This is a genomic window from Streptomyces sp. NPDC001492, from assembly GCF_053597275.1.
In genome coordinates this window covers 1-57,671 of the sequence record NZ_JBSFHW010000035.1, presented here as the reverse complement: position 1 = coordinate 57,671, position 57,671 = coordinate 1, and the positions used below count along the sequence as shown (strand labels likewise).

Here is a 57,671-nt window from a genome sequence, read left to right as displayed (position 1 = left end):
GGCGGCCAGGTTCGACCTGGACACCGGGCTCGTTTCCCTCCTGCCGTGAACCACTTCCCCCACTTCAAGCACTTTTTGCCCCCCATCAAGCACTCCTTGAAACCCCCCACTCGAAGAGACCCATGAACCCCCCTCGCCCGTCCCTCTCCGTCCTGCCCTCCCTCGCCGACCTCCGCTCCATGACCCGCGCCCCGCGGCGCGACCTGCTGTGCGGCCTCACGGTGGCCGTGGTCGCCCTCCCCCTGGCCCTCGGCTTCGGGGTCACCTCCGGGCTCGGTGCCGCCTCCGGGCTCATCACCGCGATCGTCGCCGGGTCGCTCGCCGCGCTCTTCGGCGGCAGCGCACGCCAGGTCAGCGGCCCCACCGGCGCGATGACCGTCGTCCTGGTGCCGATCGTGCACCACTACGGCGCCGACGGCGTCCTGACCGTCGGCCTGCTCGCCGGGCTCATGCTGCTGGGGCTGGCCTTCGCCCGGGCCGGATCCGCCATGGCGTACGTGCCCGCTCCCGTGATCGCCGGGTTCACCATCGGCATCGCGGCGGTGATCGCCCTGCAACAGGTGCCGAACGCGCTCGGCGTGCCGCTTCCGCACGGCGAGCAGGTCGCGGTCGTCGCGGCGCGGGCGGCCGAGGAGTTCGGGGCCGCCCCGCACTGGCCGGCCCTGCTGCTCGCCCTCGGCTCGGCGGCGCTGATGCTGGCGGGCGCCCGCTGGAGGCCCACCGTGCCCTTCTCCCTCGCCGCCGTCGCCGCGGCGACGGTCGTGGCCGAGGCCCTGCACCTCCCCGTCACCCGCATCGGCTCCCTCCCGCCCTCGCTGCCCGCGCCCTCCCTCGCCTTCCTCGACGTCACCCGGATCCCCACCCTCCTCGCGCCCGCAGCCGCGGTCGCCGCGCTCGCGGCCCTGGAGTCCCTCCTGTCCGCGTCCGTGGCCGACGGGATGCGCCCGGGTGAGCGCCACGACCCCGGCAAGGAGCTCTTCGGGCAGGGCATCGCCAACCTCGCGGCCCCGCTCTTCGGCGGTGTCCCGGCGACGGGCGCGATCGCCCGCACCGCGGTCAACGTCCGCACCGGCGCCACCTCCCGTCTCGCCGCTCTCGCGCACGCCGTGATCCTCGCCGGGATCGTCGCGGTCGCCGCCCCGCTGGTGGGCCGTATCCCGCTGGCCGCACTGGCGGGCGTCCTGCTCGCGACCGCCGTACGGATGGTGGAGACGGACGCGGTACGGGCCATGGCCCGCGCGACCCACGGCGACGCCCTGGTCCTGGTCCTCACCGCGGCCTCCACGCTCGCCCTGGACCTGGTGCGGGCCGTACTGGTCGGTCTCGCCGTCTCCGTGCTGCTGGCCCTGCGCGCGGCCGTCCGCGGCATCCGCCTCACCCCCGCCGCGGCCGACGAGGTGCCCGGCGGGGCGGGCCGGGTGACGTACCGCTTCGACGGCCCGCTTCTGTTCGCCGCCGCGCACCGCTTCCGCCGCAGCCTCGCCGGCGTGGAGGGCGTCGCGGCCGTCGATCTGCGCCTGTCGGGTCTGACGGCGGTGGACGCGACCGGCGCGATGGCGCTGAAGGACGTGGTCGGCGAGCTGCGCGGCCGCGGCATCGAGGTGAGCATCAGCGGGGTCGGCCAGAGCCACCGCAGGGTCCTGGAGACGTTCGGTGTCCTCCCGGTCAGCCCCAGCCCCGACAGGGGGGCTATCCCCAGTGCGGTGAGCGCCCCCGCTCCCTAACGTGGGTTCCCATGACGGGAATGGAGACGGGGATGGACGCGCCGGACGCCGAGCTCAAGAAGGAACTCAACGCCACCCTCCAGGCGCGCAGGGAACTGGGCGAGGAGTACGAGTCGGCGCTGGTCGACTCGTTCCTGGAGAAGGTCGACCAGCGCATCGACGGCGCGGTGGAGCGCCGGGTGCGCCGGCAGCTCGCCGAGCAGCAGATGGTGGTGGCCCGGGGCGCCCGGGCGCCGAAGCCGCCGACGGACTCCTGGGGGGAGCGCTTCGGCTTCGGCATCGTCTCGCTGGTCCTGGCGATCCCGCTGTCCGCGATCGGCGCCGGCACCGCCCATCTGCCCGGCCTGTTCATCACCTGGGCCGGCATCGTCGGCGTGAACGCCTTCCAGGCCGCCCGCGTCAACCCGGCCCTCTTCGGCCGCCGTCGCCGTTCCGCCAAGGACGAGGACCGCTGGGAGGACTGACCTCACACCTGCCGGGTCGGCAGCACCATGATCTGCCGCAGATTGACGTGCCGGGGACGGCTGCTCACATACGCCACCACGTCGGCGACCTCCTCGGCGGACAGCGAGCCCAGCGCCTCGACCATTCCCAGCACCTGCTCCTGCAGCGAGTCGCTGTCGATGTGCTGCGCCAGCTCGGTCTCGGTCAGCCCGGGCTCGATGTTGGTGACGCGCACGTCACGCGGCCCGAACTCACCGCGCAGGGACTGCGAGAGATAGGTGACGGCGGCCTTGGTCGCCCCGTACACCGCGTAGTTGGGGAACGTGATGTGCGCGCCGACGGACGAGATGTTCACGAGGTCGGCGCTGCGGCCGTCGGCGGCCGCGCCCACCAGGTCACCGGTGAAGGCGCGGATCACCCGCAGCACACCGCTGACATTGGTGTCGAGCATCCGCTGCCACTCGTCGACCCGCCCGTCGTCGACGGGGTTCGGCAGCATGACACCGGCCGAGTTCACCACCAGGTCCACGGTCCCGTAGGCGGCATGGATCCGCTCGACGGCCGCGTCCACCGACCCGCCGTCGGTCACGTCGGCGGCCACGGCGAGCGCCTGCCCGCCGTTCGCCCGGATCTTCGCCACGATCCCGTCCAGCCGTTCCCGGCGCCGCGCCAGCAGCGCGACCCTGGCGCCCTGCGCCGCCAGCAGCACGGCAACGGCCTCACCGATCCCGCTCGCGGCCCCGGTGACGACAGCGGTACGGCCGGCCAGGTTCTCGTACGACATGAGTGCTCCTCCACAAGGAAGCCGCCCGGGCGTTTCCCGGCGACGTCCACCACCCTGCGCCGCCCGGCGGGCCCTACCCAGGGATGAGCTTTTCCTGGGTCTGCCAGTACCAGGTTCGAATCCCGCCCCTCCCCTACGATCGAACCCATGGACGGGGACCTCGGAGATTTCCTGCGCTCGCGCCGCGCCCGCATCCGGCCCGAGGAGCTGGGGCTGGCCTCACACGGCCGGCGCCGCGTGCCCGGTCTGCGCCGGGAGGAGGTGGCGCAGCTGGCCGGAGTGAGCGTGGACTACTACATCCGCCTCGAACAGGGGCGCGGCCCGAGCGTTTCGGACGCGGTGCTGGACGCCATCGCGCGCGTACTGCGGCTGGACGAGGAAGAACACGCGTATCTGTACGCGGTGGCCCGGCCGCAGAAGAAGCGCGAGCGGCGCCGGGCCGCGCCCCGGGTCCGCCCCGGCATCCAGGTGCTGCTCGACGGCATGGCGCACAGCCCGGCGTTCGTCCTCGGGCCCGCGATGGACGTCCTGGCCTGGAACGCGCTCGCCGACGCCCTGAGCGGCTTCAGCCGGATGCCGGCCGCCCGGCGCAACATCGTGCGCCACCTGTTCCTGGACCCCGACGGCCGTAGCGTCTACCCCGACTGGGCCGCCGTCGCCGCCCAGACCGTGGCCCATCTGCGGCTGAACGCGGGCGCCCGCCCCGACGACCCCGGCCTGCGGGAACTCGTCGGCGAGCTCTCCCTCAAGAGCGAGGACTTCCGCCGTCTGTGGGCCGACCACCAGGTCAAGGCCTGCATGTACGGGGTCAAGCGCGTCCGCCACCCGGTCGCGGGCCTGCTGACGCTGCCGTACGAGTCGCTGACGCTCCCGTCGGAACCGGACCAGACCATCGTGGCGTACACCCCGGAGGCGGGCTCGGAGACGGCGGAGAGGCTTGCCCTGCTGGGCAGTTGGGCCACCACGGGCGCATAGCCCGGCAGAAAGAGGTTTGCGCGGGGACCGCCGCACCCCCGTTGCCGGGGGGCGGGACGACGGCGGTCCCCGCGAGGGACGTGGACCGGGTCAGGGCCGGGTCTCACGTCCGGGCGTCCATGGAGGTCCGGGAGCCGCTCCGGAGGTCCTTGGACGTTTCGGTGCCGGCTGGGGCGGGGAGCCGCTCCCGCCCTGCCGACACCCACTAATGTGCCGGACCCGTGTTAAGCGTGTGCTGCGTGGACGTGACACGCTCGTACCACTTCGCCGAAGTCCACCAGTTCGGTAGGCAAACGGAAGTTCGCCTCCGGCACCCGCCGTTCACCGGACGTTTGCCGCTACTTCCCGCCCTTGGCGAGGAAGGCCAGCAGGTCCTGTCGGCTGACCACGCCGGTCGGCTTGCCCTCGACGAGGACGATCGCCGCGTCCGCGGCGCCGAGCACGGACATCAGGTCGGCGACCGGCTCGCCGGAGCCCACCTGGGGCAGCGGGGCGGACATGTGCTTCTCCAGCGGGTCCTCCAGGGAGGCCCGCTTGGTGAACAGGGCGTCGAGCAGCTCGCGCTCCACGACCGAGCCCACGACCTCGGCGGCCATGACGTCCGGGTGGCCGGCGCCGGGCTTCACGATCGGCATCTGCGAGACGCCGTACTCGCGCAGCACCTCGATGGCCTCGCCGACGGTCTCGTCCGGGTGCATGTGGACGAGGGACGGGATCGCGCCGTGCTCCTTGTCGCTCAGAACGTCCCCGACGCGCGCGCTCGGGCCCTCGTCCTCCAGGAAGCCGTAGTCGGCCATCCACTCGTCGTTGAAGATCTTGCTGAGGTACCCGCGGCCGCTGTCCGGCAGGAGCACCACCACGACGCCGTTCTCGTCCAGCCGCTCGGCGACCCGCAGGGCCGCCACGACCGCCATGCCGCAGGAGCCGCCGACGAGCAGGCCCTCCTCCTTGGCGAGCCGCCGGGTCATCTGGAACGAGTCCTTGTCGGAGACCGCGACGATCTCGTCGGCGACGGTCCGGTCGTAGGCGGTGGGCCAGAAGTCCTCGCCCACCCCCTCGACGAGGTACGGCCGCCCGGAGCCGCCCGAGTAGACGGACCCCTCGGGGTCGGCGCCCACGACCTGGACGGAGCCGTCGCTCACGTCCTTGAGGTACCGCCCGGTGCCGGAGATGGTGCCGCCGGTGCCCACACCCGCCACGAAGTGGGTGATCTTCCCCTCGGTCTGCTCCCACAGCTCGGGGCCGGTGGAGTGGTAGTGGGAGAGGGGGTTGTTGGGGTTGGAGTACTGGTCGGGCTTCCACGCTCCGGGCGTCTCACGCACCAGCCGATCGGAGACGTTGTAGTACGAGTCCGGGTGCTCGGGGTCGACGGCCGTCGGGCAGACCACGACCTCCGCCCCGTACGCCCGCAGCACATTGATCTTGTCCGTGCTCACCTTGTCGGGGCACACGAAGATGCACTTGTACCCCTTCTGCTGGGCCACGATGGCCAGGCCGACACCGGTGTTCCCGCTGGTCGGCTCCACGATCGTCCCGCCGGGCTTGAGCGCGCCGCTCTCCTCCGCCGCCTCGATCATGCGCAGGGCGATGCGGTCCTTCACGGAGCCGCCGGGGTTGAAGTACTCGACCTTGGCCAGGACGGTCGCCCGGATGCCCTTGGTCACGCTGTTGAGCCTCACCAGCGGGGTGTTGCCGACGAGACTGATCATCGAGTCGTGGAAATGCACCGTTGTCTCCGGATGCTTGCAAAAGAAGTGGTCGTGATTGTCCAGCCAGCCTAAGGCTCACGAGAGCCGTTCACTCCTCGTTGAGATTGGTGAACGGCCTGTACGGGGCAAGGAGTGGATGTACGGCTTCGAGGAGGTGGCGGCGACGTATGACGAGCATGTCGAGGGCGAGGGTGGCCCGGCGGATCGCGGCCGGCGCGGCATACGGCGGTGGCGGGATCGGGCTGGCCGGCGCGGCCGCCGTCGGCCTGCTGCTGGCGGAGGTCCGGATGGCCAGGCGCCATGTGGGCAACGGCTCCGGCGGCCGGGTCCCCGTGGCGGACGGCCTCTACGGCACCGCGTACGCCACCCCCGACGAACCACCCCTGCGCCTGACGATGCTCGGTGACTCCACGGCGGCCGGGCAGGGCGTGCACCGGGCGAGCCAGACACCGGGCGCCCTCCTGGCCTCCGGGCTGTCCGCGGTGGCGGAACGCCCGGTGGAACTCCACAACGTGGCCCTCCCGGGGGCCACGTCCGACGACCTGGACCGCCAGGTGGCGCTGGTCCTGGCGAATCCCGCGCTGGTGCCGGACATCTGCGTGATCATGATCGGCGCGAACGACGTCACCCACCGGATGCCGCCGACCCGCTCGGTCCGCCACCTCTCGTCGACGGTACGGCGGCTGCGCACGGCCGGTGCGGAGGTGGTGGTCGGCACCTGCCCCGACCTGGGCACGGTGGAACGGGTCCAGCAGCCCTTGCGCTGGCTGGCCCGCCGGGCCTCCCGCCAGCTGGCGGCGGCCCAGACGATCGGCACGGTGGAACAGGGCGGCCGGACGGTGTCGCTGGGCGACCTGCTCGGCCCGGAGTTCGAGGCGAACCCCCGCGAGCTCTTCGGCCCCGACAACTACCATCCCTCGGCCGAGGGCTACGCCACGGCGGCGATGGCGGTCCTGCCGACGGTCTGCGCGGCCCTGGAGCTGTGGCCGGCCGAGGAGGAGCGTCCCGACGTCACCCGCCGCGAAGGGTTCCTGCCGGTGGCCAAGGCGGCCGCGGAGGCCGCCTCGGAGGCGGGCACAGAGGTCACGGCAGCCATGCCGACGGGCCCCCGCGGCCCCTGGGCCCTCCTCAAACGCCGGCGCAGGCGCCGGGTCCCGGAGCCCGAACGGGCCCCCGTGCAGCAGCCGTCCCAGTGATTCTCGCCCCCGCCGCCCCTTCCCGTCCCGTCCCTGGGGGCTGCCGCCCCCAGACCCCCGCTTTCGGCCTGAACGGCCTCGTCCTCAAACGCCGGACGGGCTGAAAAGATCAAACCCCGCCCGGCGAAAATCCAGCCCCTCCGGCGTTTGAGGAGCGGGGGTCCGGGGGCCGGCCCCCGGGTCGGGACGGGAAGGGTCGGCGGGGGCGAAAAAAGCAAGCGCTTAGAAAATTGCGGTCAGGGTCACACGGCGACACCCGTGACCCAAGCCATACGTACGGGTAACTTCCCAACCAGCCCGCCCAACCCCGTAACGCCAATGGAGCCGTGATGCCCGAAGCCGTGATCGTCTCGACCGCCCGCTCCCCCATCGGCCGCGCCTTCAAGGGCTCCCTCAAGGATCTGCGCCCCGACGACCTCACCGCCACCATCATCCAGGCGGCCCTCGCCAAGATCCCCGAGCTGGACCCGCGCGACATCGACGACCTCCACCTCGGCTGCGGCCTCCCCGGCGGCGAGCAGGGCAACAACCTCGGCCGCATCGTCGCCGTACAGATGGGCATGGACCACCTCCCGGGCTGCACCATCACCCGCTACTGCTCCTCCTCCCTCCAGACGAGCCGCATGGCCCTGCACGCCATCAAGGCCGGCGAGGGCGACGTCTTCATCTCGGCCGGCGTGGAGATGGTCTCCCGGTACGTGAAGGGGAACTCCGACAGCCTCCCCGACACGCACAACCCCCTCTTCGCCGAGGCCGAGGCCCGCACCGAGGCCGTCGCCCAGCAGGAGGGCACCACCTGGCACGACCCGCGCGAGGACGGCCTGGTCCCCGACCCCTACATCGCGATGGGCCAGACCGCCGAGAACCTGGCCCGCCTCAAGGGCATCACCCGCCAGGACATGGACGAGTTCGGCGTCCGCTCCCAGAACCTCGCCGAGGAAGCCATCAAGAACGGCTTCTGGGAGCGCGAGATCACCCCGGTGACCCTCCCCGACGGCACGGTCGTCTCCAAGGACGACGGCCCGCGCCCCGGCGTGACCCTGGAGGGCGTGGCGGGCCTCAAGCCGGTCTTCCGCCCGGACGGCCTGGTCACCGCCGCCAACTGCTGTCCCCTCAACGACGGCGCCGCAGCGGTCGTCATCATGTCCGACACCAAGGCCCGCGAGCTCGGCCTCACCCCGCTCGCCCGCATCGTGTCGACCGGCGTCTCCGGCCTGTCCCCCGAGATCATGGGCCTCGGCCCGGTGGAGGCCTCGCAGCGGGCGCTGCGCCTGGCCGGCCTCACCATCGACGACATCGACCTGGTCGAGATCAACGAGGCGTTCGCCGCCCAGGTGATCCCCTCCTACCGGGACCTGAACATCCCGCTGGAGAAGCTGAACGTCAACGGCGGCGCCATCGCCGTCGGCCACCCCTTCGGCATGACCGGCGCCCGCATCACCGGCACGCTCATCAACTCCCTCCAGTTCCACGACAAGCAGTTCGGTCTGGAGACGATGTGCGTCGGCGGCGGCCAGGGCATGGCGATGGTCATCGAGCGCCTCAGCTGAGGCCCTGACCGAACCTCTCGGTAGTCAACACGGCACCCAACGTGAGCAGATGGCCCGGAGTCCGGGAAACCCCGGCCCTCCGGGCCATTTTGTGATCCAATCTCCCCCAGGATGTGACCTATCTCCCTTAGAAGGGGGATTTACGCAGGTCAAGGCGGGCGCGCCACCAAACACCGGACCCAAAGTCCTGCCCGTTTCGTGACGTTACGCACTGACAGCTGGTTAGTCCGCCCTTCAAGCTGATGTAGGAAGTCGGGGGTCGACTTTGAACCGGGAGTACGTCAGTGAGCGCCATGCCGATCACCTTGCTGGTCATCACGGCCGCCACGGGCGCCGTGGGCGTCGCCGTCCTGCGGACGCTCATGGTGTTGCGCCGTGAGGTCGCGGCACTGCACACCCAGCTCGCCGAGCACCGCACCGCCCGCGGTCTGGTGCCCGCCGCCCGCCTCTCCTCGGAGGCCGACGACATACGCGCCGCGGTGGCCGAGGCACTCGCCGAGGAGCGCGAGCGCGAGCTGGCCGAGGCGCGCGCCTTCTGGGCCGCCCAGGAGGCCCGTGACGCCTCCGACGCGCCCTCACTGCTGGGCCTGGCGGACAGCGAGCTGTTCCTGCCCCGGCAGGCCGATTTCATGGGCCTGGAGCCGGTGAGCGAGCCGACCGCGGACGCCGACGAGTTCGCCGGGGACTCCCCCGAACTGGCCGCCGCCCGCCGCCGCCACCCCTCCCACCCGGACTTCGTCCCGGTCCAGTCACCGGTCGTGAACGATCACGAGCGCACGGTGGCCACCCTTGAGGAGCTCGCCGCCTCCCGCGTGGAACTGACCGACGTCCGCCCGGGTCCCCTGGGCACCCTCGACGTCTATGTCTTCGCCGACGGCACCACCCTGTGCATGACCCCGGGCCACCGCGAAACGGCGGAACGCCTCGCCGCGGCCCTGCGGACGGGCGAAACCCCGGTCCTCCTTGGCGGTTCGGGCATCTCGGGCGCGTACACGCTGACGTTCGAGTGCGGCGAGGAGAACGTCTACATCCTGGCGGACAGGGTCATAGCGTCCCTCTAGGGTTCACACCCCGGCGCGTTTCTGCGCCTCCTCCACCCACCGCAGAGCTTCCGCCACCTGGCCCTCGTCACTCAGTACGAGGGCCAAGTCATGCACCGCGACGGTGATTTGGTCGGCGGCGGCGAACATCCCGGCATCGGGCATCTCCCTGGGTTCCGTGCCGGGTTCCTCCACGGCCTGGGCCCACCGGGCCATCTCCCTCGCCAACTGCAGGGCCTCGGCGGCAGCGCCCCGCTGCAGCCGACTCTGAGGTGCGGCCCTCAAACGGTCGGCGAAGTGATCAACGGCACGAGTCAAGGGCGTCGTATCAACCACGGAGTGGAGCGTACGCGTCGCATCCGGACTGTTGCCAACGGGCGAACGCTCAGGCACGGTGACCTGAAGGACCGGCTTACATCCCCTTTGCGTCCGGAGGCGCCGATGTCCCAAGTCTTCTCCGAGGAGACCCATCGCAACCTGCTAGCCCGCATCCCCCACTGCACCGGCCGTGAAGTCTCCGACTGGCTGCGCGCCGTCGAGGAAGGCCCGGCTCTCTTCAACTTCGAGGAGAAGGTCAGCTGGCTGCGCCACGAGCACAATCTGGCGTACGGCCACGCCAAGGCGATTGTTCATGAGTACGACCTGAGGAGGGCCGCGCGCAAATTCCTCTAGGCGCGCACTGCACGACGGCAAAGGGCCCCGGGCGGGAAGCCCGAGGCCCTTTTGCTGCTCACGGCCCGCTCACGGCCGTCGGCGGCTAGTCGTTGCTGTTGAGGATCGCGAGGATCCGCAGGAACTCCATGTAGATCCACACCAGCGTCAGCGTCAGACCGAAGGCCGCCAGCCACGCCTCGCCCTTCGGCGCGCCGTAGGCGATGCCGTCCTCGACCTGCTTGAAGTCCAGGGCGAGGAAGCAGGCGCCGAGGATGACGCCGACGACGCCGAAGAAGATGCCGAGACCGCCGCTGCGGAAGCCGAGGCCGTCACCGCCGCCGAAGACGGCGAACAGCAGGTTCACCACCATCAGCAGCACGAAGCCGAGCGCGGCCGCCATCACGAAGCCGTAGAAGCGGCGGTTGACGCGGATCCAGCCGGCCTTGTAGGCGATCAGCACCGCGGCGAAGACCGCCATCGTGCCGATCACGGCCTGCATGGCCGCGCCGCTCGCGATGCGGTTGTCGACGATGCTGGAGACGACTCCGAGGAAGACACCCTCGAACGCCGCGTACGACAGGATCAGCGCCGGCGAGGCCGTGCGCTTGAAGGACTGGACGAACGCCAGGACCATGCCGATCAGCGCGGCGCCGATGCCGATGCCGTAGGACCGGCTGATGTGGGCGTCGTCGACCGGCAGCAGCGCCCAGGCGAGCGCGGCCGTCACGATCAGCGTGCCGAGCGTGGACGCCGTGCGCAGCACGACGTCGTCCATCGTCATCCGGCCGGTGGTGGCCGGCGCCTGCGGCGGGGCGCCCTGCAGGCCCTGCTGGGCGTAGGGGTTCTGCGCGTACGGGTTGCCGGTCGGCTGGGCGTACGGGTTGCCCTGCGTACCGACGGCGGGTCCCCCGGCCTGCGGCGCGGCGTTGAAGCCCGCGTAGCCGTTGTCGCGGCTGAACCCCCGTCGCGAGAAGACCGGGTTTCTGCTCCTCATTGCACTCCTCCATGGCCGCCGTGCGCGGCCTTGAGCATCAAGGGTAATGGGTAGGCAAAGGATTGACCCTAGTGCTTGGGGAGGATCTTTCCCTCGTCGTGCTGCGCAACACGCTACGCGGATCCGTGATTCCCCTCACCGTGGGGCCCCATTCATGACCAAGCTGCGACATGGCCGGAACCCGCCGGAGATCAGCTCCTTACGCCGTCCGTACGCCCGCCGCCCCTGTGTCAGTGGAGCGGGAAGCCCGTGTACCCCTCGGCGAGGTCGGTCTCGGCCGCCCGCGAGGAGGCGATGCGTTCCAGCCGGGCGAGCTGGAGCCGGTCCTCGAAGGGCGTGGCGTCGGGGGCGCGGTGCAGCAGGGTCGTCATGTCGTACGAGAACCGCTCGGCCTGCCAGACGCGGCGCAGACAGGTCTCGGAGTAGGCGTCGAGCAGCTTCGCCGAACCGGTCTCCTTCTGGTGGGTCAGCGCCCGCGCGAACGTCACGACGTCCCCCACGGCCAGGTTCAGCCCCTTCGCTCCGGTCGGCGGCACGATGTGCGCCGCGTCCCCGGCGAGGAAGAGCCGGCCGTACCGCATGGGCTCATGGACGTACGACCGCATGGGGGTCACCGACTTCTGGGTGATCGGCCCGCGCTCCAGCCGCCAGCCGTCCTCGGTCTCGAAGCGGCGCTCCAGCTCGGCCCAGATCTCCTCGTCGCCCCATTCCTCGGCGTCCGTGCCCTCGGGCACCTGGAGGTAGAGGCGGGAGACGGACGGGGAACGCATGGACAGCAGGGCGAAGCCGCGGTCGTGGCGGGCGTAGACGAGCTCCTCGTGCGAGGGCGGGACGTCGGCGAGGATGCCGAGCCAGCCGAAGGGGTACGTCCGCTCGAAGACGCGGGAGAGCTCCGCCGGGACCGCCTGCCGGGCCACGCCCCAGAAGCCGTCGCAGCCGACGACGTAGTCACACTCCAGGACGTCCTCGCGGCCCTCGTGCCGGAACCGGACGGACGGGCTGTCGGTGTCCGCGCCCTCGACGGCCAGCGCCTCCGCCTCGAACAGCAGCGGGCCGCCCTCCTTCAGCTGGAGGGCGATGAGGTCCTTGCACACCTCGGTCTGCGCGTAGACCATCACGGACCGGCCCCCGGTGAGGGCCGGGAAGTCGACCCGGTGTCGCTTCTTCGCGTACCGCAGTTCTATGCCGTCGTGGCGCAGCCCCTCGCGGTCCATGCGCTCGGCGGCACCGGCCGCGCGCAGGACGTCCACCGTGCCCTGCTCCAGGATCCCGGCGCGCTGGCGCTGCTCGACGTAGGCGCGGTCGCGGCTCTCCAGCACGACCGAGTCGATGCCCGCGTTGTGGAGCAGCCGGGCGAGGAGGAGGCCGGCGGGGCCGGCTCCGATGATGCCGACGGTGGTACGCATCCCTGCATCCTTTGGTCGTCGCGTCGGGGGCGTTCGCTCACGATCGCTCATGTTCGCCCAGTGAAATTTAGTTCACTGACTCTCTGACGTGAGTTTCCGTCCGCTCACGCCCGATGTCAACGGGTCGCGCGGTGAAGTCTTCAATGCAGGATGCAGGGATCGTCGGGCGTCGACGAACATGGTGGTGCCCGGAGCCGGACTTGAACCGGCACGCCCGCGTAGGGGCAGCGAGGTTTAAGCTCGCCGTGTCTGCATTCCACCATCCGGGCAGGCCATGGGCTCCGCGTCGAGGTTCCGAGCCTATCGGGATACATCCCCCGAACAGCGGAACGGCGGACCGATGTTGTCTTATTTTATTGACGTCTGAGGGTGCATCAGCCCATGGAACGGGCCATCCGCACTTGCCAATAGCCTTGCGTGCGGCGGTCGGCGGTGCATGCGGAATGACGGAATTTCACCGCCCGAACGAGGGTGCTCCACCCGTTCTCGACGAGGCGTCCGCCGGGGCCGTGGGGAGGCGGGCAGTCAGGGATCCCCGTCATCCCCAGGTATGACACGGCGGATCCGGGTCCCTCCGAAGTCGCCCCCGGGAACCGGAACAGCGGCTGACTACACGGCGGTCTCCGGCCACCACGATGGAACACGTCCCTTCAAGACGTCGTCCCACGAGGAGTTCCTGCCCGTGACCACCACACCCGTCGCCGACCGGTCCACCAGCACCGTGGCCGCACGAGCCACGGATCTCTCGAAGATCTACGGACAGGGCGAGACCCAGGTGGTCGCCCTCGACCGGGTCTCCGTCGACTTCCGGCAGGCCGAGTTCACCGCGATCATGGGCCCCTCCGGGTCGGGCAAGTCCACGCTGATGCACTGTGTGGCCGGTCTCGACACCTTCTCCTCCGGCTCGGTACGCATCGGCGAGACCGAGCTGGGCTCGCTCAAGGACAAGCAGCTCACCAAGTTGCGCCGGGACAAGATCGGCTTCATCTTCCAGGCGTTCAACCTGCTGCCGACGCTGACGGCCCTGGAGAACATCACCCTCCCGATGGACATCGCGGGCCGCAAGCCCGACCGGCAGTGGCTGGAGAGGGTCATCGAGATGGTGGGGCTGCGGGACCGCCTCGGTCACCGTCCGGCCCAGCTCTCCGGCGGCCAGCAGCAGCGCGTCGCCGTGGCCCGGGCGCTCGCCTCCCGGCCGGACATCATCTTCGGCGACGAGCCGACCGGAAACCTCGACTCCCGTTCCGGCGCCGAGGTACTGGGCTTCCTGCGCAACTCCGTACGGGAGTTGGGGCAGACGGTGGTCATGGTGACCCACGACCCGGTGGCGGCGGCGTACGCGGACCGGGTGGTGTTCCTGGCGGACGGCCGGATCGTCGACCACATGCTCCAGCCGACGGCGGAGAACGTGCTCGACTTCATGAAGCAGTTCGACGCGAAGGGCCGCACCAGCTGATGTTCCGCACAGCACTGCGCAACGTCTTCGCGCACAAGGCCAGGCTGCTGATGACCGTGCTCGCCGTGATGCTCGGCGTCGCGTTCGTGTCGGGAACCCTGGTCTTCACCAACACCATCTCGGATGCCTACCAGAACAGTTCGGCCAAGGGCTTCGACCAGGTCGACGTGGCCGTGCGGGCCAAGTCCCAGGAGGACACGGGCAATACGATCAGCAGGACGCCCGAGCTGACCCAGGCCATGCTCGACAGGAGCACGAAGGTGCCGGGGGCCGCGTCCGCGGTCGGCGTCGTGAGCGGCTTCACCGCCATCGCCGACAAGGACGGCAAGCTCATCGGCGGCGGTTTCCAGTCGCAGGGCGGCAACTACTGGGGCGACAAGGACGCCCGGTACCCGCTGAAGTCCGGCAGCGCACCGCACGGCAGGGACCAGGTCGCCATCGACTCGGAGACCGCGAAGCGCGCCGGGTACAAGGTCGGTGACAAGGTGCGGCTCTCGGTCGACGGGCCGGTGCTCACCCCCACCGTCACGGGCATCTTCACCACCGACGACGGCAATGTCGCCGCCGGCGGCAGCCTCGCCCTCTTCGACACCGCCTCCGCGCAGCAGCTGTTCGGCAAGCCGGGCACGTACGACGAGATCGATGTGAAGGCCGCCTCCGGCACCTCCCAGACCGCGCTGAAGGCGGGGCTGGACGAGGCGCTCGGGACGAAGCTCGTCGAGACCACCACCGGCAAGAAGCTCGCCGCCGACCAGGCCGAGCAGATCTCCGCGTCGATGAGCGGGCTGAAGCAGGGCCTGCTGGTGTTCGCCGGTATCGCGCTGTTCGTCGGCACGTTCATCATCGCCAACACCTTCACCATGCTGGTGGCCCAGCGCACCAAGGAACTGGCGCTGCTGCGTGCCGTCGGCGCCTCGCGTCGCCAGGTCACCCGGTCCGTGCTGATCGAGGCCCTCGTGGTCGGTGTGGTGGCGGGCGTCACCGGACTGGTCGCGGGCATCGGCATCGGCGCCGGACTGCGCTCCCTGATGAGCACGCTGGGCGCCACCGTCCCGGACGGTCCGCTGATCGTCTCGCCCGGCACGGTCGCGAGCGCCCTCGCGGTGGGGGTCGTCATCACCATGCTGGCCGCCTGGCTGCCCGGCCGCCGGGCCGCGAAGATCCCGCCGGTCGCCGCGATGAGCAGCGTGCACGCCAAGGCGACCACCAAGTCGCTGGTGCTGCGCAACACCCTGGGCGCGCTGTTCAGCGCCGCGGGCGTCGCGACCGTCCTGGCGGCCACGACGATGGACGGCTCGGACGGCCAGGCCCCGATGGGCCTCGGCGCGGTCCTGCTCATCATCGGCGTCTTCATCCTCACGCCGTTGCTGTCCCGCCCGCTGATCGCGGCCGCGGCACCGGTCCTTCGCGTCTTCGGCGTCTCGGGCAAGCTGGCCCGCCAGAACTCGGTGCGCAACCCGCGCCGTACGGCCGCCACCGCCTCCGCGCTGATGATCGGGCTCACCCTCATCACCGGTATGACGGTGATGGCGGGCAGCCTGCAGAAGTCGATCGACAAGATGGCCTCGTCCGCCATCAAGGCCGACTACGTCGTCTCCATGGCGAACGGCAACGAGCTCTCCCCGGACGTCGACAAGAAGCTGGACACCACCGACGGGGTGACCGCCACCAGCCCCCTGCGCAACGTCTATTCGCGCGTCGACGGCACGGGCGAGTCCCTCACCGGCGTGAACGGCCCGGCGATCGCCCGGCTGACGGACCTCAAGGTCACGGGCGGCACCTTCAAGGTGGGCGGCACGCAGACCGTCGTGGACGAGGACACCGCCAAGTCCCACGGCTGGAAGGCGGGTTCGTCCTTCACCGCGCACTACGAGGACGGCAGGTCCTCCCGCCTGACGGTCTCCGGCGTCTACGAGGGCAACGACCTGATCCGGGGCATCCTGCTCGACAAGAACGTCGTCACCCCGCACATGACCGACCCCGGCGACATGCGGGTCCTGGTCAAGACGGCGGGCGGCGCCTCGGACGCGACCAAGGACAAGCTGGAGAAGGCCCTCGGCACCAACCCGGCCATCAAGGTCCAGAGCAAACAGGACCTGTCGAACGACATCGCGCAGACGTTCACCCTCGTGCTGAACATGCTCTACGGCCTGCTCGCCATGGCGGTGATCGTCGCGGTCCTCGGGGTCATCAACACCCTGGCCATGTCGGTCTTCGAGCGCTCGCAGGAGATCGGCATGCTCCGCGCGATCGGCCTGGACCGCAAGGGCATCAAGCGGATGGTCCGTCTGGAGTCCCTCGTCATCTCGCTCTTCGGCGGGGTGCTGGGCATCGGCCTGGGCGTGTTCTTCGGCTGGGCGGCCGGCGAACTCCTCGGCACGAAGATGGCGACGTACGAACTGGTCCTGCCCTGGGCGCGGATGGCCGTCTTCCTGCTGCTGGCGGCGACGGTCGGTGTCCTGGCGGCCCTGTGGCCGGCCCGCCGGGCGGCACGCCTGAACATGCTGACGGCGATCAAGTCGGAGTAGCGGTACGACACTCGGGGCCCCGTTCGCTCGCCGAACGGGGCCCCTTCGTCCGTACGGGACTCACGCCCCCCAGGTGCGGGCGCGCAACGGCATCCCGGACTCCCCGCCCTCAGGTGCCCGCACGGCCAGCACCTGGTTGACACCGATGCGGTTGCGCTCGAAGGCAAGGGCGCAAGCGGCCATGTACAGCCGCCAGACACGGGCGCGGCCGGGCCCGGCCAGCCGCATCGCCCGGGCCCAGTCGGCCTCCAGGTTGGCCACCCAGCGGCGCAGGGTGAGCCCGTAGTGCTCGCGGATCGCCTCCACGTCACGCACCTCGAACCCGGCGCGCTCCAGCTGCCCGACGGTGCTGCCGAGGGGGGCGAGTTCACCGTCCGGGAAGACATAGGCGTCGATGAACTCGTCGAGCCTGTACGACGATTCGTCGCGCTGGGGCCGTCGCGCGATCTGGTGGTTGAGCAGCCGTCCGCCGGGCTTCAGGAGGCGGTACAGGTCCTCGGCGTACTCCAAGTACCGTTCCTTGCCGACGTGTTCGGCCATGCCGACGGAGGCGATGGCGTCGTAGGGCCCGTCGGGGACGTCCCGGTAGTCCTGCACCCGGATCTCCACCCGGTCGGTCAGCCCCTGGTCCGCGACGCGCTTGCGGGCGTACGCGGCCTGCTCCTGCGACAGCGTGATGCCGACGACGTTCACGCCGTGCTCGCGGGCGGCGTGGATGGCCAGGGAGCCCCAGCCGCAGCCGACGTCGAGCAGCCGCTGACCGGCGGTCAGATCCAGCTTGCGGCAGATGAGTTCGAGCTTGTCGCGCTGGGCCTCTTCGAGGGTGGCGTCGGGGGCGGGCCAGTAGGCGCACGAGTAGACCATCGACGGGCCGAGGACGATTTCGTAGAAGTCGTTGCCGACGTCGTAGTGGTGGCTGATGGCGCGCCGGTCGCTGCGTTTGGTGTGCAGATGGGTGCGGGCTCTGCGGACCTCCTCGCGGGGTGGGGCGGGCGGCAGCGGAAGCCCGGCGACCTTCACCAGGCCGCGGGCGGCGGCGCGCACCTCGGGGTCGCGGACCATCTGCAGCAGGCTTCTGGCGTCCTCCCCGCGCTCCCACACGAGCTCCGACATCCGATCGAGGGCGGCGTAGAGATCCCCCTCGATGTCCAGGTCCCCGGCGACCCAGGCGCGGGCGAGCCCGAGTTCCCCCGGCTTGAACAGCAGCCGTCGTACCGCCCGCCGGTTCCGCACGACCAGCGCCGGTGCGCCCGGCGGCCCTGCCTGCGAACCGTCCCAGGCGCGGATGCGCACCGGAAGCGGGACCCCCAGCAACTGCTCGACGAGGCTCTTCAGCCGCTGCGCGGCGTCAGCCATGGCGCACACCTCCGTGACAGCACTCCCGGAACGTCCAACACCACGTATAAACAAAACGGGGTGGCTGCGCAGTCCCCCGTGCGCGTTACAGCTGCGCATTTTCAGCCCGTCGGGCGTGTGTCTTCCAGCCCGTCCGGCGATTGAGGACGAGGCCGTTCAGGCCGAAGGGGGGTCTGGGGGCGCCGCCCCCAGGAACGCCGAAGGGCCCCCTGCACCACGGATGGCAGGGGGCCCTTCGAATCGTTCAGCGACCGGAACCGGTCAGGAGGCCTTGGCCTCGGTCTTCTCCTTGGGCGCGGCAGCGACCGGAGCCGGCTTCGCGGCCTCGTAGAACTCCTCCCGAGGATGCTCCATCGCACCGAGGGAGACGACCTCGCGCTTGAGGAACATGCCGAGGGTCCAGTCGGCGAAGACCCGCACCTTGCGGTTCCAGGTCGGCATGGCCAGACCGTGGTAGCCGCGGTGCATGTACCAGGCGAGACGGCCCTTGAGCTTGATCTTCATCTTGCCCATGACGATCATCGCGACGCCCTTGTGCAGGCCGAGACCCGCGACGGCGCCCTTGTTGCCGTGGCTGTAGTCCTTCTGCGGGAAGCCCCGCATACCGGAGATCACGTTGTCGCCGAGGACCTTGGCCTGACGCAGCGCGTGCTGGGCGTTCGGCGGGCACCAGGCGTTCTCGTTGCCCGCCTTGCGGCCGACGAGGTCCGGGACCTGGGCGTTGTCGCCGGCGGCCCAGATGTAGTCGGTGCCCTGGACCTGGAGGGTCGGGGCGCAGTCGACGTGACCGCGGGGGCCGAGCGGCAGGCCGTAGCGGGACAGGACCGGGTTCGGCTTGACGCCGGCGGTCCAGACGATGGTGTTGGAGTCGACCTCGAGGCCGTTCTTCAGCACGACGTGGCCGTCGACGCAGGAGTCCATCGAGGTGGAGAGGTAGATCTCCACGCCGCGGCTCTCCAGGTGCTCCTTGCCGTAGGCGCCCAGCTTGGGGCCGACCTCGGGAAGGATCTTGTCGGCGGCGTCGACGAGGATGAAGCGCATGTCCTCGCGGGACACGTTCTTGTAGTACTTGGCCGCGTCGCGGGCCAGGTCCTCGACCTCACCGATGGTCTCGGCGCCGGCGAAGCCACCGCCGACGAAGACGAAGGTGAGCGCCTTGCGGCGGATCTCCTCGTCGGTCGTGGAGTCGGCCTTGTCGAGCTGCTCGAGGACGTGGTTGCGCAGGCCGATGGCCTCCTCGATGCCCTTCATGCCGATGCCCTGCTCGGCGAGGCCGGGGATCGGGAAGGTGCGGGAGACCGCGCCGAGCGCGATCACCAGGTAGTCGAAGGGCAGCTCGTACGCCTCGCCGACCAGCGGCGCGACGGTGGCGACCTTGCGGTCCTGGTCGATGCTGGTGACCCGGCCGGTGAGAACCTCCGCCTTCGGCAGCACGCGTCGCAGCGGGACGACGACGTGGCGCGGGGAGATGTTGCCGGCGGCGGCTTCGGGGAGGAAGGGCTGGTAGGTCATGTACGACCGGGGGTCGACGACCGTGACGGTCGCCTCTCCGTAGCGCATCTTCTTGAGGATGCGCCGAGCTGCGTACAGGCCTACGTACCCACCGCCTACTACGAGGATCCTGGGACGCTCCGTGGTGCTCATGCCATCGAGTATCCACCTGCCCCAGGGGGGTCGCTCGTGCGCCCCTTCACAAGCTCTTGCAGGGGGTGTGTTATCCTCCGCGACTTGCTCGCGCGGGGCAGGTCACGGCGAGGACCGCGCGGGGCGGTACGTCCCGTTGTCAATGCCGCGTGAGCTGCCTCTCTGCGTCATCCGAGGTGCCGTGAGCCCTCCGTAACGCCCCTTCGTGAGCGCCCTCCTGGACGGCCTCCCCTACCCCTTCTGAACACGTTCAAGGGCCTGTCGGACCCCCGGAAGGCCCAACTGGGCCCTTTTCGTGCTTCCACAGGGCGGAATTCCTTGTGAAGAACTTCACGAACTTTCTCGGCGAGGCCCCTCCGGCCACTCCCTGAGGGGTCCCAGGAAGCCCTTCCACGCCCCTACCGCACCCCCTCGGGGGCGCTCATACGTTATCGGACCTGCTCACCAGAGGGCTACTGGTCGGTAGTAAACGAGACCTACGCCACCGACCGCTCGACACCCAGGGAGCTTCCCGGAGGCGCGCTCAGGCCTCAGGAGAACCACCCTCCTGAGGCACCTCCCTCTCCGGCGCAGCCTGAAGCGCCGATTGGACCGTCTCCTCGCCGACCCCGAGTGAAGGAGCCGAAGGCAGGTTGAAGGCACGCCGAATCAGCTGGCCGATGCCCTCGGCCGTAGCCTTGCCCGCCTCAACCGCAATAGGATCCAGAAAGCGCACGACAACAGTGCCGCCCGCCCACACGAGCAACATCGTCGGGATTCCTCCACCATTACCGAATGCGGCAATGGTTGCAATGCCGGACGTCGCAATATTACGCAGATCCGCCCATGAATGCGGAGGAGACCCAAATTCGGGCACCACGAGCTGACGCTCGCGAATGAGGAAGTCCCTCAGGAAATCCCAGTGCGCAAGGGACTGCCGGTCGGCTCCTGACCATGACTCCTCGCAGAGCGCGGCGTACTCCCCCAGCAGGTCGTACCTGGCGGGGGTGGTACGCAGGTCCACTCCCCCGCCGGACTCGCTCCAGGTGAGCCCCCGAGGGACATTCAGTGCAGCGGATGCGCGGATTTGATCCATATCGCGGCGATGCGGAAACAAATCTGTGGCACTCACGATGAAACGCGCACCCGAAACACCCTCTCCTCCGGCCACCTCAACGCTGTAGTCCACGCTCCGCAGGAATCGCGGTTCTCCATATCGCCTCAACTCGGCGACACCCCCTTGGATCGGCGGTCTCGAACATAACCCACCGAATGAGAGGACCGGGGACGGTTCGCCGACAAGCCCCCGACCCCGGCGCTGTCAGTGCAGCCCCAGCCCTCATAGAGTCAGGTCAATTGCTCTTCTCGCCTGCATGGATGTCTTCCGCCACCTTGAAGGCGATCCCGTCGAGGATGTCGTGCTCGCTGACCACGACCTCCTCGGCGCCGATCCGCTCCATGATCGAGAGCAGTACGAGGGCCCCGGCGCCGATCACGTCGACACGCCCCGGATGCATGGAGGGGACGGCCGCGCGCTCGGCGTGGGTGGAGTGCAGCAGCCAGTCGGTGATCTCGCGGACCTTGTCGCGGGAGATACGGGAGTGGTGGATGCGCTCCGAGTCGTACTCGGGCAGTTCCTGAGCGATCGCCGACACGGTCGTGACCGACCCCGCGAGCCCGACCAGCGTGCGCGCCTCGCGCAGCGGGACCGTCTCCTCGGCGAGGTCCAGGGCCCGCTCGATGTCGGCCCGCATGGCGGCGATCTGCTCCCCGGCGGGCGGGTCGGTGACCGCGCCGTCCCGGACGAGGTGCCGCTCGGTCATCCGCACGCACCCGACGTCGACGGAGCGCGCCGCGCGCACATGGTCGTCGCCCACGACGAACTCGGTCGAGCCGCCGCCGATGTCGACCACCAGGTAGGGACGGTCGAGGTCGTCACGCCCCTTCAGTTCCTTGGTCGCCCCGGTGAAGGAGAACTCGGCCTCCTGCTCGCCGGAGATGACCTCGGGCTCGACGCCCAGGATGTCCACGACGCCCCGTACGAACTCGTCGCGGTTCGAGGCGTCCCGGGAGGCCGACGTGGCCACGAACCGCACCTTGTCGGCGCCCAGTTCACGGATCACCTCCGCGTAGTCGCGGCACGCCGCGAACGTCCGCTCCAGCGCCTCGGGGGCCAGCCGCCCGGTCCGGTCCACGTCCTGTCCGAGCCGCACGATCGTCATGCGCCGGTCGAGTTCCAGCAGCTCACCGGTGACAGGGTTCACGTCGGCGACGAGCAGGCGGATGGAGTTCGTACCGCAGTCGACGGCGGCGACCCGCCTGAATCCCTCGGGAACCATCGGCTTGGACGCGAAGAAGCCGCTGCGGATCGCGGTGGGGTCAGTGACCTCGCCCTGCGCCTCGCCGGGGAGTTCGTCCGCCGGGTCCGGGGCTTCGAGCGGCTGCACGCACGGGCCCTTCAGCCACCACTCCGGCAGCATCGCGATCGCCTCGTCGCCCAGCGGGTTGACGCCGGGGCCCGCGGCCAGCGAGTGGCCCACCAGCACGTGCAGGCACTTCACCCGGTCGGGCATGCCGCCCGCGCTGGGGAAGCCCTCCAGGACCTCGATGGCGTCACGGCGCGCGAGGTAGTCCTCGTGCGCGGCGCGGTAGGCGGCGGCCAGCTCCGGGTCGGTCGCCAGCCGCTCGGTCATCTCCTTCATGACGCCGTTCGCCTCCAGCGTGCCGATCGCCGAGGCGGCACGGGGGCACGTCAGGTAGTACGTCGTCGGGAAGGGCGTGCCGTCCGGCAGGCGGGGGGCCGTCTCCACGACGTCCGGCTGGCCGCAGGGGCAGCGGTGCGCGATGGCCCGCAGCCCGCGCGGCGGCCGCCCGAGCTGCTGCTTGAAGGCCTCGACATCGGCGTCGGTGGGCTCGGTGCGCGGGGTGGGCGGCGGGGGCGTATCCATGCCTGTACTGAATTCCTCTGTCGGTTCACTGGGCGGAGGCGTCGGACTTGTCGACCCCGTCCCAGACGTTCGTGTACCAGGGGCGGTTGCCCGCGCCCTGCTCGAAGCGCGACTGCTTGGCCACGCTGGGGTCGATCACGACGTAACTCGTCTCCCCGGGCAGCACATAGTGCAGCCGCAGCCGGATCTGCTGCTCGGCGTACTCGTCGTCCTGCCAGCGGGCCTTCAGGTCGCGCAGCTGCTCGACCCGCGCCCTGGCCTGCTCCCTCTGCCGCTGGAGATCGGCGATCTGGGAGCGCTGGGAGACGTACTGCCTTATGGGGTACGCCAGGGCCACCACCATCGAGCACAGCACCAGGGCCAGCAGCGCCGCCCGGCCGGTCAGCCGAGACCGGCGGGCCTGCCGCTTGGTCTGGGAGCGGTAGACCCGGGCCGCCGTCTGCTCACCGAGCAGCCTGATCCTGGTCGCGGTGGAGAACCGGTCCCGGTCCTTCACGGCCATGTCGCCGCCTCCCGTCACACGTGCGTACGTCCCCGCACACGGTACGGGACCGGTACGGGGACGTACGTACGACTGGCTAAGGCTTAGCCCAGGAAGGCTCAGCCCTTGCTGTGCCCGATTGTCCGCGGAGCGGACGTGCGGGAAGGCTCAGCCCTTGAAGCGCGGGAACGCGCTGCGGCCCGCGTACTCCGCGGCGTCGTCGAGGATCTCCTCGATGCGCAGCAGCTGGTTGTACTTGGCGACGCGGTCCGAGCGGGCCGGGGCGCCGGTCTTGATCTGGCCGCAGTTCACCGCGACGGCGAGGTCGGCGATGGTGACGTCCTCGGTCTCGCCGGAGCGGTGGGACATCATGCACTTGAAGCCGTTGCGCTGGGCCATCTCGACGGCGTCCAGGGTCTCGGTCAGCGAGCCGATCTGGTTCACCTTGACGAGCAGGGCGTTGGCGATGCCCTCCTCGATGCCGCGGGCCAGGCGCTCCGGGTTGGTGACGAACAGGTCGTCGCCGACGATCTGGACCTTGTCGCCCAGCTTGTCGGTGATGACCTTCCAGCCGGCCCAGTCGTCCTCGAACAGCGGGTCCTCGATGGAGACGAGCGGGTAGGCCGCCACGAGCTCCTCGTAGTACTCGGTCATCTCGGCGGCCGAGCGGGACTTGCCCTCGAACTCGTACGTGCCGTCCTTGTAGAACTCGGAGGCGGCGACGTCGAGCGCGAGCGCGATCTGCTCGCCGGGGACGTAGCCGGCCTGCTTGATGGCCTCGATGATGAGGTCGAGCGCGGCGCGGTTGGACTCCAGGTTCGGGGCGAAGCCGCCCTCGTCGCCGAGGCCGGTGGACAGGCCCTTGGTCTTCAGCACCTTCTTGAGGGTGTGGTAGACCTCGGCGCCCCAGCGCAGGGCCTCGGAGAAGGACTCCGCGCCGATCGGGGCGATCATGAACTCCTGGATGTCCACGTTGGAGTCGGCGTGCGAGCCGCCGTTCAGGATGTTCATCATCGGCACCGGCAGCAGGTGCGCGTTCGGGCCGCCCAGGTAGCGGAAGAGCGGCAGGTCGCTGGCCTCGGAGGCGGCGTGGGCGACGGCGAGGGAGACGCCGAGGATGGCGTTGGCGCCGAGGGAGCCCTTGTTGTCGGTGGCGTCCAGGTCGAACATGGCCTGGTCGATCAGGCGCTGCTCGGTGGCGTCGTAGCCGACCAGCTCGGGGCCGATCTGCTCGATGACGGCGAGGACGGCCTTCTCGACGCCCTTGCCCTGGTAGCGGTTGGGGTCACCGTCGCGGAGCTCGATGGCCTCGAAGGCGCCCGTGGAGGCGCCGGACGGGACGGCGGCACGACCCGTGCTGCCGTCGTCGAGGCCGACCTCGACCTCGACCGTGGGGTTGCCTCGGGAGTCCAGGATTTCCCGGGCTACGACGACGTCGATGGACGGCACGAGCATCTCCTTCTTGGATGTGACACGGCTACGGCAGTAGCGCGGTGGCTCTGCGGGATGAGCCTAACCGCCTGAGGCCGATCGGCCACGCTGCCGACCACCTCTTGGGCAGAACCGAGAGTAAATTGTTTCCGAACGGAACAAAGAGAGGGCGCAAAAAGAACCCCGCCCCGGTGCGTACGGGGGAACACGCACCGGAGCGGGGAGACCGCGAGGCCGTCACTTGAGGTGCAGCTGCTGGCCCGGGTAGATGAGGTTGGCGTCGGAGACGATGTCCTTGTTCAGCTTGAACAGCTTCTGCCAGCCGCCCTTGACGCCGTGCTTCTCGGCGATCGAGCTGAGGGTGTCGCCCTTGACGACCTTGTACTCGCCGTCGCCCTTCTTGACCTTCTTGCCGGTCGGGGTGGTGACGGTCTTCTGGGTCTTCGTGCTCTCGGTCTTCGCGGCCGGGCGCTCGGCGGAGCGGGAGGCGGCCTGCGAGTCGCTGGAGCGGGCGCCGGTGGAGGGGGCGCTGCCGTTGTAGGCGGCACCGGACAGGCCCGTGCCGCAGACCGGCCAGGCGCCCTTGCCCTGGGAGGCGAGGACCTTCTCGGCGACGGCTATCTGCTGCGCCTTGCTGGCCTGGTTGGCCTGCGGGGCGTAGGCGGTGCCGCCGTACGCGGCCCAGGTGGAGGCGGAGAACTGCAGGCCGCCGTAGTAGCCGTTCCCGGTGTTGATGGACCAGTTGCCGCCGGACTCGCACTGGGCGACCTTGTCCCACTCGGAGGCGGTGGCGGCGGAGGCGTTGCCGGCCGCCATCAGCGGAGCGGCGATGGCGACACCAGTGACGCCGGCGAGCGCGGCGACGCGGGTGGCCTTGGACGGACGGCGGTGCTTGCCCTTGCCGGAAAACAGCATGGTTCGATCCCCTCACCGACGCCTGCGAGGTGAGCTGTCGGGTTCGGGCCGGTTGAGTTGCCCGGCCGTGCTCTCGCTCTCACGAGACACGGCTACACCCCTAGCCGCCCGTCAACTGCCCGGGCAGGCACCTACCTTGGGTCCCCCGCTCCTGCCTACGGCGCTTTACGCGACGACTGTTCCCGTACCGCCGCTGGCAGGATTCGGCGTTGCGGCAGCCGGGGCTCGTGTTGACGAGCGGTGACGACGGTAGACACGCGTTCCGCCGAATTTCAAAGACGATCAGGGCTTCTGAGACTCATCCCACACTTTCACCAAACCGGACATTCAGTGGCGAAGTGTGACGTGAACTCCCGTTGTTTTTCGCCCTATTCGGCACTGAGTTTCAGGGTCTGACCGGCGAAGATGTGGTTCGGGTCGGTACCGATGGCCTTCTTGTTCTCGGCGTAGAGCGCACGCCACCCGCCGTCCAGGTGAAGGGAGTCGGCGATCGAGGCGAGGGTGTCGCCGGCGTGGACGGTGTACGTGTCGTGCGTGCCGCCGTCGGCCTTGGTCGAGTCGGCGGCCTTGCCTGCCGTCTCCTCGGCGCTGGCGCCGCGGTGGCGGCCGGTGCCGGTCGTGCCGGTGTCGACGAGGGTCCAAGTGGACGCCGGGGGCTCGGGATTGTCCGAGTCGTCACCCTTCGCCCCGTCTGTCGCCGAGCTGTCGGCACCCTGCGAGTTGCCCGTGGCCTTCTTGGACGCAGAGGTGGAAGGCGAGGCGGATGTACCGGATTCGGTGGAGTTGTCCGTCGCGCTCGCGGAGGTCGAAGGGGAGGCGCTGGAGGACGAATCCGACGAAGAGGACCTATCGGAAGCGCTGCCCGAGGAGTTGGAGAGACCGGTCGAGTCCGACCCTCCGGAGGAATCGGACGAACCGGAACCGCCGCCCAGCACACCGGTGTCGATGTCGGCCGAACCCGCGTCCTTGGTGAGCCCGGAGGTCAGCCCGCAGGTGTGGAAGGCGCCGACGCCCTGGTCGTCCAGGAGCTTCTCGGCGACGGCTATCTGCTGGTTACGGCTGGCGAGGTCGGCCCGGGGGGCGTAGTCGAGGCCGCCGTACTTCTCCCAGTTCTCCTGGGTCAACTTGAGCCCGCCGTAGAACCCGTTGCCGCCGTTCTCGCTCCAGGAGCCGCCCGTCTCGCACTGCGCCACCTTGTCCCAGGTGGTGCCGTCCGCGGCGCTCGCGCCGCCGGCGGCGAAGAGCGGGATCGCGATGGCGGAGCCGGTCACCCCGGCCGCGACGAGGATTGCCGGAGCCTGACGGGGGCGACGGTGTCGACCGTTCCCGGAGAGCATGCGGAGGCCTTTCACAAGACAGCAGTGACCGCGCGGCGCATGACACCGACAGGCGTTCGATGCCACCGCGCTGGACCGTGAACGTAGCGGCTGCCGATCACTTGTCACAAGTTAATGCCGCGTAGATCACGTGAAGATCACAGACTTGAACGCGCGTCACGTTTGACCGGTTCGCAGCGGCGGCGCATCCGCCGGCGCGCTGCGGATACGGTCGTCCTGTGAACGTCCCGAACACCGCACCCGAACTCTTCACCTGGGAATTCGCCGGCGACCCGTATCCGGCCTACGCCTGGCTGCGCGAGCACTCCCCCGTCCACTGGACGAAACTTCCCAGCGGGGTCGAGGCATGGCTGGTGACCCGCTACGCCGACGCACGTCAGGCGCTCGCGGACGGGCGGCTCTCGAAGAACCCCGAGCACCACGCCGAGGACGCGCAGGGCAAGAGCCGGACCGGTATCCCGGGTGAGCGCAGCGCCAACCTCATGACGCATCTGCTCAATATCGACCCCCCGGACCACACCCGGCTGCGCCGTCTCGTCTCCAAGGCGTTCACCCCGCGCCGGGTGGCCGAATTCGCGCCGCGGGTGCAGGAGTTGACGGACGACCTCATCGACCGGTTCGCGCCGCACGGCGAGGCCGATCTGATCCACGACTTCGCCTTCCCCCTCCCCATCTACGCGATCTGCGATCTGCTCGGCGTCCCGCGTGAGGACCAGGACGACTTCCGCGACTGGGCGGGGATGATGATCCGGCACGGCGGCGGTCCGCGCGGCGGTGTCGCCCGCTCCGTGAAGAAGATCCGCGGCTATCTCGCCGAACTCATCCACCGCAAGCGCGGCGACCTCGGCGAGGACCTGATCTCGGGTCTCATCCGCGCCTCCGACCACGGCGAGCACCTCACGGAGAACGAGGCCGCCGCGATGTGCTTCGTGCTTCTCTTCGCCGGCTTCGAGACCACCATCAACCTGATCGGCAACGGCACCTACGCGCTGTTGCGCAATCCCGGGCAGCGGCAGCGGCTCCAGGAGTCGATCGGGCGCGGTGAGAGCGCACTGCTCGACACCGGTATAGAGGAGCTGCTCCGCTACGACGGTCCCGTGGAACTGGCCACCTGGCGCTTCGCCACGGAGCCGCTGACCATCGGCGGGCAGCACATCGCCACCGGTGACCCGGTCCTGGTCGTCCTGGCCGCGGCGGACCGCGACCCGGCCCGCTTCCCCGAGCCCGACACGCTCGATCTCTCCCGCCGGGACAACCAGCACCTCGGATACGGCCACGGCATCCACTACTGTCTGGGCGCCCCGCTGGCCCGGCTCGAAGGCCGCACGGCCCTGGAGACGCTGCTGCGCCGCCTGCCCGATCTGGAGCTCGCCGCCGACCCCGCCGAGCTGCGCTGGCGGGGCGGGCTCATCATGCGCGGGCTACGAGACCTGCCCGTGCGGTTCACCGCCGCCTGACCGGCCGCGGCCCTCCGTCTCCTTGATCGCGTCCCGGTAGGCCCGGGCGGCCGCCCGCAGCGCGGCCTCCGGGTCCACGCCCGCCGCCTCGGCGCGCACCGCCAGCGCGAGCAACTCGTAACCGACGCCCTCCGCTTGGGGCAGCGGCACGTCCAGGCCCGCCGTCCGCACCCGCGAAGCCAGCTTCGCCGAGAGGGCCAGGCCCGGCTGGCCCAGCGGTATGCCCTCCGTCACCGAGGTGCGCTGCTTCTCGACCGCCTTGGTGCGCAGCCAGTGCTCCTTGACCTCCTCGGGCGTGGCGGCGGTCTCGTCGCCGAAGACGTGCGGGTGGCGGTGGATGAGCTTGGTGACGATGCCGGCGGCCACATCGTCGACGGAGAAGGGGGCGTCCGGGTCCTCCTCGGCTATCCGGGCGTGGAAGACCACCTGGAGCAGGACGTCGCCCAGCTCCTCGCGCAGTTCGTCGCGGTCGCCCTCCTCGATCGCCTCGACGAGTTCGTACGCCTCCTCGATGCCGTACTTCGCCAGGCCCTTGTGGGTCTGCTGGGACGACCAAGGGCACTCGGCGCGGATGCGGTCCATGACCTGGACGAGGTCCAGGAGGCGGGCGCCGGGGAGGTCGTAGGAGGCGGGGAGCAGCTCCAGCTCCGGCATCTGTATCCGTCCGGAGCCTGCCAGCCGGGCCAGCCCGTCGCTGAGGGCCGGCTCGCCCTCGCCGGTCGCGACCACCACGACCGTACGGCCGCCCGCGCACGCGTCGACCAGTTCCTCGGCGGTGGGGGCGGCCTCGTCGACCCGGATGCCCGCCTCCCGCAGATACGGCAGCTGCGGGTGGGCGCCGTCCGAGCACAGCACGCGGTCGGCGGCGTGCAGGGCCTGCCAGGCGGGCCAGGACAGCAGGCCGGGCGCGACGCGGTGGCTGGTGGTGAGCAGGACGATACGGCCGGGGGCCTGTCCGGAGCTGGTTGCGTCGGAGCTGGTTGCGTTCACGATCCGAACGTAACGCACGCCGCCGACCGCGCCGGAAGTTGTCCACAGGGCTGTGGTCGGCTGGGCCGCTGTCCACAGGGCGGCGGCCCCGGAGGGCCGTTACGCCGTCTGCTGCGTCCCGGTCGCCGTGACCTCGCGCACCCACGGGGTCTTCGCGTCGACGCGGCTGCTCTTCTGGACGTCCCAGGTGCCGTAGCGCGGGTTCAGGTCGACGTGGAGTTCCTTGGACGCCTTGGACAGGGCGTTCCAGAAGGCCGGCTTGCTGGTGTCGGCGCCGAGGGACTGGGCCAGCTTCTGGGCCTCCAGCTGGAGGCGCAGGTTCTCGTCGAGGCGCTGCGGGGCGACACCGTACTGCTGGAGCCAGGCCGTCTGCAGGGCCTTGGAGCCGCCGACCTGCTGCTCAAGGCCGGTGCGCATCTGCTGGACCTCCTTGGGCGTGACGCTCACGCCCGCGTCCTGGGCGGCGCGGTGCAGCACCCGGTCGATGACCATCCCGTGCAGGGTGTCGCGGGTGAGTCCCGCGGTCTGCGAGACAGCCTGCTTGTACTGCGCGTCGTCCTTCACGGCCGCCCGCTGCGCCGCGCGCACCTCGTTCACCCTGGTCTCCAACTGCGCCACGGTGATCCGCTGACCGCCGACGACGGCTGCCGCACCGGGGTGCGCATCGCTTCCGCAGGCGGTCAGGAGGGGGGCCGCGGCGGCGATCGCGGCGGTGAGGACGAGCGCGGTGCGACGGCGGTGCAAGGGAGCCTCCCGAGGAGATTGTGCGACGGTGCACAAAGTCTTGCGGTGATCGATGGTAGGCAGTGGGTCGGCTGTGGCCAACCCATTCGACCAACGATTCACCGGGACTTCGGGCACCGGCACGCGCGGGAGGGGGTGCGTGAGGCTTGGTCCCCCGACCCTCCGTCGCCTCAGCTCCGCCCGTGCACCGCCCGTTCCACAGCGTCGGCCACGTCGGCGCGCAGGCCGTCGCCGGTGCGGACGGCGGTGACGTTCGATCCGGACGACGTGCTGTGGCCGCCACCGACGAGGACGAAGCCGACCTTCTTGTACTGCGATGCGGTCTGGGCCGCGGCGCCCACCTCGGGCTTGCCGACCGCGAGGACGACGTCGCAGGAACGCTGGAGCAAGCCGTTGAGGAACGGGCGGGCGTTGCCGCTGCTCTGTTCGCCGGTCACCGGCGCGTAGCTCACGCGCGCGTGCGTCTTGAGGGAGGCGTCCTGCATGCCCTGCCAGACCTCGGCGGCGGTCCCGGTGGTGATGCCCTTCTCGCCCGTGAGCAGGCAGGCGTCGACCTCCGTGTACGCACGCGCGCGCGTGTCGGGGATCGGTGGCCGACTGTCGTCGTGCCCGAAGAGGACCACTCCGGCCACGACCAGCGCGCCCACGGCGACAAGCGCACCCGCCGCCAGCGCGACGGTGCGCCCGCGCAGCGCACGCAGCCATGCAACGGCCGCCCGCCCCACGCCGGCGAGCCGCCCGGCCCGCTCCACCGACGCCGGGCGCGCCCGTGTGACCTGTCTGACCTGCTTGCTCACTGCCTGCTCACTCTCGTGCTTCGCGTCGACCTCAGCGCGCCTCGGCCCGCCGGGGCCACACCGTCCAGGCGTGCACCGAGGCAACCACCATCGACAGCAGGATCAGCAGCAGGTCGGACGCGAACAGTACCCCGTGGGTGTCGTCCGGGGTCAGCCCCAGCTCGGTGACCCAGGCCACCAGAACTGCGCTGAACGCCGCGAAGGCCCACCAGTCGGCGCGGCGACGCCGCCGCAGGGCGAGCACGAGGGACGGTACGGGGCACAGCAGCCCGAGGCTGACCACGGGCAGCACCGCGAACCCGGCCCGCACCGCGACCGAGCGCAGCACAGGCACGCCGACGACCTTCATCTTCAGCCCCTCCATCTCCCGCCCCCCATTTCCCGTTTCTCAGCCGACGATGGCGACGGGCGCGTCCCACGCGTCACGGTCCACGGTGATCGTGTAACCGTTCCGCGTCTCCTTGCTGTTGACCAGGTACTGGTGGCCGCGGCTGTGGTCGGTGAACTGGGTGGACCCCCACGGCCAGTCCGCCGTCGTGGTGTTCTGCTTGTCCCACAGCGCGTACCAGAGGTTGCCCGGCAGGTCCGTCTTGTCGGTCGCGGTGGCGATCGCCTTGGCGCTGGAGCTGGTGAAGCCGTAGAAGCCCGCGCGGTACGTCTTGGACCGCAGGGTCTTGTCGAAGGAGCGCACGTACGTCAGCACCGCGTCGTTGCACGACTTGTTGGTGATGTCGTACGGCTCCATGTCCAGGTAGATCGGGCTGCCGGCCTTCATCCCGAGCGCCGAGGCCTTGGACACCGCGTCCGCCGCGTCCGTCGCGCCCAGGGAGGCGGCGGTGGAGGCGGTCAGCTTCTCCGGGCTGGAGCTGGTCTGGCAGGGCGGCTGGGCACCGACGTAGATCGGGATGAGCTTCCAGCCGACGGTGTTGACCGACTTGACCCAGGAGGCGGTGAGGTTGGGCTGGTTGCAGCCGCGGTTCTTGCCGCCGACGTAGACGGCCGCGGCGCCGTAGAAACCGGTGTGCCAGGCCTTCATGGCGCTCAGCGAGGGCGCGGTGCAGGCGTCGAAGGCGCGGCCGGTGTACGTCTTCTGCGCGGGAAAGGTGGTGGCGGCCATCGAGGCCTGCGCGGCGATCCCGGCCCCCGCGACGACGGCGGCGCCGGCCACGGCCCACGTGACGTATCGGCGCTTCCTCGACTGCTTGTGTTCGGCCATTCCCACCCCATCATTCGTGCGCACGCGCGCGTGCGACGACCTTGGGCGGGCACGCGGCATCGCTGCCCGACGCCGTATGCCCGCCGAAAATATGTCTGAGCCCCCTGGAACGGCGCGGCGGTTCGACGTGGATGCGTCGCGCGGCGCCTGAAGCGGATCGCACCATAACCGGCGGCGCCCCTTCACACGGGAAACAGAAGTTCCCGATCACCACAAGATTCCCTCATGCCACGGTAAAGAAAGGAACCTTCCCGGCCGCGGCACCGTCGGCCTCAGGTGCGCCGGGTACGTCGCAGAATCCGTACGACGGGCCAGGCGAGCAGCACGGTGGTGCCCCACAGGAAGCCCGCCATGGCCGCCCACTCCCCTGTGCTGGTCTGCGGATCGTCGCCGAAGGCGGTGACGGCGGCGTCCAGCAGGACCCCGTCCCGGCCGTCCGAGAAGTAGACGGGGGTCGCGGGCAGCGCCGAGGTGACGGCGGGCTCGGGGCAGTGCTCGCCGGCGGGCAGCTTGCGCGACAGCCCGGCCGGGAGGCGCTCACAGCGGGAGCCCAGAGTTCTCGCGCCGGGACTCCTCGGTCGCAGGGTCTCCTGCTCGGTCTCCAGACGGTTCATGGCCCATGACGAGTTCCATGACAGTGTGGCCGCCGGGGAATGCGCAGGTCAGGCTGGTCAAAACGAGGACATGCTTGACCGTTGTCCTATGCTCGGCCGGCTGCCGTTCACCGAATCTCCGTGCCCTCCCGCCCTCTACTCGCGTGTGATCACACGCAGTTTCCTTCCACCTTTCTCCTTCACACCTCGGAGCCCTTCATGGCCCTCAACGCCCGTCGCACCCGCCAACTGCTGGAGGCCGCGGCCCCCTTGCTGCTCCAGGACGAGCAGGTGGAGTTCACCTCCCTCGCGGCTGTCGGCTCGGTCTCGGTCCGCAGGCAGGCGCTCACCGCGGCCGCGGTCGGCATACTCAGCGCGGGCACGGTCATGGCCACGGTCACACCCCGCCCGCTCTACATAGCCATGACCGACCAGCGCCTCCTCTTCTTCGACGGCAACCGCGGCGGCAGACCGGGCGAGCTGCTGCTGAACCTGCCGCGCGCGTACGTGTCGGCGGGCGGCTCGAAGAAGGCCTTCCTGGGGTTGCAGTACGTCACGCACTTGTCGGTGGCCGGGCAGGCGGGGGGTCTCAAGGTGACGTTTCCGGTGCAGCACCGGGGGGACGGACCGCGGTTCGTGGCGGGGTTGGGGGTGACGCGTTGAGGGGTTGCCGGGGGCGGGGCGGCCGGTGAGGTGACGTCTGCCCTTCAGGCAGCGGCGAGCTCGCACCATACGTACTTGCCCCGATTACCGCGCCTGGCCAGCGGCTGCCAGCCCCACTGATCGGCACAGGCCCGCACCAACGCCAGACCCCGGCCGTCCTCCGACTCGACGAGCTGTTCCCACGCCTTCGGCGGTTCGGGCGGCTCCGGGTCGGCGTCCCAGGCACCGAGCCGCAGCACGCCGGCCGACCAGCGGACACGTAGGGCGGCCGGCCCCTTGGTGTGGCGTACGGCGTTCGAGACCAACTCGGCGACCAGCAGCTCGGCGGTGTCGACGAGGCGGATCAGGCCGTGCAGGGTCAGGATCAAGCGGAGGGTGCGGCGGCAGACGGTGACGGCGCGGGGGTCGTTGGGGATGTAAAGCGTGTACTCCCACGGCTCCTGGATCTCGGTTTCGGGCATGCGTCAGCTCCGGTTCGGTGGTGGGGGTTTCGGAGGGCGGCGGGTGATGGCGGGCGGTGGCAGTGCCGCATCCGTCATGGCAGGACGGAGCGGTGCGCTTCCGGGGTCCGGTGAATCCGCAGCGTGTGCGTCGCGTCACCGACGGTAGACCTGAAATTTACGGTTTCGCAAGTCGATCGCGTAACCTGACCACCGAACGAGCGGCGCTCACAGGCAGGTTGAACCAAGGAGCACCATGTCGACGAGGCGCGAGCCAACGGCACGTCAGAAGCGACTTGCAGTCGAACTGCGCAGACTCCGTGACGCAGCAGGCCTGAGCGCCCGCGAGGCGGCCACCCTGCTCGGGGTGAGTTCCGTTCAGATCAGCCAGATCGAGTACGGGTCCAGCGGGGTGAGCGAGAAGCGCCTACGGCGACTTGCGGCCCACTACGCCTGCACAGACGAGGCGCTCGTCGACGCCCTGGTGGCGATGGCGACGGACAGGACGCGGGGCTGGTGGGAGGAGTACCAGGGCCTGCTGCCCACCCCGTTCCTCGACCTCGCAGAGTTGGAGTACCACGCCACTTCCCTGCGGGAGATCCAGTTCCTCTACATCCCTGGCCCGCTCCAGACAGAGGACTACGCCCGCGCTGTCTACGCCTACAGGGTTCCTGAACTCCCGCACGACGAGCTGGAGTTGCGCATCCAACACCGGATGCAACGCAAAGTGGTCCTCGAAGGCCCCGCCCCCACACCGTACGAAGCGGTCATCCACGAAGCAGCGCTACGCATCCGGGTCGGCGACCGCGCAGCCTCACGCGCCCAGCTCGCCGCCCTTCTCGAGGTCTCCGCAGCGGACAACATCACCGTGCGCGTCATCCCCTTCGACCTCGACGGCTTCGGCGGGTCCTGGGCCGCGATGATGCTGGCAGGCGGAGCCGTACCCAAGCTGGACACGGTGGTACGTGACGGGCCCCACGGTGCGGCCCTCATCGATTCCGAGGCCCAACTCACCGTGTTCCGAACGCTCTTTCGTAGAGTGGAAACGGTGTCACTTGATCCGGAGCGGTCACGTGACGTCATCCACAGGCTGGCCAAAGAGCTGTGAGGCACCCCATGGACACCCTCGACAACTGGCGCAAGTCATCTCACTCCGGTGCCGGCGACGGCGACTCCTGCGTGGAGATCGCCAACAACCGCACCCAAGTAGCGATACGCGACTCCAAGAACCCGGCCTACGGCACCCTCACCTTCCCCACCGGGGCCTTCAGCACCTTCCTCACAGCCCTCAAGTCGAGCGCCGGGTAAAAGCCCTACGGAATCACGCTGTCCGGAGCAAGCACCGGCTCGGCCCATGCGGCGAAGCCGAAGTTCGGCCGCTGCGTCACCTTTCCGCCAGCATCGCCGAAAAGAACGCGCCGCAGTCTGCGCCCTTGGCGCACTACGTAACGCAGCCCCTCGACATCCACGACCACCGCGCTCTCCCGCATCAAGGTCCACGGCCTCGCCCTCAACCCGACTGACTCCCCAACCGGCCTTGCCGGCCAAGTACATCCAGACCTGAACCGCCCGCTCCGAGTCCTCGGCGGCCCAGCTCGTCTTACCAGCTGCCTGGTGGGGTTCTTTCGGCACGAAAGCGTGACACTTCCGCGCCGAGTGTCACACACCCGGCGGCCGCAGCACCGCCCGCGCGTCGGGCCCGGGCCCGACGGCTGAGTGGAAGCAGTGCACCACTTCCTCCCATCCATCCTCCCGAAAAGGTCGTTGCGGACGCCTTCGATCAGGCCGAGGCCGAGCGACGGGGTGTCACGATCCACGCGCCCCTCGACTTCGTGCATGTCAGCGACGTACGTGTGAGCCGCGGCGCACACTTTTCACAACCCTGCACCGCCGAGGCCGACGCCTGGGTCACCACCCAACGACCACGATGCTCACGGGCCAAGCCGCCCGCGCCGCGAAGGAGATGAGGGTCCAGCGGACCCGGCTCGTCTGGAAACGGCAGAAGGGAGGCGGTCGAGGTCTGCTGCCGCTTTCTGACCAGCCGCCTCGACCAGTTCCGCCACGACACCGCCCTCGCGCACGGCTGGCCGATCGCCACCGGCGCCGTCGAAGGAGCATGCCAGCCACCTGATCGGCGACCGCCCCGACATCACGGACGCCCGCTGGGGATTTGCCAGCGCCGGGGACCTCCTCAAACTCCGCGCCCTGATCGACAACAGCGATCTCGACGCCTACTGGCTACACCCCCACCCAGGGCCCGAGCGGGCAGGACAAAAGCTGTAGGAGCCCGTCAGACACAGATCCAGCAGTAGAGGCGGTGCCCTCGCTCAACCGCCCGGCTCGCCAGGTCGACAGCCTGCTCAAGGAACCCACCGAGGCCGTCCGGATCCGGCGGCGTGGGGAACACCTCCGATGCGGCCCATGCCCGGGCAACGTCATGCAGGGAACCGCGATCAGCAGCGGCGAGCGCGTCGCGCAGGGCATCCGTCAGCGACAGACACAACAACTGCCCCTCATCGGCGGTCGCGAGCAGATGGCCATGGCGTGGGTCCGCCTGGATGGCCTTGGCCGACCGGCCCGAAAGGATCTCCTCCACCGGCAGCAGGTCGACGGTCGGATCCATACCGTTGACGTCGAACCCGTCATAACCCGTCGCGGCTGGTTCATCGTCCTCACGCACCACGGCGCGGACCGCGTCGTCATCGTCAGCAGCAGCAAAGTAGCCATAGATAACTCCCATGCGGCGATCCTGGCACGTGCCATCCGTCATGCATCCATCATCTGGACGGACTGCTTCCCGCGGCGATCTTGGAGAATCCCAAGGGCAGGAGATTTAGGGTTATTCAGAGATCTGCACCATGTTGAGCACGTCCCTGCGTGAAAGACTGTTCTGCCCCCATTGGCTCAGCCTTACGGACTAGCATCAATCCCATGGCTGTCGTCGGCGCTCCGCTGGGACTTCAGTCACGGGGGAACGCTCTGAGCGCAGACACCAGCTCGCGACTGTAGTCGTCGCAGAGGGCCAACAGTTCGCGTCCCGTCTCGGAGGCCAGTAGGTCGGCGCCGTCCGCAGCAGCCAGGATCGCCTCGTGGCACTGGCCCTCGACTTCAAGGTTCTTGGTGGCGAAATAGCCCAGACCATAAGCGCGGAGGGTGTCGGCGACGTTCGCCAGGTAGCGGTCACGGTCTTCCTCCCCTGCCACCACTGTCAGCGTGTCATTCACGCACCCATCGAGGTAGTCGGCCAGTTCCCGGGCGCGGACGATGATGGTGTCGGCCTGGTCCTCGCTCATCTCGCCCAGGGCCTCGTCCACCAGCATCCAACCGCTGATGGCCTCCAGCTGGAAGTTCTCGACGAGTTCCGGATCGACCTCGGACTCGAACAGCGGCGCCTGGCTCAGCCGGTCGAGGGCTTGCTGGAAGCCGTCGTTGGGCTCACCGTCCAGCCGAGCCGCACCCTGACGGAGAAGAGCCTCGACCACCGCTGGGTCGACTCCCCACTCCGCCGGCATCTCCATGTCCGACAGAGGCGCCTGCAGTCGGCGCAGCGCGAAGAACACGGCCTGGTGCCGCCGGGCCCGGTCCATCCTCCGGATCTCCGCCGCCAACGCCTCGTCGAAACGCCAGTCCACTGACCTCCCTCTCCCGCTCATCGATACTCCGCGCTTCGCCTCTCACGCCCCGGCCCGCTGACGGTCGTACGTGCAGAGCTATCACCAATGAACCCGCGTCGTCCTCCACGCTGACGACCATGAACGCCTATGAACTCCTGGCCAGACTCACATCCACGGCTATCAGTGCGGCGAGTACGACCAGCGACAACAGATGAGCAGTCCATGCATCGACACAGCGCGAAAGGAGGCCGAAGGCATACCGTGATCGCGCCCCCACACACAGGACCTCAGACTTTCAAAGCACAGGATGGACGCCGTTCCAGCCACGTATCTATCAGCCCTTACCTCGTGAACGTCTCGAGACTCTGTCGAAATCGACGGACCATCTCAGGAGGCTCTCGGCAGATTTCGATGACGAAGTCTCCCAGAGCGTCATTCGTCGCCTTTCCATCCGCACCAAGAGAACCGGGCTCGGCCTTCCAGTCGATCAGGTGCACCCGGACTGCATACCTTCCCGGTTCCAACGGAATCCGGAGACGTTCCGCTCCTGTGCGACGGGCGTGTCGGGCGCCTGTGCTGTTGCCCGCGCCGTCGGTGACCGAGGTGACGTCGCCGACCCGGTTGTAACTGTACGAGGCCATCACGCCGCCCGGCGACGTGGTCGAGGAGGTGTGCGAGGGTCGGGGAGTTGCCGGCTGCTGACAGCACCGACGTGGTGCCAGTTGCCGTCGGCCATGGAGGCCGTGGAGACGTGGGACTTCCAAGCGCCGGACTTCTACAGGAGACGGGGGTACGACGTGGTGTGCGTGATCCCCGACTATCCGCCGGGGGTCACGGAGTACACACTTACGAAGCGGCTGGGGTGAAGCGAGGGCGCCTTCCTACGGCACCTGCAGCTCGCCCCTCCCTTCGGTTCACCCCGTTCCCTCGGGAGCGAGCCCCATGTCCTTCGCGCTGTAGCGGGGCAGGTCGGTGGTGTCGATCGTCCAGGTGCCCAGGTCGGTGGTGACGGTGACAGGGTTGCCGTACGGGAGGTGCAGCCGGTTCTCGTAGGCGGGTCGGCCCCCGGTGCGGCCGATGCCCCATTGGTACGTCCAGGTCCCGTCGCGGGGGTCGATGATCAGGTAGTGGGCGATACCCATGGCCGGGTAGTCCCGGGTCTTGTTCTCGTAGTCGTTCTCAGGGTTCGAGGGGGACACGATCTCGATGGCGAGGACGATCTCACGTGGGTCGAGAGGGTCGTCGGTCTGCATGGCCTCGCCGGTGCACACAAGCATGTCCGGGACGCGCAGCTTGCCGAGGGCCTCGTCGTCCGTATCGGTCGCCTCGAATGCGAAATAGCCCTCCGGGAGCTGTGCGTCGAGCTGCCGGGAAACCAGCTTCGCCGTGAACTGGTGGCGAGGCCGCGGGCTCATCATCATCACGAGCTGTCCGTCACTGATCTCAGGCCAGGCAAAGCCCGGCGGCGGAGTCATGCGCGCACGGCGGTCCCGCAGCCGCCGGTACAGGGTCTGCTGAGTCATGGGTCCTCCCGCCTTCCAGTATGACGGCGACCATCGGCCGATGCGGGCATCTACGGGCGGCGCAGGGACGCGGATCACCCCGCTCACCCGGCCGAAGCGGCCGACGTGGCCGGAGCAGCCGAGAGCCGTCCGCACATCAAAACAGTGTGTCTTCGTCAGCGGCATCCAGCGGCTCCACTGACGTCGCCGAAGTATCTGAGGCCGCGTCAGCCAAGCTGAAGATCGCGACTCCCTCAACTTCGATGTCAGGCTCGTCCGGCGCTGGTGTATAGAGAGCAATTCCAGTCCCGTCGAGGACGCCTCCGGAGTCATCGATTTCGACGTCTACGCCGTTGCGCGAAAGGTCTGCCAAGACCTTGCCGAAGGGGCGTCCGGACAGTCTGACGCCGGCAAACGTCAGCTCCGCCCTGTCGGTTGCCTCGATGAACACCAACCGGTCCGATGTATCGAAGCTGAGCAGCGACCCCACCTCGACGTAGTGGTCGATAGGCGGAGTACCCGGGGCACGGACGAACGAATTGAATTCACCGAATCGCTCACGCAGAGTCTCTCTATTTTCCCCGAAACGGGCCGAATCCAATCCACCCCATGGGATCACTTGACACATGAACAACTCCATTTCGCCGGGCAGCTCTAGAATTTTCAGGAAGCCCCAGAAGGGGTCTTCCCCGTCGCCTGGCGGGCGCCCACAGCACCTCAAATTCCCGAAGCGCTGATCAGACACACGAGGAGCACTCGTCAAGCCTGAATGCCCGCGTCCTCATCCGTGTAGTAACCCGCAACGAAATCGCAATACAGCCTGGCGAAGCGCTCGCTCCTGGGCAGGGCAACAGAGTGTGCGAGGTCGCCCTGCGCATCCAGACCACGCGCCTCTGCTTCAAGCTGGGCGAATTCCACAGGCTCCTAGTCTCCGGTCGGCCAATCGTCGCGTCCCATTTCCTCATGACCTTCGGCAAGTGCCTCGGCACGCTCAAAGGCGCGGGTCAGGAAGTTGAGTTCGTCTGGCGAGCCGAGGAAATCCAATACCTCGTCGGCGAACACCAAGTGATCAAAAATCTCCGCAGCGAATGGCGGCCCATCGGGATCGCTGTCCTCGAGAACCTCACGGACCAAAGTCTTGAGCCCTGAGAGATCGACTGTGTCAACACCATCACGCGGGAAATCCGCACCGGCCTGAACCACTAGAGCCAGAACTTCCCGCTCCCTCTCGAACCAGGGGGAGAACCTATGGTCTTGAAGGAAGCTGCAGTATCGCACCAGGAGCAGTCCACCAACCTTCACGCGATCATCGCGATCGAGCCGCGCTGCGCATCGGACCGCTTCAGCGACGTCACCCACACCAAACCCCTCTCTTGAAGGAGCACGGGGGAACGCTCAACTGTGCTCCTCAAGAGAGTCGAGATCTACTACGTGATCGATACGCAAAGCAGTCGACCTGAGCCACGAAATCAGGTCCTCGATCGTCCTGGATGAGGCTCGAACGACTTCTAGGACATAGCGCTGCCGGGCCAATTCTGCCTGCACGATACCCGACGCCAAAATCGCATTGCGTGCCGAACCGTCCACAACCTGTAGGTCCATCAAAACGGAGACAACTGAGTCCACCGCTTCGTACGCTTGCATTGCCACTTGCGCCAATGTCGCCCGCTCTCCAGGGGACTGCAGATAGCCCAGGAAGATGGCGCAGGATGCTGCGAAATTCTCCGCAATGTCCGACCAGGGATTCCAGTCCTCTTGCGCTCGCGATTCGATGCTGTCCGCCCTCTCGACAAGCTGGCTGAGCTCAGGGCTTGAAGGAGCAGAACGGGAAACAACACACTGCCAGATCTGATCAGCCAAATCCTCGACCTCTGACAGAAATTCAGAGTCAGTTTCCCGCGCAAAGCGAATCGCGCCTGGCAGCAGGTACTCCACGCAGGTGACCGCGAAGAGTGTGGCCTGCTGCTCATTCAGCTGTTCGAGAGCCGACGCCAACGCCACCTCATCGAATGCCAACTCCGGTACCACGTCATCCTCCTCCGAACTCACGCGCCACAGCAGATCTGGGCCCGACAAGCGCGAATCCTTCTTCCTCAAGATAGTTCGCGCAGGCAGGGCAAATATCCCAGCTTGTGGTCACCGATCGGGGTGTCAGGCCACTTTGCCGTGCCCGTGTCACGGCAGTGACCTCTGCATGCTGGTTGGTCATCCGCGCTTCCAGGTCCTGCTCGGGGTCTATGGCTGCTCGTTGACTAGGCCGAATATCACGTACCCCACCAGCCACAACGTCAGTGCCTTCCTCCGTACCCATGACCGCAGTGGTCTGGCCCCCCTGCGCTCGAGGGTGAAGCAACGAGTGAATTACCCGGGTGCGTTCCGCCAGCCTCGGCAGATCCTTAACACCCTCTTGGTTGATCCCTTCAACCTGAGAGAGCGGGATCTTGCACTCGCGGAGGTCAATGTTGTGGACCAGGACCGGCATATCACCGGCCTCCACGTAGTACGTGTGCAGGCTGCCGATCGTCAGGTCGTAGGTAGTGGTGTTCGCGTGGTACAGGCGGATGCCCGTGACCTCGGTCGTGCCGGTCGGGGTCTGGAGGACGTCGCCGGGCTTGAGGTCCTTGGCCTCGACGAAGGCGGACTGGGTCTGGTCGTAGAAGGGGTGGTGGAAGGTCGTCGTCAGGTGGGCGTCCTGCGCGGTTGCTTCGGACACCGTGCTGACCGCCGCCACCGGCTGCGTCGCCGGCGCGTCACCGTGACCGTGGCCACCTGACAGCGCACCCAGCACCGCCGCCGAGGCCGCCAGGCCGAACGCCGCCTTACGGGCGACCTTCTTGGCCAGTGACTTCGCCCCGGCCGCAGCCCCAGCCTTCGCCGACGCTTTGGTCGCGGAAACAGCCGCCTTCCCGGTCGTCCCCTTCACCGCCAGGTCCACGAAGTCGTGGTCGGTGCGCGTCACGATCACATCCGTGACCTTGTGCGCTTCCGTCCCCTTCGCTCCCGGTACCGAGTTGGCGATCGAGTCACCGACCTTGACCTGGTCGATGGCCTTCGTCGAGCCGTCCGCCATCAGCACCCGGGTCGACCCGGTGAAGCTGTGCGGAAGTCGGCAGCTCGGCCCGGACTCCTCGGCCGCCCCGCCCGCATCGTCCGAGTGGGATTGAGCCCGTGTCCCAGCCCCATCCGACTCCGCCCGAGAAGCCGCCGCCTCCGTGGCATCGGTAGCCGCCGTCTCCTCGGCCTCCGTAGCCCCCTTGCCGAACAGCCCGCCCACGACCTTCATCGCCTTGGGTGCCGCCTTCGCCAGCAGTGAACCGCCGATCTTGCCCAGGGCGCCGCCGAGCGCACCGGCGACCGCGCCGGTCACCGCCGCTCCCGCGAACGCGCCCGCGCTGCAGTCGTCGCCGCCGTTCTCCGCGCAGGCGAAGCCCTGTTCCACCAGGGAGCCGGCCGCACCCGCCAGTGCCGCGCAGCCGATGGAGCCGACGCCTGCTGTTACGGCCTCGCAGCCCGCGAAGACCGCCGTCGAGACCACGAAGGACGTGATCGCCGCCGCATGGTGCTTGACGAACTTCGCCGCCGTCTTCGCCGCCTTGACCGTGGCGTGGTACGCGGTTCTCGCCGCGTGTGCCACCGCGTGTGCCGCCTTCTTCACGGCATGCGCGACCTTCTTCGCGGCCTTCTTCACCGCGTGCACCACGCGATGCACCGCGCGCGAGACCTTGTGGTACGCGCTGTGGACCGCATGGACGACGCGGTGATACGCGCGTCTGACATGCCGCGCCGCGTAGTGATAGACCCGGCGCACCACCCGCACCGTCGCCCGGTACACGTCCCGCACGCGGTGGACGATCTTGCGGGCCGCGTGCTTCACGGCGTGCACGATCTTGCGGGCCGCGTGCTTCACCGCGTGGTAGGCCTTGTGGACCACGTGTCTGACCGCGTGCGCCACATGGTGGACGGCCTTCTTCGCGCCGCACACCACGTCGTACCAGGAGCAGTTGCCCGACTCGTCGGTGCCGGCGAGGGGGTTGTCGTCGACGTAGGCGAACGGGTTGGCCGACACCGAGTTCGGGACCGGGTTCAGCCCGATGCTGTCCTTGTTGTGGAAGACGCCCGTGTCCGGGTCGTACCAGCGTGAGGCCGTGCCCACATCGCCTGTGCCGGGCTCGGTCCAGCCGGACTGGAAGCCGAGGTGGCCGGTGACCGTGTTCGTCGGGGAGACCACCTTGCCCAGCGGGTCGTAGGACGCCGAGCCCGCGAGCGTGGTCGCACCCGAGGTGAAGGTGCCGACTACGTCGCTGTGCTGGTCGGTCAGGGCGAGTACCCCGCCGGCGCCCGACGGCTTGATGCCGACCACGCCGCCCGAGGGGTCGTAGGTGTAGGTGTTGTCGCCGTCGGAGGCGATCGTGTTGTCCGCGCCCGAGTAGACGAAGGTGCGCGTGGTGTTGTCGACCGTGTCCGTGTCGGACACGTTCCGGCCCATCGCGTCCAGCGTGTAGGACTGGCTGCCCGCCACGATCTGGCTGCCGAAGGCGTCCGTCTTGTACGCCACCGTGCCGCCCGACGTCGACGCCTCCTGCGTCATCGTGCCGCGCGCCGAGTAGTCGTAGGTGTGGACACCGTCCGAGGTCAGCTCGTCGCGCTCGTCGTAGGTGTAGACGTCCGAACCCTTGCGGATCCGGTTGCCGGAGGCGTCATACGCGTACGACGTCGTCGCCGTGCCGTTGTTCCACGATGTCAGGCGGTTCGCCCAGTCGTAGCCGTAGGTGTTGGTCGAGGCGCCCGACACACCCGTCGTCGTCTTCGACGTCAGGTTGCCGTTCTTGTCGTAGTCGTAGGTGAAGCTCGCCAGCGTCGAGGCGCCCTGGGCCAGGACGTCGCTGGTCAGCTCGTGCGAGCTGTTGTAGCCGAAGGTGCGGGTCTGGCCGGTCGAGCCGTACTTGACCGTCTTCGGCTCGTTCAACAGGCCGTAGGTGTACGTCAGTTGGGTGCCCGTCGCCGCGTCGTTCAGGGAGGACAGGCGGCCGGCCGTGTCATAGCCGTACGTCGTCGTCCCGGCCGCATCCGCGCGTGAGGTCAGGGCGCCGTCGTTGTTGTAGGCGAAGCTGCTGGAGCCCGCCGAGCCGGACGTCGTGAGCAGGTCACTGCGGTCGTCGTAGGTGAACGCGTTGTGCGTGGCCGCCTGGTGGTCCGCCGCGCCGGCGATGCCCGCCTCGTCGGTGTCCGCCGCGGTCACCCGGCCGGCGTTGTCGTAGGTGAAGCTCCGCTTCGCCGTCGCCGCGTCGGCGCCCGCGCCGGACATCGACTTGAGCTGGCCCAGCGAGTCGTACGTCATCGACGTCGTGGTGCCGCCCGGCAGGGTCGCCGTGGTCATCTGCCCGTCGGCGTCGTAGGCGAAGGTCGTCGTCGAGTCGGCCGCGGAGGTGTACTTCGCGGTGGTCGGCTCGATGATCTTCTCCTGCTGGCCCCACGGCGTGTACGTGTAGCGCCAGGAGTTGCCGCGGCCGTCGGTGAAGCGGGTGCGGTTGCCGGCCGCGTCGTAGCCGAAGGTCGTGGTGATCGACGTCGAGGCGTCGACCGGCTGGACTTCCTGCGTGATGGTGCCGGCCGCGTCGTAGGTGAACGTGCTGGTGTGGTTGTTGGCGTCGGTCGCCGACGTCATGTTGCCGACACCGTCGTAGCCCTGCGAGGTCGACCACAGCTGGTTGCCGAGCGCGTCGTAGCCCCGCGTCGCGACCGGGTCGCCGGAGGCGTTGTAGTCGGTCTGCGTCGAGGTGCCGTCCGCCAGCGTCGTCTTCTGTACGTTGCCCTGGAAGTCGTAGCTGTAGCCGGTGGTGTTGCCCGCCCCGTCCTTGACCGAGGTGACGTCGCCGGCCCGGTTGTACCCGTACGACGTCGTCACCCCGCCCGGCGACGTGGTCGAGGAGGCGTGCGCGCCGTACGGGTTGCCCGTGGTGACCGCGTAGGACGTGGTCGCCGTCAGCGTCCTCGTCGACGGGTAGCGCTCCATCGTCGTCTGCGTCACCTGGCGGCCCAGGAAGTCGTACGTCGCCTGAACCTGCGCGCCCGTGGCGTCCGTCGAGGACTGCATCTCGCCGTTGGCGTCGTAGACCGCGTGGGTCTTGGTGGTGTCGGGCGCGGTGACCTGGGCGACGTTGCCCATCTGGTCGTACAGGTACGACGTGGTCCTGCCGCCGGGCGTGGTGACGGAGGTCTGGTTGCCCTCGCTGTCGTACGTCCACACGGTGGTGCCCGCGTTGGGCGAGGAGGCGCCCGCGGGGGTGTACGACGGCAGGGTCTCGGAGACCTTGTTGCCCTCGGCGTCGTACACCGTCGTGCTGACCAGCCCGTTCGGGTCCTGCTCCTCGACGGCCTCGCCGAAGGTGTTGAAGCCGCTGGTGGTGACCGGGCGCACGGTGGCCGGGTTGGTGCCGTCGGGCTCGGCCTGGACTGCGGGCGCGGTGGTGGTCGCGAGGTTGCCCGCCTCGTCGTAGGAGTAGTTGGTGGTGTGCTGTTCGGCGTCCGTCATGGACGTCGGCAGGCCTCGCTTGTCGTAGCTGTACTTGGTGGTCTGCTCGGTGGAGGAGCCGACCGTGCCGCCGGAGCGGCCCTTGCCGTAGAGAGAGGTCACCTCGGACGCGGACAGGGCCCGCTGGTAGGTCTGGACGTTGCTGACCGAGCCGTTCACGGCGTTGCTGACGGTGCCCGAGGCGGTCTGCGCGCCGCCGACGGACAGCGGGCCGGTGCCGGTCCACGGCGTGGTGTTGGTGGCCGAGCCGGCCTGAGCGCCGTTGACGTACAGCTTCATCGAGCCGCTGCTCGCGTCGAAGACGCCGACCAGATGGGTCCAGGTGTTCAGCGCCGGGGCGCTGGAGGCGTAGGCGTTGTAGTACGCCGTCGGGGTGCCGGAGGCGTCCTCGCTGGGTGAGATGAGGCGGAAGGCGCCCTGGCTGGACGCGTACTGCAGATAGAAGGAGGAGCGGTTGGTGCCGCCCTGGGCGACGAAGGTGCGGAACGTCGAGGTGTCCGACAGCTTCACCCACGCCGAGACGGTGTAGGAGGCGGTGGTGTCCAGGACCGGGCTGTTGGTGGCGATGATGTCGCCCTTGCCGGTGGTGTCGCCGCTGAACTGGGCGGCGTCGTCCGACCAGGTCACGCCCGACCCGGCGGTCGCGGTGTTGCCGGTGCCGGAGGAGTCGGTGACCGACTTGCCGGAGGTCTGGTTCAGCTTCCACCAGCCCGCCGGGTGACCGGAGGCGTCCCCGTACAGCGTCTCGCTGAGCAGGTTGCCCATGTCGTCGTAGGTGTTGGTGGTGGTGCGGTCGTAACCCGTGGCGTCGTGGTCGTTCTCGGAGGCGACCTGGTCGTCCGGGGTGAACGACACCGTGGACACCCGGTCCACGCCGGTCGGGTCCAGCTCGGTGGCCGTGGTCCGGGAGGCCGCGTCGACCGTGTACTTGGTGACCGTCTCGCCGTTGTCGGTGGTCGACTGGGTGAGGTTGCCGGCCGCGTCGTAGGAGTCCGACTCCAGCGTGTAGGTGCTGTTGCCGTCGGCGCTGGTCCGCTTCGCCGTCGCGGTCAGACCGTCGTCGGTGTAGGTGTACGCCGTGGTGTTGCCCATGGCGTCGGTGATCGACGCGAGCCGCCCGGCCGGGTCGTAGGCCCGGGAGGACTCGATGAGCAGGGTCGCCGTCTGCGGGTTGACCGGGTCACCGGTGTACATCAGGCCCTGCGTGAGCAGGTTGCCGTTGTCGTCGTAGGTGTACCGGGTCTCGTTGCCGGCGCTCGTGACCTCCGTCTTCTTGTTGCCGGAGGTGTCGTACGTGTACGACGTGGTGTTCCCGTTCGAAGCGCCCGCGGCCGCGTTGGCGTCCGCCTCGGTGGCGACCCGGTCGTAGGCGTCGTAGGTCCAGTTCTGCGTACGGGACGTGTCGCCACCGCTCGCGTCCGCGACGGTCTGCGAGGTGACGTTGCCGTCGTCGTCGTAGGCCGAGCTGGTGACGGCGGCGTGGGTGGCGCCGGTGACACGGTCGGTGAGCTGCGGGTCGTGCTCCTCGATCACCTGGCCGCCGGCGTCGTACTTGTACGTCGTCACCAGGCCGTTCGGGTAGGTGTCGGAGACCACCTTCTGGCTGAGCACCTGGCCGAGACCGTCGTAGGTGTACGAGGCGGCCAGGCCGATGGCGTCGGTGGTGGAGGCCACGTCGCCGTTGGCGAAGTAGGACACCTGGTTGATGGCGCCGCCCGGGGTGACCGTCTTGACCGGCAGGCCCTTGGGCACAACGCCGCCGTCGGCGGACGGGTAGGTGCTGGTGCCGTCGCTGTAGACGGTGGACGTGGTGCGGCCGTTCGGGAAGCCGGGCACCGCCGGACCGGTGATCGCGGTCTGGTTGCCCGCCGAGTCGTACGTGAACGACGTCAGGTAGGTGGTGTCGGTCGCGGACGTCGACCGGCCGTCGCGCTCGGTCAGCAACTGGTCGTTGCGTGGGTCGGCGGTGGTCAGCTGGGCCGTGGTGTCGTCCGGGTAGTACGAGTAGTACTCGGTGTTGCACTTGTTCGCGGCCTGGTCCTGGCAGGACGTCGAGGAGACCACGTTGCCGCGCACATCGTGACCCGTGATGGCCACCGCCCCGTTGGGGTCGGTCACCGTGTGCTCGAAGCCGGCCGAGTCGTAGCCGAAGCTGGTCTTGTTGCCCAGGCCGTCGGTCTCGGTGAGCGCGCGGTTGTTGTTGGTGACGTCGTAGGTGTACTTCAGCGTCGAGTTGGTCGGCGAGGTGACCGTGACCGTCTCCACGGGCAGCAGGCCGGTGGAGTTCTTCGCGGCTTCCATGTGGGCCTCGACGTCCGCCGCGGTGAGCCCCGAGGTGTAGAAGGCGGCCTCGGCGATGGAACCGTTGAAGAAGCTGACGTCGGCGGGCGAGTTGAGCCAGTTCTTGCTGAAGCCGGCGCCGATGTACAGGTGGTTGTTGGACTGGTCGTTCGGTGCCCCGCTGTAGGTGGCCTGCTTGACGCCGTCCAGGTACAGGGTCTGGGTGGAGCCGATGACGCTGAGCGCCACATGGTGCCAGGCGTTGTCGGTGACCGTGCCGGTGGAGCCGAACGCCGCGGAGCCCGAGCCGCTGCCGGCCCAGAAGTGGCCGTGCAGCTTGTTGTCGCTGCCGACGTACAGCACCGGCGTCCAGGTGCCCGACGGGGTGGTCGCCCCGGCCGGGGACACCGACTGGTCGCCGATCAGGACGCCCTGATTCGCCGTCTTGAACCACAGCTCGACGCTGCGGTCGTTGTGGGAGTGCAGGGCGGAGTCGGGAACCTCCACGAAGGACGAGGTGCCGTTGAACGACGCCGCCTTCTTGTCACTGAACGGCCCGCTCACACCCAGCGTTGTGGCCGTATATGTGCCGTTGCCGCCGCGCACCTCGTTGACCGCAGCGGTCGCGCCCGCGGCCTCGCCGAGCCGGAAGTACCCGTAGGGCGCCGCACCCAGCACTGCGCCGCGGTAGGTGTCGCTGGAGCCGGTGACGGTCGGCGTGCCCGGCTTCCATACGCCGCCGTTCTCGTCGGTGAGCTGGGTCAGCGCGGTGGTGTTGGCGTCGTACGTCATCGCCGCGAACGTCTTGCCGGACGGGCGCGTGATGGAGGTGAGCAGGCTCGTGCTGTGGGTGCCGTATGTGTAGAGGGCACTCACGTCGGCGGCCACCAACGGGCGGGAGTACCAGCCGACATCGGCGATGGAGCCGTTGAACCAGGTGGCGTGGCCGTCGCTGTCGGAGTATGTCGGGTGGTCGGGCCAGCTGCCGCCGAGGAAGCCGGTGCCGAGGTAGTTGAAGACCTGGTTCTTGCCGAAGGCGGTCGCGCTCTTGATGGAGATGGTGCCGGTGCGGGAGCCGACCTTGGTGTTGTCCAGGTACAGGCTCTGGGAGTTGCCGGCCGCGGACAGCACGACGTGGTGCCACCTGCCGTCGGCCACGGAGGCCGAGGACACGATCGGATTGATCCCGCCGCTGTACCAGAACTCGGCGTTCAGTTTGCCGTCGGAGCCGACGTAGATGGACGGCGTGTAGAAGCCGGCCGCCTGCCCGGAGCCGATGGGCTGGGAGGCGTAGGAGTAGAGGACACCGGGACCGGCCGAGGTCTTGAACCACAGCGAGATCGCTCCGGAGTCGGTGTCGTTGCCGAGGTTCTTCGGCAAGGAGACGTCGGAGGAGGTGCCGTTGAAGCCGGCCGCCTTGGCGGAGGAGCCTGTCAGCGGGCCGCTCTGGCCGAGGGTGACGTTCTCGTACGTCGCGTTGGTCGTGCCCTCGTTGCCGAGGACCGCGTCCTTGGCGGTGGTGCCGGAGGTCTCCGAAAGCGGCCAGAAGGTGTGCGGGTCGAGGTCGAGCGCCGCGTTCTGGTAGCCGGAGCCGGTGTTGTAGCCGTAGGTGGTGCACTTGGTGGTGGACAGCGGCGAGCACACGTGGGTCAGCTGGTCGCCGGTGTAGCCGTAGTTCCAGGTCTGCACGGTCGACGCGTTGCCCGGGGTGACCGGGTCGGTGACGACGGTCGCCACGTGCGCGGCGAGCGCGCCGGACGGGGTGGACCAGGTGAGGTTGAGCGAGCGACCGGAGACCGCGGAGGTCATCTTGGTGATGTGGCCGCCGGTCCAAGTGAGGTTCAGCGCACGGCCGTTGGCGTCGGTGACCGAGGTCAGGCCGTAGCCGCCGGAGCCCAGGGACTGGGTGAAGGTGTAGACGGTGTCGTCCTTGTCGGTCAGCGTGTAGCCGCCGGTGACCGTCTTGAACGTGGCCCAGCGTCCGCCGCCGGGCGTGAAGCTGCCGTCGCTGTTCTTGCCGTAGCCCGCCTGCGAGCCGTCCGGGTAGGTGACCTGGACGTTGGAGACCGCGCCGGAGGCGGTGTACTGCTCGGTGGCCCGGGAGTCGAAGATGCTCGACCAGCCGGCGCCGAAGGCGCCCGTCCAGCGCGGGTCGCGGGAGTTGTAGTCGCGGTCGACGTCCAGGGACGGGCCGACGGTGGAGATCGAGGCGTCGGTGTCGGAGGTGGTGTAGTTGCCGATCGACGCGTCGAAGCCGTGGTCACTGCTGTTCTGCGACAGACCGGAGGTGATCACGGCCTGCGGGACCTGCACGGACAGCTCGTACGAAGTCGCCGGTGAGTACAGGTTGGTGGCGGAGTCGTACGCCTTGACGGTCCAGCTGTAGCTCTTGCCCCAGGCGAGCTTGCCGGACGGCACGGTCCAGTCGCCGGTGGAGACCAGGCCCGAGTCGGCGACCTTGGTGCCGTTGCCGTCGTAGACCTGGAACAGGTACTGGTTGCTGCTGCCGCTGGTGGAGTTGGCGCCGCCCGCCCAGGCCGTGAACTCCGGCGTGGTGGTGTTCACGACCGCGTTGTCGGCGGGGAACTGCTCGTACAGCTGCGGGGCGGTGTTGCCGGTGTAGGTGACCTCGATCCACGGGCCCTTGTTCGGGTCGTTGAAGGAGCCGAACTGCTTCCAGTGCAGGGCGTCGCTGGTGGACGCGTAGACCGCGAGGCCGTGGTCGGCGGTCGCGCCGCTGAACCAGCCCTGGATCGCGGAGGTGGACAGCGACACGGTCACCCAGTCGCCGACGCTGCGGTCGGCGGCGGTGTTGGCGCAGGCGTTGGGCACGCTCGGGGTGGCGTTGCCGATGGAGGAGCCCTTGGACGGGCCCGGGTAGGTGGTGACGCCCTCCGGGGTCCAGGCGCTGGTCACCAGGGCGACGTCGAACCGCTCGGCGGTGCAGGTGGCGGCCCAGGTGTCGAACAGGTGCAGGGTCGCGGAGCTGACGGTGGCGTTGCTGCCGTCCCAGGCGGTGTCCCAGTGGTTGACGAAGCTGTTCGCCGAGTGGGTGCCGGAGTCGTAGGAGCCGACCTTGATGGTCTGCTCGTAGGAACGGTCCGTGGCGGCGTAGCCGGACTCGGCGTAGGTGGTGGTCCAGCCGTCGTCGACGGTCGGGTCGACGGTGACCGGGAAGACGCGCTTCGCGCTGTGCAGCCAGTTGCTGTCCAGAGTCACCTTCAGGGCGTAGCCGTCCTCGGTGTGGACCAGCTCGGTGGTGACCTTGTGGGTGGTGGCCGGGTCACCGGAGCGACGGTTCACCTTCGAGTCGTACGCGTACGCCGGAGGGATGCGCTCGACGGTCTTGCCGGCGGAGTTCCTCAGGTCGATCCAGCCGTTGTCGTGCTGGACGGGGGTGAGGCCCTTGAGGCTGAGCGGGAAGGTCCAGGAGTTGTCCGCGTCGGCGGAGTGCAGGACGACGGACTCCTTGACGCCGGTCGCGGTGGGGGCGAGGCGGAGGTCGGTGTCGTCGAGGACGTTCTCGTAACTGACGGTCGAGCCGTCGGCGGTGCCCTTGACCGAGGCGGCGCCTTCGAGGCCGTAGGCGATGTGGTGCTTCTTGTCGAGTGCGAGGGAGGCGAGGGCGGAGTCGGTGCCCTTGGCGGCGAAGTCGACGGCGAGGGAGTTGGCCTTCTCGTGCCAGCGCCCGTCCGGGCCGGCTCTCAGGTCCACGTCGATGGGCGCCCATCTGCCCTTGCGCACCTGGTAGTTGACGGGCGTCTGGGATATCCGGCGGGTGACCGAGCCGTCGGCGTTGTCGTAGACGGTCTCGGTGGCCGAGGACTTGGCGGCGCTGCGCTTGCTGGTCTTCGCGTTGTAGCCGGCGGCGCCCGCGCTCAGGCCCTTCTTCACGGCCGCCTTGTGCGCCTTGTAGGCGGGCAGTTCGCCCTTGCCCTTGCCGGGCTTGCGGCCCTTGCCACGGTGGGCGGCGGTCGCCGAGGCGGGCACGTGGTGGCGGTGGCCGGCGGCAGTGCCGGACTGCTGGTGCGGCAGCTTGCCCCAGTGCGGGTCGGTGAACCACGACGCGAGCGACGACAGGCTCAGATCCGGCAGCTCGACGCGCCCCAGCTCCAGGCCCGCGGCCAGGGCCTCGTCCGTCGTCAGCATCAGGAAGAGGGCGGTCAGCACGACCACGGCGACACGGCGCAGCACACGGCGGGGCAGCACGGCTTCGACTCCAGGAAGAAAGAAATAAGAAAACGATAAGAAGCCCGCCGATCTTGCCTTCTGTGAACAAGTTGTGGACAGGTTCGAGGAGAGATCTTGTACGGTCCTTGACTATTCCTTGCTGAACCTGACCGATTTGCCGACGCCTGCACCTTTGCGTCTTGTGAATTTCTTTGCGATGACGTCAGCCGACACGCACTGCGTGGTCACGTTTTCGGCGATGTCATGACCACTGGTGCCTCACAGCGCGTGCCGCATCCACACGTTGGGCTCGACGTACACCGCGTATCCGCGCTCGGGCTCACAGCGCACCGGCACGAGCGCCCCGGGCACCTCGATGTCGCCCTGGGTGTCGAAGGGCAGCCCGGTCCAGCCGCGCCACTCCTCAAGGGAAGCGGCGACGGTCATGGAGGCCGGGGCCACGCGCCCGACGGTCGCCCCGGCCCGGGCGTGCACGCGCAGCCACGGGTCGTGCGGCAGGCCGTCCTCCCGGACCCGATGCGCGTACTCCTCGATGGGAGTGTGCGGTTCGAGGTGCTTGGCGCTCGGGCGGACCGGAGCGACAACCTCGGTGAAGCCGTGGGCGCGGGCGTTGTCGCGCATCGCCTCCAGCATTCGCCCGGACAGGCCGAGCCCCTGGGCGTCCGGGCGGACCACGATCGAGATCGCGCTGACCGTGTCGGGACGCACCCCGCGGCGCAGGTCGGTGAAGGCCCAGACGAGGACCTGGTCCCAGCCGCGGTCGGGCAGTTCGCCACGGCCCTCGGCAGCGAGCCGGAAGGGCACGCTGTAGGCGTGCGCGACGACCTCGCCCCGCTCGTCCTCGGCGAACAGCACATACTGCGGGAAATCGGTGGGGATCCGCCCGTAGTGCGAGTTACCCACCGGGTCCTGGGTGGTGAACTCCGCCCAGCTGTCGGGCATGTCGAGCACCGGCTGCAGCATCTCTGGGCGCGCGGCGAGACTCGATACCTTCAGCTCCATACGGACACCGTAGGCGCGGGCCCCACCTTCGGAAACCGGTTTACTCGGGCTTGCCTCGCGATGTCCGCGCCGGTCACGCCGGCCGACCTGCTTTTCCGCTGGGGGTCCGGGGGCCCGCGGCGGAGCCGCTGACGTCACAGCCCCCGGGAAGATGCAGCACGTCAGTCCGCCCGGAAACGGGCCGGCGCCTCGGTCGGGTTGCCGCCGGAGGGAAGTTTCTGCCCCGGGCAGGTCCTGAGGACCTTCTCCATCGCGGACTTCTCGGCGGCGGTCACCCACAGCCCGTACTTCTTCTTCACCGCGACCTGGGCGGCCACATACGTACAGCGGTAGGCCTTGTTGGGCGGCACCCACGTCGCGGTGTCGCCGTCACCCTTGGAGCGGTTGGCGCTCGCGTCGACGGCGAGGAGGTTGAGCGGGTCGTTGGCGAGGGCTATGCGCTTGCTCGCGTTCCAGTACTTGGCGCCCTTCTGCCAGGCGTCGGAGAGGGCGACCAGGTGGTCGATGTCGACGAGGCTGCGGCCGCGCCGGTAGGTCACCTTCTGGCCGGAGTACGGGTCCGACTCCAGTACGCCGTACGACACCTTGCACGTGCCGCCGGTGAACTTCACGTCGTCCAGGTCCCGTTTGAGGATGTCGTCACGGGTGTCGCAGCTGTTGGAGTCGGTGTCCGCCCAGGCGGCACCGAACCTGTCCCGGGAGTAACCCGTCTTCGGCGCGCGCCCCTTCACGGTCAGCGACTCGGCGGCCGTGAGGGCCGCGCCCCCGCCTCCGCCCCCGGTCTCCTGCGGCCCGCCGGATCCCGTCTTGGTCTCCGCCTTGCACCCGGCCACGGCGAACACCAGCACCATGGCAGCCGCCGCCCCGCCCCTCAGACGCCTCATGGTGCGCCCTCCCCTTTGCCCGCCCGATCCGCCCGCACGGGCGGTCTCCTCTCGTACGGATTTCCCGTACGACTGTCCGCACACCGTAGCGAGAGGGCGCACGGAGGCGTTCATGAGGTCCAGACCAAAAACGTCCCCAAGTGGGCATTCGCCACACACGGGACGTATCGTCGTTCCTGGGCCACCTCGGGAAGGAGCTCTGGATGGGCATCTTCGACAGGTTCAAGGGCAACCGCCAGGCGCAGGACAAGGCCAAGGACTTGTCCGACGCGGCGGAACGCAAGGTCAACGAGAGAACGGGCAACAAGTACGAGAACCAGGTCGACGACGCCCAGCAGCGCATCGAGGGGCAGCTCGGCATGGATCGCGACAGGCCCGAACAGCCGTAAGGCCACAGAGCAGCCGTCCGCGGAATCCGCCTCCCGCGGACGGCTTCGTATGTCCGGCAGGGCGGCTACGACCCCAGGATCGACGCCAGGAACTCTCCCACCCAGCCCAGCAACTCCCGCCCGACCAAGGGCTTTCCGCCCACCTTCGCCGTCTTCGGGCGCGGTACCAGCACCTGGTGGGCGGCCGGCTTGATGACGGTCCCCGGGTACAGGCGCTTGACCCTGAGCTCCTGGGACTCCCGGAGCTCCACCGGCGCGAAGCGGATGTTGTTGCCCTGGAGGACGATCTCGCCGACCGAGCAGGCGCGGGCGAGCATCCGCAGGCCCGCGACCAGCAGCAGGTTCTCCACCGGTTCGGGCAACTTGCCGTAGCGGTCGACGAGTTCCTCGCGTACGGACTTGATGTCCTCCTCCGTGTTGGCGGAGGCGATGGCGCGGTAGGCCTGGAGGCGCAGGCGCTCGCCGGGCGCGTAGTCGTGCGGGACGTGCGCGTCGACGGGAAGCTCGATCTTGACCTCCAGCGGCGGCTCCTCCTCCACCCCGCCCTCCAGGGAGGCCCGGTAGTCCGCGACCGCCTCGCCGACCATACGGACGTACAGGTCGAAGCCGACGCCCGCGATATGGCCGGACTGCTCGCCGCCGAGGAGGTTGCCGGCGCCGCGGATCTCCAGGTCCTTCATGGCCACGTACATGCCCGCGCCCATCTCGGTGTGCTGGGCGATCGTGGCCAGACGCTCGTGGGCGGTCTCCGTCAGGGGCTTCTCCGGCGGGTACAGGAAGTACGCGTATCCGCGCTCGCGGCCACGGCCCACCCGGCCGCGCAGCTGGTGCAGCTGCGAGAGGCCGAAGTTGTCTCCGCGCTCCACGATCAGGGTGTTGGCGTTGGAGATGTCGATGCCGGACTCGACGATCGTGGTGGAGACGAGGACGTCGTACTTCTTCTCCCAGAAGTCGACGACGACCTGTTCGAGGGTCGACTCGGACATCTGGCCGTGGGCGGTCGCGATCCGCGCCTCGGGGACGATCTCACGCAGCCGGGAGGCGGCCCGGTCGATCGACTCCACCCGGTTGTGGATGTAGAAGACCTGGCCCTCGCGCAGCAGTTCACGCCGGATGGCCGCGCCGATCTGCTTCTCCTCGTACGGCCCGACGAACGTCAGGACCGGGTGGCGCTCCTCCGGGGGTGTCGTGATCGTCGACATCTCGCGGATGCCGGTCACGGCCATCTCCAGGGTCCTGGGGATGGGGGTCGCGGACATCGTCAGGACGTCGACGTTGGCGCGCAGCTTCTTCAGCTGCTCCTTGTGCTCGACGCCGAAGCGCTGCTCCTCGTCGACGATGACCAGGCCGAGGTCCTTGAACTTGGTCTCCGAGGAGAACAGCCGGTGGGTGCCGATGACGACGTCCACCGAGCCCTCGCGCAGCCCCTCCAGGGTGGCCTTCGCCTCGGCGTCGGTCTGGAAGCGGCTGAGCGCCCTTACGTTGACGGGGAATTGGGAGTAGCGCTCGGAGAACGTCCCGAAGTGCTGCTGCACGAGAAGGGTCGTGGGGACCAGGACCGCGACCTGCTTGCCGTCCTGTACGGCCTTGAAGGCGGCCCGGACCGCGATCTCCGTCTTGCCGTAGCCGACGTCACCGCAGATCAGGCGGTCCATGGGGACCGACTTCTCCATGTCCTCCTTGACCTCGGCGATCGTGGTGAGCTGGTCGGGCGTCTCCGCGTACGGGAAGGCGTCCTCCAGTTCGCGCTGCCAGGGGGTGTCCGGGCCGAAGGTGTGGCCGGGGGCCGCCATGCGCGCGCTGTACAGCCTGATGAGGTCGGCCGCGATCTCCTTGACGGCCTTCTTCGCGCGCGCCTTGGTCTTGGTCCAGTCGGCGCCGCCCAGGCGGTGCAGGGTGGGTGCCTCCCCGCCGACGTACTTGGTGATCTGCTCCAGCTGGTCGGTGGGGATGTACAGGCGGTCGCCGGGCTGGCCGCGCTTGGCGGGGGCGTACTCGACGACGAGGTACTCGCGGGTGGCGCCCTGGACGGTGCGCTGCACCATCTCGATGTAGCGGCCGACGCCGTGCTGCTCGTGGACGATGTAGTCGCCCGCCTCCAGGGTGAGCGGGTCGATGGTCTTGCGGCGGCGGGCCGGCATCCGGGCGCCGTCCTTGCCGGCCGCCTTCTGGCCGGACAGGTCGGTCTCGGTCAGGACGGCCAGCTTGAGCGCCGGGTCGACGAAGCCGTAGTCGATCGAGCCGCACGCCACGTGCACGACGGACGGGGAGATCGCCCCGAGTTCCACGTCGAGGCGGGCCGCGATGCCCTCGCCGCCCAGCACCTCGACCGTGCGGGCCGCCGGTCCGTGGCCCTCGGTGACGAACACCGTGCGCCAGCCTTCGGCGAGCCAGCCCTTGGTGTCGGCGAGGGCCTTGGCGGTGTCGCCGCGGTAGGTCTCGGGGGCGTGCATGCCCAGCTTGAGGGTGTCGGCGTCGCCCGCCGCGTCAGCGGCAAATGCAAACGTCTCGTCGGCGGCGAAGGGGGAGACCGACCACCACATCATGTCCAGCTCGCGGGCCCGGTCGCGGACGTCCGCGATGGACCACAGGGAGGCCGCGCCGACGTCGATGGGGGCCTCGCCACCGCCCGCCGTCGCCGCCCAGGACGCCTGGAGGAACTCCTGGGAGGTGGCGACCAGATCGGCGGCACGCGTGCGTACCCGCTCCGGATCGCATACGACGGCCATGGCGCCCTTGGGCAGGACGTCGATCAGCAGCTCCATGTCGTCGACGAGGACGGGTGCGAGGGACTCCATGCCCTCGACCGCGATGCCCTCGGCGATCTTGCCGAGCAGTTCGCCCAGCTCGGGGTGTTGCTCGGCGAGGGTCCGGGCACGCGTGCGTACGTCGTCCGTGAGCAGGAGTTCACGGCAGGGCGGCGCCCACAGTCCGTGCTCGGCGACTTCGAGGGAGCGCTGGTCGGCGACCTTGAAGTAGCGGATCTCCTCGACGTCGTCGCCCCAGAACTCCACGCGCAGGGGGTGTTCCTCGGTGGGCGGGAAGACGTCCAGGATGCCGCCTCGCACGGCGAACTCGCCGCGCTTCTCGACGAGCTCGACGCGCGCGTACGCGGCGGCGGCGAGGGCTTCCACGATGTCGTTCAGGTCGGCGGTCTGCCCGGTCCTCAGTGCGACCGGTTCCAGGTCTCCGAGGCCCTTGACCTGCGGTTGCAGCACGGACCGTACGGGGGCCACGACGACGGAGACCGGGCCGGTCTCGGGGTCGTCGGGGCGGGGGTGGGCGAGGCGGCGCAGGACGGCGAGACGGCGGCCGACGGTGTCGCTGCGGGGGCTCAGCCGCTCGTGCGGGAGCGTCTCCCAGGACGGGTAGTCCACGACGCCTTCCGGCGGCAGCAGCGAGCGCAGGGCGGCGGCCAGGTCCTCCGCCTCGCGTCCCGTCGCCGTCACCGCGAGCACGGGGCGGCCGGTCTCGCGGGCGAGTGCGGCGATCGTGAAGGGGCGGGCGGCCGGGGGGCCGACGAGGTCGATGTGCATGCGGTTGCCGTCTGCGGCCGCCTTGACGGCTTCTGCGAGGGCGGTGTCCTTGACGACGGCGTCGAGCAGACCGTGCAGGCTCATTCGGGGCGGCTTTCGTCCGGGGGGCGGGCAACACGAAGGGCCCGACGCGCGCGGCGGGCCGGGGGTTTTCCAGGGTACGTCGCCGGTGGCACAAGTGCCGGAGCCTTATCGCCCCCACCGAGATCCTCGGCGAGGACGGCAAGGTCGTCAGCCTGCGCACCGAGCGCACCGCCCTCGACGGCACCGGCAACGTCAAGGGCACCGGC

General features: G+C 69.2%; 47 protein-coding genes, 1 tRNA gene, 2 pseudogenes and 1 riboswitch (1 of these 51 running past the window's edge). Of the genes and pseudogenes, 16 read left to right on the top strand and 34 right to left on the bottom strand.

All coding sequences use genetic code 11. The features are described from left to right. The 3 genes from ACWC1K_RS35190 to ACWC1K_RS35180 form a co-directional block, all read left to right on the top strand. Positions 1-49 carry the final stretch of a carbonic anhydrase gene (locus ACWC1K_RS35190; RefSeq protein ID WP_450836984.1) on the top strand. 632 nt of this gene lie to the left of the window's left edge, so 49 of the gene's 681 nt are visible here — the last part of the coding sequence; the start codon falls outside the window, past its left edge; it ends in the stop codon at positions 47-49. A 73-nt stretch (positions 50-122) separates the two neighbouring features. Next, positions 123-1,724 (top strand): SulP family inorganic anion transporter, encoded by a 1,602-nt coding sequence (locus tag ACWC1K_RS35185; protein ID WP_450836983.1) that lies wholly within the window; start codon positions 123-125, stop codon positions 1,722-1,724. Between the two features lie 32 nt (positions 1,725-1,756). Then, a complete protein-coding gene (locus tag ACWC1K_RS35180) occupies positions 1,757-2,188 on the top strand; it encodes a hypothetical protein (RefSeq protein WP_450837033.1) in 432 nt (143 codons plus the stop codon). Between the two features lie 2 nt (positions 2,189-2,190). On the opposite strand, the gene ACWC1K_RS35175 is transcribed toward ACWC1K_RS35180, so the two are convergent. After that, on the bottom strand, positions 2,191-2,952 hold the full coding sequence (locus tag ACWC1K_RS35175; protein ID WP_450836982.1) for an SDR family oxidoreductase: 762 nt from the start codon (positions 2,950-2,952) through the stop codon (positions 2,191-2,193). 147 nt (positions 2,953-3,099) lie between these two features. Here ACWC1K_RS35175 and ACWC1K_RS35170 point away from each other — a divergent pair, with 147 nt between their 5' ends. Further along, positions 3,100-3,927: a helix-turn-helix transcriptional regulator gene (locus ACWC1K_RS35170; protein ID WP_450836981.1), complete on the top strand. Its 828-nt coding sequence runs from the start codon at positions 3,100-3,102 to the stop codon at positions 3,925-3,927. Positions 3,928-4,265: 338 nt separating this feature from the next. Here the strand turns inward: ACWC1K_RS35170 and ACWC1K_RS35165 are convergent, their stop codons facing one another. Next, positions 4,266-5,654, bottom strand: a complete 1,389-nt coding sequence (locus tag ACWC1K_RS35165; RefSeq protein ID WP_450836980.1) for a cystathionine beta-synthase — start codon at positions 5,652-5,654, stop codon at positions 4,266-4,268. A 149-nt stretch (positions 5,655-5,803) separates the two neighbouring features. On the opposite strand from ACWC1K_RS35165, the gene ACWC1K_RS35160 reads away from it, so the two are divergent. The 3 genes from ACWC1K_RS35160 to ACWC1K_RS35150 all read left to right on the top strand — a co-directional run bounded on the left by ACWC1K_RS35160 (position 5,804) and on the right by ACWC1K_RS35150 (position 9,443). Next, positions 5,804-6,832, top strand: coding sequence for an SGNH/GDSL hydrolase family protein (locus ACWC1K_RS35160; RefSeq protein ID WP_351482673.1), 1,029 nt, complete (start codon positions 5,804-5,806; stop codon positions 6,830-6,832). A 329-nt stretch (positions 6,833-7,161) separates the two neighbouring features. Next, positions 7,162-8,382: an acetyl-CoA C-acetyltransferase gene (locus ACWC1K_RS35155; protein WP_450836979.1), complete on the top strand. Its 1,221-nt coding sequence runs from the start codon at positions 7,162-7,164 to the stop codon at positions 8,380-8,382. Between the two features lie 284 nt (positions 8,383-8,666). Further along, positions 8,667-9,443, top strand: coding sequence for a hypothetical protein (locus ACWC1K_RS35150; protein ID WP_450836978.1), 777 nt, complete (start codon positions 8,667-8,669; stop codon positions 9,441-9,443). Positions 9,444-9,446: 3 nt separating this feature from the next. Here ACWC1K_RS35150 and ACWC1K_RS35145 read toward each other — a convergent pair whose 3' ends face one another. Next, complete coding sequence (locus ACWC1K_RS35145; protein ID WP_450836977.1) at positions 9,447-9,758, bottom strand: hypothetical protein; 312 nt, start codon at positions 9,756-9,758, stop codon at positions 9,447-9,449. Positions 9,759-9,863: 105 nt separating this feature from the next. Between ACWC1K_RS35145 and ACWC1K_RS35140 the strand changes: the two genes are divergently transcribed. Beyond that, a complete protein-coding gene (locus tag ACWC1K_RS35140; RefSeq protein WP_115907750.1) occupies positions 9,864-10,094 on the top strand; it encodes a DUF4287 domain-containing protein in 231 nt (76 codons plus the stop codon). A gap of 85 nt (positions 10,095-10,179) precedes the next feature. Here the strand turns inward: ACWC1K_RS35140 and ACWC1K_RS35135 are convergent, their stop codons facing one another. From ACWC1K_RS35135 to ACWC1K_RS35125, 3 genes are all read right to left on the bottom strand, one after another. Next, positions 10,180-11,070, bottom strand: coding sequence for a Bax inhibitor-1/YccA family protein (locus ACWC1K_RS35135; protein ID WP_450836976.1), 891 nt, complete (start codon positions 11,068-11,070; stop codon positions 10,180-10,182). 230 nt (positions 11,071-11,300) lie between these two features. Further along, positions 11,301-12,476 carry a 4-hydroxybenzoate 3-monooxygenase gene (locus tag ACWC1K_RS35130; RefSeq protein ID WP_450836975.1) on the bottom strand — a complete coding sequence of 392 codons (1,176 nt, stop codon included), beginning with the start codon at positions 12,474-12,476 and terminating at the stop codon, positions 11,301-11,303. A gap of 182 nt (positions 12,477-12,658) precedes the next feature. After that, positions 12,659-12,745 (bottom strand) — tRNA-Leu (locus ACWC1K_RS35125). 413 nt (positions 12,746-13,158) lie between these two features. On the opposite strand from ACWC1K_RS35125, the gene ACWC1K_RS35120 reads away from it, so the two are divergent. Together ACWC1K_RS35120 and ACWC1K_RS35115 are read left to right on the top strand one after the other, a co-directional pair. Next, the gene (locus tag ACWC1K_RS35120) at positions 13,159-13,932 is read left to right on the top strand and encodes an ABC transporter ATP-binding protein (RefSeq protein WP_450836974.1); all 774 of its coding nucleotides are present in this window, start codon (positions 13,159-13,161) and stop codon (positions 13,930-13,932) included. Further along, positions 13,932-16,460: an ABC transporter permease gene (locus ACWC1K_RS35115; protein WP_450836973.1), complete on the top strand. Its 2,529-nt coding sequence runs from the start codon at positions 13,932-13,934 to the stop codon at positions 16,458-16,460. Before ACWC1K_RS35120 ends, ACWC1K_RS35115 begins: the two co-directional genes overlap by 1 nt. A 60-nt stretch (positions 16,461-16,520) precedes the next feature. Here ACWC1K_RS35115 and ACWC1K_RS35110 read toward each other — a convergent pair whose 3' ends face one another. The 9 genes and pseudogenes from ACWC1K_RS35110 to ACWC1K_RS35070 all read right to left on the bottom strand — a co-directional run bounded on the left by ACWC1K_RS35110 (position 16,521) and on the right by ACWC1K_RS35070 (position 26,551). Then, positions 16,521-17,816, bottom strand: a complete 1,296-nt coding sequence (locus ACWC1K_RS35110; RefSeq protein ID WP_450836972.1) for a class I SAM-dependent methyltransferase — start codon at positions 17,814-17,816, stop codon at positions 16,521-16,523. 261 nt (positions 17,817-18,077) lie between these two features. Beyond that, complete coding sequence (locus ACWC1K_RS35105; RefSeq protein WP_450836971.1) at positions 18,078-19,460, bottom strand: NAD(P)/FAD-dependent oxidoreductase; 1,383 nt, start codon at positions 19,458-19,460, stop codon at positions 18,078-18,080. Between the two features lie 523 nt (positions 19,461-19,983). Continuing rightward, a complete protein-coding gene (locus tag ACWC1K_RS35100; RefSeq protein ID WP_450836970.1) occupies positions 19,984-20,628 on the bottom strand; it encodes a hypothetical protein in 645 nt (214 codons plus the stop codon). Between the two features lie 163 nt (positions 20,629-20,791). Then, the gene (locus ACWC1K_RS35095; protein WP_450837032.1) at positions 20,792-21,778 is read right to left on the bottom strand and encodes a Ppx/GppA phosphatase family protein; all 987 of its coding nucleotides are present in this window, start codon (positions 21,776-21,778) and stop codon (positions 20,792-20,794) included. Positions 21,779-21,985: 207 nt separating this feature from the next. Next, a pseudogene (locus tag ACWC1K_RS35090) lies at positions 21,986-22,387 on the bottom strand (DUF501 domain-containing protein); the annotation flags it as partial. A gap of 25 nt (positions 22,388-22,412) precedes the next feature. Further along, on the bottom strand, positions 22,413-22,889 hold the full coding sequence (locus ACWC1K_RS35085; RefSeq protein WP_450836969.1) for an FtsB family cell division protein: 477 nt from the start codon (positions 22,887-22,889) through the stop codon (positions 22,413-22,415). 147 nt (positions 22,890-23,036) lie between these two features. After that, complete coding sequence (gene eno / locus ACWC1K_RS35080; protein ID WP_450836968.1) at positions 23,037-24,323, bottom strand: phosphopyruvate hydratase; 1,287 nt, start codon at positions 24,321-24,323, stop codon at positions 23,037-23,039. A gap of 213 nt (positions 24,324-24,536) precedes the next feature. Then, positions 24,537-25,214: a transglycosylase family protein gene (locus ACWC1K_RS35075; RefSeq protein WP_450836967.1), complete on the bottom strand. Its 678-nt coding sequence runs from the start codon at positions 25,212-25,214 to the stop codon at positions 24,537-24,539. Positions 25,215-25,218: 4 nt separating this feature from the next. Next, a riboswitch (cyclic di-AMP (ydaO/yuaA leader) is annotated at positions 25,219-25,387 on the bottom strand. 195 nt (positions 25,388-25,582) lie between these two features. After that, positions 25,583-26,551 carry a transglycosylase family protein gene (locus ACWC1K_RS35070; protein WP_450836966.1) on the bottom strand — a complete coding sequence of 323 codons (969 nt, stop codon included), beginning with the start codon at positions 26,549-26,551 and terminating at the stop codon, positions 25,583-25,585. 218 nt (positions 26,552-26,769) lie between these two features. Between ACWC1K_RS35070 and ACWC1K_RS35065 the strand changes: the two genes are divergently transcribed. Further along, complete coding sequence (locus ACWC1K_RS35065) at positions 26,770-28,008, top strand: cytochrome P450 family protein (RefSeq protein ID WP_450836965.1); 1,239 nt, start codon at positions 26,770-26,772, stop codon at positions 28,006-28,008. Here the strand turns inward: ACWC1K_RS35065 and ACWC1K_RS35060 are convergent. The 6 genes from ACWC1K_RS35060 to ACWC1K_RS35035 all read right to left on the bottom strand — a co-directional run bounded on the left by ACWC1K_RS35060 (position 27,973) and on the right by ACWC1K_RS35035 (position 32,369). Beyond that, positions 27,973-28,998: a nucleoside triphosphate pyrophosphohydrolase gene (locus ACWC1K_RS35060; protein WP_450836964.1), complete on the bottom strand. Its 1,026-nt coding sequence runs from the start codon at positions 28,996-28,998 to the stop codon at positions 27,973-27,975. The genes ACWC1K_RS35065 and ACWC1K_RS35060 overlap by 36 nt on opposite strands. 99 nt (positions 28,999-29,097) lie before the next feature. Next, a complete protein-coding gene (locus tag ACWC1K_RS35055) occupies positions 29,098-29,742 on the bottom strand; it encodes a SurA N-terminal domain-containing protein (RefSeq protein ID WP_450836963.1) in 645 nt (214 codons plus the stop codon). A 170-nt stretch (positions 29,743-29,912) separates the two neighbouring features. Then, on the bottom strand, positions 29,913-30,539 hold the full coding sequence (locus tag ACWC1K_RS35050) for a hypothetical protein (RefSeq protein WP_450836962.1): 627 nt from the start codon (positions 30,537-30,539) through the stop codon (positions 29,913-29,915). 31 nt (positions 30,540-30,570) lie between these two features. Next, positions 30,571-30,903 (bottom strand): hypothetical protein, encoded by a 333-nt coding sequence (locus ACWC1K_RS35045; protein ID WP_450836961.1) that lies wholly within the window; start codon positions 30,901-30,903, stop codon positions 30,571-30,573. Between the two features lie 24 nt (positions 30,904-30,927). Continuing rightward, a complete protein-coding gene (locus tag ACWC1K_RS35040) occupies positions 30,928-31,755 on the bottom strand; it encodes a glycoside hydrolase domain-containing protein (protein WP_450836960.1) in 828 nt (275 codons plus the stop codon). Positions 31,756-32,027: 272 nt separating this feature from the next. Beyond that, a complete protein-coding gene (locus ACWC1K_RS35035; RefSeq protein ID WP_450836959.1) occupies positions 32,028-32,369 on the bottom strand; it encodes a hypothetical protein in 342 nt (113 codons plus the stop codon). 198 nt (positions 32,370-32,567) lie between these two features. Here ACWC1K_RS35035 and ACWC1K_RS35030 point away from each other — a divergent pair, with 198 nt between their 5' ends. Beyond that, positions 32,568-33,011 (top strand): hypothetical protein, encoded by a 444-nt coding sequence (locus ACWC1K_RS35030; RefSeq protein WP_450836958.1) that lies wholly within the window; start codon positions 32,568-32,570, stop codon positions 33,009-33,011. Between the two features lie 44 nt (positions 33,012-33,055). Here ACWC1K_RS35030 and ACWC1K_RS35025 read toward each other — a convergent pair whose 3' ends face one another. Further along, positions 33,056-33,472 (bottom strand): ATP-binding protein, encoded by a 417-nt coding sequence (locus tag ACWC1K_RS35025; protein ID WP_450836957.1) that lies wholly within the window; start codon positions 33,470-33,472, stop codon positions 33,056-33,058. Positions 33,473-33,707: 235 nt separating this feature from the next. Here ACWC1K_RS35025 and ACWC1K_RS35020 point away from each other — a divergent pair, with 235 nt between their 5' ends. Next, positions 33,708-34,559 carry a helix-turn-helix domain-containing protein gene (locus ACWC1K_RS35020; protein WP_450836956.1) on the top strand — a complete coding sequence of 284 codons (852 nt, stop codon included), beginning with the start codon at positions 33,708-33,710 and terminating at the stop codon, positions 34,557-34,559. Between the two features lie 8 nt (positions 34,560-34,567). Continuing rightward, positions 34,568-34,759, top strand: a complete 192-nt coding sequence (locus tag ACWC1K_RS35015; protein ID WP_450836955.1) for a DUF397 domain-containing protein — start codon at positions 34,568-34,570, stop codon at positions 34,757-34,759. Between the two features lie 5 nt (positions 34,760-34,764). Here ACWC1K_RS35015 and ACWC1K_RS35010 read toward each other — a convergent pair whose 3' ends face one another. The 3 genes from ACWC1K_RS35010 to ACWC1K_RS35000 all read right to left on the bottom strand — a co-directional run bounded on the left by ACWC1K_RS35010 (position 34,765) and on the right by ACWC1K_RS35000 (position 37,083). After that, entirely contained in the window at positions 34,765-34,926 is a 162-nt protein-coding gene (locus ACWC1K_RS35010; RefSeq protein ID WP_450836954.1) for a hypothetical protein, read from the bottom strand. 815 nt (positions 34,927-35,741) lie between these two features. Then, entirely contained in the window at positions 35,742-36,221 is a 480-nt protein-coding gene (locus ACWC1K_RS35005; protein ID WP_450836953.1) for a hypothetical protein, read from the bottom strand. A gap of 190 nt (positions 36,222-36,411) precedes the next feature. Further along, on the bottom strand, positions 36,412-37,083 hold the full coding sequence (locus ACWC1K_RS35000; protein ID WP_450836952.1) for a hypothetical protein: 672 nt from the start codon (positions 37,081-37,083) through the stop codon (positions 36,412-36,414). Between the two features lie 722 nt (positions 37,084-37,805). Between ACWC1K_RS35000 and ACWC1K_RS34995 the strand changes: the two are divergent. Next, a pseudogene (locus tag ACWC1K_RS34995) lies at positions 37,806-37,931 on the top strand (GNAT family N-acetyltransferase); the annotation flags it as partial. A 48-nt stretch (positions 37,932-37,979) separates the two neighbouring features. Here ACWC1K_RS34995 and ACWC1K_RS34990 read toward each other — a convergent pair. The 8 genes from ACWC1K_RS34990 to ACWC1K_RS34955 all read right to left on the bottom strand — a co-directional run bounded on the left by ACWC1K_RS34990 (position 37,980) and on the right by ACWC1K_RS34955 (position 53,456). Beyond that, positions 37,980-38,588 (bottom strand): Uma2 family endonuclease, encoded by a 609-nt coding sequence (locus ACWC1K_RS34990; protein ID WP_450836951.1) that lies wholly within the window; start codon positions 38,586-38,588, stop codon positions 37,980-37,982. A 136-nt stretch (positions 38,589-38,724) separates the two neighbouring features. Further along, on the bottom strand, positions 38,725-39,312 hold the full coding sequence (locus tag ACWC1K_RS34985) for a hypothetical protein (RefSeq protein WP_450836950.1): 588 nt from the start codon (positions 39,310-39,312) through the stop codon (positions 38,725-38,727). A gap of 14 nt (positions 39,313-39,326) precedes the next feature. Beyond that, on the bottom strand, positions 39,327-39,485 hold the full coding sequence (locus ACWC1K_RS34980) for a hypothetical protein (RefSeq protein WP_450836949.1): 159 nt from the start codon (positions 39,483-39,485) through the stop codon (positions 39,327-39,329). A gap of 6 nt (positions 39,486-39,491) precedes the next feature. After that, the gene (locus ACWC1K_RS34975; protein ID WP_450836948.1) at positions 39,492-39,926 is read right to left on the bottom strand and encodes a hypothetical protein; all 435 of its coding nucleotides are present in this window, start codon (positions 39,924-39,926) and stop codon (positions 39,492-39,494) included. Between the two features lie 36 nt (positions 39,927-39,962). Beyond that, on the bottom strand, positions 39,963-40,616 hold the full coding sequence (locus ACWC1K_RS34970) for a DUF416 family protein (RefSeq protein ID WP_450836947.1): 654 nt from the start codon (positions 40,614-40,616) through the stop codon (positions 39,963-39,965). Continuing rightward, positions 40,597-51,588 carry a LamG-like jellyroll fold domain-containing protein gene (locus tag ACWC1K_RS34965; RefSeq protein WP_450836946.1) on the bottom strand — a complete coding sequence of 3,664 codons (10,992 nt, stop codon included), beginning with the start codon at positions 51,586-51,588 and terminating at the stop codon, positions 40,597-40,599. The genes ACWC1K_RS34970 and ACWC1K_RS34965 overlap by 20 nt, the downstream gene beginning before the upstream one ends. A 240-nt stretch (positions 51,589-51,828) precedes the next feature. Beyond that, positions 51,829-52,572: a GNAT family N-acetyltransferase gene (locus ACWC1K_RS34960; RefSeq protein WP_450836945.1), complete on the bottom strand. Its 744-nt coding sequence runs from the start codon at positions 52,570-52,572 to the stop codon at positions 51,829-51,831. Between the two features lie 161 nt (positions 52,573-52,733). Then, the gene (locus tag ACWC1K_RS34955) at positions 52,734-53,456 is read right to left on the bottom strand and encodes an HNH endonuclease family protein (RefSeq protein WP_450836944.1); all 723 of its coding nucleotides are present in this window, start codon (positions 53,454-53,456) and stop codon (positions 52,734-52,736) included. A 203-nt stretch (positions 53,457-53,659) separates the two neighbouring features. Between ACWC1K_RS34955 and ACWC1K_RS34950 the strand changes: the two genes are divergently transcribed. Further along, a complete protein-coding gene (locus ACWC1K_RS34950; protein WP_450836943.1) occupies positions 53,660-53,845 on the top strand; it encodes an antitoxin in 186 nt (61 codons plus the stop codon). 65 nt (positions 53,846-53,910) lie between these two features. Here the strand turns inward: ACWC1K_RS34950 and mfd are convergent, their stop codons facing one another. Continuing rightward, positions 53,911-57,465 carry a transcription-repair coupling factor gene (mfd, locus tag ACWC1K_RS34945; protein WP_450836942.1) on the bottom strand — a complete coding sequence of 1,185 codons (3,555 nt, stop codon included), beginning with the start codon at positions 57,463-57,465 and terminating at the stop codon, positions 53,911-53,913. Positions 57,466-57,671 lie beyond the last annotated feature (206 nt).

Coding starts and splice junctions, on each gene's coding strand:
- ACWC1K_RS35030 (WP_450836958.1), top strand. CDS start 32,568: ATGGCCCTCAACGCCCGTCGCACCCGCCAACTGCTGGAGGCCGCGGCC.
- ACWC1K_RS35115 (WP_450836973.1), top strand. CDS start 13,932: ATGTTCCGCACAGCACTGCGCAACGTCTTCGCGCACAAGGCCAGGCTG.
- ACWC1K_RS35020 (WP_450836956.1), top strand. CDS start 33,708: ATGTCGACGAGGCGCGAGCCAACGGCACGTCAGAAGCGACTTGCAGTC.
- eno (WP_450836968.1), bottom strand. CDS start 24,323: ATGCTCGTGCCGTCCATCGACGTCGTCGTAGCCCGGGAAATCCTGGAC.
- ACWC1K_RS35170 (WP_450836981.1), top strand. CDS start 3,100: ATGGACGGGGACCTCGGAGATTTCCTGCGCTCGCGCCGCGCCCGCATC.
- ACWC1K_RS35130 (WP_450836975.1), bottom strand. CDS start 12,476: ATGCGTACCACCGTCGGCATCATCGGAGCCGGCCCCGCCGGCCTCCTC.
- ACWC1K_RS35095 (WP_450837032.1), bottom strand. CDS start 21,778: ATGGTTCCCGAGGGATTCAGGCGGGTCGCCGCCGTCGACTGCGGTACG.
- ACWC1K_RS35110 (WP_450836972.1), bottom strand. CDS start 17,816: ATGGCTGACGCCGCGCAGCGGCTGAAGAGCCTCGTCGAGCAGTTGCTG.
- ACWC1K_RS34955 (WP_450836944.1), bottom strand. CDS start 53,456: ATGAGGCGTCTGAGGGGCGGGGCGGCGGCTGCCATGGTGCTGGTGTTC.
- ACWC1K_RS35140 (WP_115907750.1), top strand. CDS start 9,864: ATGTCCCAAGTCTTCTCCGAGGAGACCCATCGCAACCTGCTAGCCCGC.
- ACWC1K_RS34990 (WP_450836951.1), bottom strand. CDS start 38,588: ATGACTCAGCAGACCCTGTACCGGCGGCTGCGGGACCGCCGTGCGCGC.
- ACWC1K_RS35005 (WP_450836953.1), bottom strand. CDS start 36,221: ATGACGGATGGCACGTGCCAGGATCGCCGCATGGGAGTTATCTATGGC.
- mfd (WP_450836942.1), bottom strand. CDS start 57,465: ATGAGCCTGCACGGTCTGCTCGACGCCGTCGTCAAGGACACCGCCCTC.
- ACWC1K_RS35045 (WP_450836961.1), bottom strand. CDS start 30,903: ATGGAGGGGCTGAAGATGAAGGTCGTCGGCGTGCCTGTGCTGCGCTCG.
- ACWC1K_RS35075 (WP_450836967.1), bottom strand. CDS start 25,214: ATGCTGTTTTCCGGCAAGGGCAAGCACCGCCGTCCGTCCAAGGCCACC.
- ACWC1K_RS35015 (WP_450836955.1), top strand. CDS start 34,568: ATGGACACCCTCGACAACTGGCGCAAGTCATCTCACTCCGGTGCCGGC.
- ACWC1K_RS35040 (WP_450836960.1), bottom strand. CDS start 31,755: ATGGCCGAACACAAGCAGTCGAGGAAGCGCCGATACGTCACGTGGGCC.
- ACWC1K_RS35035 (WP_450836959.1), bottom strand. CDS start 32,369: ATGAACCGTCTGGAGACCGAGCAGGAGACCCTGCGACCGAGGAGTCCC.
- ACWC1K_RS34960 (WP_450836945.1), bottom strand. CDS start 52,572: ATGGAGCTGAAGGTATCGAGTCTCGCCGCGCGCCCAGAGATGCTGCAG.
- ACWC1K_RS34950 (WP_450836943.1), top strand. CDS start 53,660: ATGGGCATCTTCGACAGGTTCAAGGGCAACCGCCAGGCGCAGGACAAG.
- ACWC1K_RS35135 (WP_450836976.1), bottom strand. CDS start 11,070: ATGAGGAGCAGAAACCCGGTCTTCTCGCGACGGGGGTTCAGCCGCGAC.
- ACWC1K_RS35085 (WP_450836969.1), bottom strand. CDS start 22,889: ATGGCCGTGAAGGACCGGGACCGGTTCTCCACCGCGACCAGGATCAGG.
- ACWC1K_RS35160 (WP_351482673.1), top strand. CDS start 5,804: ATGACGAGCATGTCGAGGGCGAGGGTGGCCCGGCGGATCGCGGCCGGC.
- ACWC1K_RS35180 (WP_450837033.1), top strand. CDS start 1,757: ATGGACGCGCCGGACGCCGAGCTCAAGAAGGAACTCAACGCCACCCTC.
- ACWC1K_RS35175 (WP_450836982.1), bottom strand. CDS start 2,952: ATGTCGTACGAGAACCTGGCCGGCCGTACCGCTGTCGTCACCGGGGCC.
- ACWC1K_RS35105 (WP_450836971.1), bottom strand. CDS start 19,460: ATGAGCACCACGGAGCGTCCCAGGATCCTCGTAGTAGGCGGTGGGTAC.
- ACWC1K_RS35155 (WP_450836979.1), top strand. CDS start 7,162: ATGCCCGAAGCCGTGATCGTCTCGACCGCCCGCTCCCCCATCGGCCGC.
- ACWC1K_RS35070 (WP_450836966.1), bottom strand. CDS start 26,551: ATGCTCTCCGGGAACGGTCGACACCGTCGCCCCCGTCAGGCTCCGGCA.
- ACWC1K_RS35185 (WP_450836983.1), top strand. CDS start 123: ATGAACCCCCCTCGCCCGTCCCTCTCCGTCCTGCCCTCCCTCGCCGAC.
- ACWC1K_RS35025 (WP_450836957.1), bottom strand. CDS start 33,472: ATGCCCGAAACCGAGATCCAGGAGCCGTGGGAGTACACGCTTTACATC.